The 57,510-nt window shown below is 62.5% G+C and carries 46 protein-coding genes, 3 tRNA genes, 3 rRNA genes and 1 pseudogene (2 of these 53 cut by a window edge); 30 read left to right on the plus strand and 23 right to left on the minus strand.

Going from position 1 to position 57,510, the window contains the following annotated elements; translation table 11 throughout:
- From AB7C87_RS09350 to lpdA, 3 genes are all read left to right on the plus strand, one after another.
- Positions 1–859 carry the 3' portion of an alpha-ketoacid dehydrogenase subunit beta gene (locus AB7C87_RS09350; RefSeq protein WP_369729167.1) on the plus strand. 128 nt of this gene lie to the left of the window's left edge, so the window shows 859 of its 987 coding nt (coding positions 129–987); the start codon falls outside the window, past its left edge; its stop codon occupies positions 857–859.
- A 1-nt stretch (position 860) separates the two neighbouring features.
- Positions 861–2,498, plus strand: coding sequence for a 2-oxo acid dehydrogenase subunit E2 (locus tag AB7C87_RS09355; RefSeq protein ID WP_369729168.1), 1,638 nt, complete (start codon positions 861–863; stop codon positions 2,496–2,498).
- An 81-nt stretch (positions 2,499–2,579) separates the two neighbouring features.
- Positions 2,580–4,049, plus strand: coding sequence for a dihydrolipoyl dehydrogenase (gene lpdA, locus AB7C87_RS09360; RefSeq protein WP_369729169.1), 1,470 nt, complete (start codon positions 2,580–2,582; stop codon positions 4,047–4,049).
- 600 nt (positions 4,050–4,649) lie between these two features.
- On the opposite strand, the gene AB7C87_RS09365 is transcribed toward lpdA, so the two are convergent.
- Positions 4,650–5,330, minus strand: a complete 681-nt coding sequence (locus AB7C87_RS09365) for an IS6 family transposase (RefSeq protein WP_369729170.1) — start codon at positions 5,328–5,330, stop codon at positions 4,650–4,652.
- A 382-nt stretch (positions 5,331–5,712) separates the two neighbouring features.
- On the opposite strand from AB7C87_RS09365, the gene AB7C87_RS09370 reads away from it, so the two are divergent.
- Positions 5,713–6,969, plus strand: coding sequence for an RNA-guided endonuclease InsQ/TnpB family protein (locus AB7C87_RS09370; protein ID WP_369729171.1), 1,257 nt, complete (start codon positions 5,713–5,715; stop codon positions 6,967–6,969).
- Between the two features lie 170 nt (positions 6,970–7,139).
- Positions 7,140–8,300, plus strand: a complete 1,161-nt coding sequence (locus AB7C87_RS09375) for a multicopper oxidase domain-containing protein (protein ID WP_369729172.1) — start codon at positions 7,140–7,142, stop codon at positions 8,298–8,300.
- 32 nt (positions 8,301–8,332) lie between these two features.
- On the opposite strand, the gene AB7C87_RS09380 is transcribed toward AB7C87_RS09375, so the two are convergent.
- Both AB7C87_RS09380 and AB7C87_RS09385 read right to left on the minus strand, forming a co-directional pair.
- On the minus strand, positions 8,333–8,626 hold the full coding sequence (locus tag AB7C87_RS09380; RefSeq protein ID WP_369729173.1) for a DUF7521 family protein: 294 nt from the start codon (positions 8,624–8,626) through the stop codon (positions 8,333–8,335).
- A complete protein-coding gene (locus AB7C87_RS09385) occupies positions 8,623–9,000 on the minus strand; it encodes a helix-turn-helix domain-containing protein (protein WP_369729174.1) in 378 nt (125 codons plus the stop codon). Before AB7C87_RS09385 ends, AB7C87_RS09380 begins: the two co-directional genes overlap by 4 nt.
- Before the next feature lie 885 nt (positions 9,001–9,885).
- On the opposite strand from AB7C87_RS09385, the gene AB7C87_RS09390 reads away from it, so the two are divergent.
- The 5 genes from AB7C87_RS09390 to AB7C87_RS09410 all read left to right on the plus strand — a co-directional run bounded on the left by AB7C87_RS09390 (position 9,886) and on the right by AB7C87_RS09410 (position 15,586).
- A 16S ribosomal RNA gene (locus AB7C87_RS09390) occupies positions 9,886–11,358 on the plus strand.
- Positions 11,359–11,506: 148 nt separating this feature from the next.
- Positions 11,507–11,578 (plus strand) — tRNA-Ala (locus tag AB7C87_RS09395).
- A 221-nt stretch (positions 11,579–11,799) separates the two neighbouring features.
- A 23S ribosomal RNA gene (locus AB7C87_RS09400) occupies positions 11,800–14,720 on the plus strand.
- A 120-nt stretch (positions 14,721–14,840) separates the two neighbouring features.
- Positions 14,841–14,962, plus strand: a 5S ribosomal RNA gene (gene rrf, locus AB7C87_RS09405).
- Together the 16S, 23S and 5S rRNA genes with 1 tRNA gene alongside form the textbook arrangement of a ribosomal RNA operon.
- A 270-nt stretch (positions 14,963–15,232) precedes the next feature.
- On the plus strand, positions 15,233–15,586 hold the full coding sequence (locus tag AB7C87_RS09410) for a DUF7344 domain-containing protein (RefSeq protein ID WP_369729175.1): 354 nt from the start codon (positions 15,233–15,235) through the stop codon (positions 15,584–15,586).
- A gap of 467 nt (positions 15,587–16,053) precedes the next feature.
- On the opposite strand, the gene AB7C87_RS09415 is transcribed toward AB7C87_RS09410, so the two are convergent.
- Positions 16,054–17,445, minus strand: coding sequence for an NAD(P)/FAD-dependent oxidoreductase (locus AB7C87_RS09415; protein ID WP_369729176.1), 1,392 nt, complete (start codon positions 17,443–17,445; stop codon positions 16,054–16,056).
- 106 nt (positions 17,446–17,551) lie between these two features.
- Here AB7C87_RS09415 and AB7C87_RS09420 point away from each other — a divergent pair, with 106 nt between their 5' ends.
- Together AB7C87_RS09420 and AB7C87_RS09425 are read left to right on the plus strand one after the other, a co-directional pair.
- Positions 17,552–18,550 carry a D-2-hydroxyacid dehydrogenase gene (locus tag AB7C87_RS09420; RefSeq protein ID WP_369729177.1) on the plus strand — a complete coding sequence of 333 codons (999 nt, stop codon included), beginning with the start codon at positions 17,552–17,554 and terminating at the stop codon, positions 18,548–18,550.
- A gap of 332 nt (positions 18,551–18,882) precedes the next feature.
- Complete coding sequence (locus tag AB7C87_RS09425) at positions 18,883–19,317, plus strand: universal stress protein (RefSeq protein ID WP_369729178.1); 435 nt, start codon at positions 18,883–18,885, stop codon at positions 19,315–19,317.
- 4 nt (positions 19,318–19,321) lie between these two features.
- On the opposite strand, the gene asd is transcribed toward AB7C87_RS09425, so the two are convergent.
- The gene (asd, locus tag AB7C87_RS09430; RefSeq protein WP_369729179.1) at positions 19,322–20,356 is read right to left on the minus strand and encodes an aspartate-semialdehyde dehydrogenase; all 1,035 of its coding nucleotides are present in this window, start codon (positions 20,354–20,356) and stop codon (positions 19,322–19,324) included.
- 331 nt (positions 20,357–20,687) lie between these two features.
- Between asd and AB7C87_RS09435 the strand changes: the two genes are divergently transcribed.
- Complete coding sequence (locus tag AB7C87_RS09435) at positions 20,688–20,945, plus strand: hypothetical protein (protein WP_369729180.1); 258 nt, start codon at positions 20,688–20,690, stop codon at positions 20,943–20,945.
- Positions 20,946–21,102: 157 nt separating this feature from the next.
- Here the strand turns inward: AB7C87_RS09435 and AB7C87_RS09440 are convergent, their stop codons facing one another.
- The 4 genes from AB7C87_RS09440 to AB7C87_RS09455 all read right to left on the minus strand — a co-directional run bounded on the left by AB7C87_RS09440 (position 21,103) and on the right by AB7C87_RS09455 (position 23,913).
- Positions 21,103–21,294, minus strand: a complete 192-nt coding sequence (locus AB7C87_RS09440; RefSeq protein WP_369729181.1) for a 30S ribosomal protein S17e — start codon at positions 21,292–21,294, stop codon at positions 21,103–21,105.
- 75 nt (positions 21,295–21,369) lie between these two features.
- Complete coding sequence (locus AB7C87_RS09445; protein WP_369729182.1) at positions 21,370–22,356, minus strand: hypothetical protein; 987 nt, start codon at positions 22,354–22,356, stop codon at positions 21,370–21,372.
- Between the two features lie 97 nt (positions 22,357–22,453).
- Positions 22,454–23,065: a DUF447 domain-containing protein gene (locus AB7C87_RS09450; RefSeq protein WP_369729183.1), complete on the minus strand. Its 612-nt coding sequence runs from the start codon at positions 23,063–23,065 to the stop codon at positions 22,454–22,456.
- Positions 23,062–23,913, minus strand: a complete 852-nt coding sequence (locus AB7C87_RS09455; RefSeq protein WP_369729184.1) for a triphosphoribosyl-dephospho-CoA synthase — start codon at positions 23,911–23,913, stop codon at positions 23,062–23,064. Before AB7C87_RS09455 ends, AB7C87_RS09450 begins: the two co-directional genes overlap by 4 nt.
- 131 nt (positions 23,914–24,044) lie before the next feature.
- Here AB7C87_RS09455 and AB7C87_RS09460 point away from each other — a divergent pair, with 131 nt between their 5' ends.
- Positions 24,045–24,980, plus strand: coding sequence for an HhH-GPD family protein (locus tag AB7C87_RS09460; protein WP_369729185.1), 936 nt, complete (start codon positions 24,045–24,047; stop codon positions 24,978–24,980).
- Positions 24,981–25,052: 72 nt separating this feature from the next.
- Positions 25,053–25,640, plus strand: a complete 588-nt coding sequence (locus AB7C87_RS09465) for an NADPH-dependent FMN reductase (RefSeq protein WP_369729186.1) — start codon at positions 25,053–25,055, stop codon at positions 25,638–25,640.
- A gap of 6 nt (positions 25,641–25,646) precedes the next feature.
- On the opposite strand, the gene AB7C87_RS09470 is transcribed toward AB7C87_RS09465, so the two are convergent.
- Complete coding sequence (locus tag AB7C87_RS09470; protein ID WP_369729187.1) at positions 25,647–26,291, minus strand: hypothetical protein; 645 nt, start codon at positions 26,289–26,291, stop codon at positions 25,647–25,649.
- 319 nt (positions 26,292–26,610) lie between these two features.
- Here AB7C87_RS09470 and AB7C87_RS09475 point away from each other — a divergent pair, with 319 nt between their 5' ends.
- The 5 genes from AB7C87_RS09475 (at position 26,611) to AB7C87_RS09495 (ending at position 33,976) form a co-directional block, all read left to right on the plus strand.
- Entirely contained in the window at positions 26,611–27,210 is a 600-nt protein-coding gene (locus AB7C87_RS09475; RefSeq protein ID WP_369729188.1) for a hypothetical protein, read from the plus strand.
- A 233-nt stretch (positions 27,211–27,443) separates the two neighbouring features.
- On the plus strand, positions 27,444–28,505 hold the full coding sequence (locus AB7C87_RS09480; RefSeq protein WP_369729189.1) for a DNA-methyltransferase: 1,062 nt from the start codon (positions 27,444–27,446) through the stop codon (positions 28,503–28,505).
- 88 nt (positions 28,506–28,593) lie between these two features.
- Entirely contained in the window at positions 28,594–30,276 is a 1,683-nt protein-coding gene (locus tag AB7C87_RS09485; RefSeq protein WP_369729190.1) for a gamma-glutamyltransferase family protein, read from the plus strand.
- 139 nt (positions 30,277–30,415) lie between these two features.
- On the plus strand, positions 30,416–33,562 hold the full coding sequence (locus AB7C87_RS09490) for a GAF domain-containing protein (RefSeq protein ID WP_369729191.1): 3,147 nt from the start codon (positions 30,416–30,418) through the stop codon (positions 33,560–33,562).
- Between the two features lie 114 nt (positions 33,563–33,676).
- Positions 33,677–33,976, plus strand: a complete 300-nt coding sequence (locus tag AB7C87_RS09495; protein WP_369729192.1) for a HalOD1 output domain-containing protein — start codon at positions 33,677–33,679, stop codon at positions 33,974–33,976.
- 1,424 nt (positions 33,977–35,400) lie between these two features.
- On the opposite strand, the gene AB7C87_RS09500 is transcribed toward AB7C87_RS09495, so the two are convergent.
- Positions 35,401–35,553: transfer RNA gene (locus AB7C87_RS09500), tRNA-Met, on the minus strand.
- 103 nt (positions 35,554–35,656) lie between these two features.
- Here AB7C87_RS09500 and AB7C87_RS09505 point away from each other — a divergent pair.
- On the plus strand, positions 35,657–36,772 hold the full coding sequence (locus AB7C87_RS09505) for a DUF7115 domain-containing protein (RefSeq protein ID WP_369729193.1): 1,116 nt from the start codon (positions 35,657–35,659) through the stop codon (positions 36,770–36,772).
- A gap of 24 nt (positions 36,773–36,796) precedes the next feature.
- On the opposite strand, the gene AB7C87_RS09510 is transcribed toward AB7C87_RS09505, so the two are convergent.
- Complete coding sequence (locus AB7C87_RS09510) at positions 36,797–37,192, minus strand: DUF5830 family protein (protein ID WP_369729194.1); 396 nt, start codon at positions 37,190–37,192, stop codon at positions 36,797–36,799.
- A 102-nt stretch (positions 37,193–37,294) separates the two neighbouring features.
- Between AB7C87_RS09510 and AB7C87_RS09515 the strand changes: the two genes are divergently transcribed.
- Complete coding sequence (locus tag AB7C87_RS09515; protein ID WP_369729330.1) at positions 37,295–38,026, plus strand: TVP38/TMEM64 family protein; 732 nt, start codon at positions 37,295–37,297, stop codon at positions 38,024–38,026.
- Between the two features lie 11 nt (positions 38,027–38,037).
- On the opposite strand, the gene AB7C87_RS09520 is transcribed toward AB7C87_RS09515, so the two are convergent.
- Both AB7C87_RS09520 and AB7C87_RS09525 read right to left on the minus strand, forming a co-directional pair.
- Positions 38,038–38,223, minus strand: coding sequence for an HVO_2523 family zinc finger protein (locus tag AB7C87_RS09520; protein ID WP_369729195.1), 186 nt, complete (start codon positions 38,221–38,223; stop codon positions 38,038–38,040).
- Between the two features lie 146 nt (positions 38,224–38,369).
- Positions 38,370–42,590, minus strand: a complete 4,221-nt coding sequence (locus AB7C87_RS09525; RefSeq protein WP_369729196.1) for a ribonucleotide reductase barrel domain-containing protein — start codon at positions 42,588–42,590, stop codon at positions 38,370–38,372.
- A 454-nt stretch (positions 42,591–43,044) separates the two neighbouring features.
- Here AB7C87_RS09525 and AB7C87_RS09530 point away from each other — a divergent pair, with 454 nt between their 5' ends.
- Positions 43,045–43,230 (plus strand): DUF8029 family protein, encoded by a 186-nt coding sequence (locus AB7C87_RS09530; RefSeq protein ID WP_369729197.1) that lies wholly within the window; start codon positions 43,045–43,047, stop codon positions 43,228–43,230.
- Positions 43,231–43,701: 471 nt separating this feature from the next.
- Here the strand turns inward: AB7C87_RS09530 and trpG are convergent, their stop codons facing one another.
- From trpG to trpD, 4 genes are read right to left on the minus strand one after another with little or no spacing between them, the layout of a single operon-like run.
- Positions 43,702–44,379 (minus strand): anthranilate synthase component II, encoded by a 678-nt coding sequence (gene trpG, locus AB7C87_RS09535; protein ID WP_369729198.1) that lies wholly within the window; start codon positions 44,377–44,379, stop codon positions 43,702–43,704.
- On the minus strand, positions 44,376–46,112 hold the full coding sequence (gene trpE, locus AB7C87_RS09540; RefSeq protein ID WP_369729199.1) for an anthranilate synthase component I: 1,737 nt from the start codon (positions 46,110–46,112) through the stop codon (positions 44,376–44,378). The genes trpG and trpE overlap by 4 nt, the downstream gene beginning before the upstream one ends.
- A gap of 2 nt (positions 46,113–46,114) precedes the next feature.
- Positions 46,115–46,768 carry a phosphoribosylanthranilate isomerase gene (locus tag AB7C87_RS09545; RefSeq protein ID WP_369729200.1) on the minus strand — a complete coding sequence of 218 codons (654 nt, stop codon included), beginning with the start codon at positions 46,766–46,768 and terminating at the stop codon, positions 46,115–46,117.
- A complete protein-coding gene (gene trpD / locus AB7C87_RS09550; RefSeq protein ID WP_369729201.1) occupies positions 46,765–47,778 on the minus strand; it encodes an anthranilate phosphoribosyltransferase in 1,014 nt (337 codons plus the stop codon). Before trpD ends, AB7C87_RS09545 begins: the two co-directional genes overlap by 4 nt.
- Before the next feature lie 184 nt (positions 47,779–47,962).
- On the opposite strand from trpD, the gene AB7C87_RS09555 reads away from it, so the two are divergent.
- Both AB7C87_RS09555 and AB7C87_RS09560 read left to right on the plus strand, forming a co-directional pair.
- A tRNA-Val gene (locus AB7C87_RS09555) sits at positions 47,963–48,037 on the plus strand.
- 257 nt (positions 48,038–48,294) lie between these two features.
- Positions 48,295–49,203, plus strand: coding sequence for an AEC family transporter (locus AB7C87_RS09560; protein ID WP_369729202.1), 909 nt, complete (start codon positions 48,295–48,297; stop codon positions 49,201–49,203).
- A gap of 157 nt (positions 49,204–49,360) precedes the next feature.
- Here AB7C87_RS09560 and AB7C87_RS09565 read toward each other — a convergent pair whose 3' ends face one another.
- Complete coding sequence (locus AB7C87_RS09565; protein WP_369729203.1) at positions 49,361–50,173, minus strand: putative sodium/potassium/calcium exchanger; 813 nt, start codon at positions 50,171–50,173, stop codon at positions 49,361–49,363.
- A 92-nt stretch (positions 50,174–50,265) separates the two neighbouring features.
- Positions 50,266–51,048, minus strand: coding sequence for a YihY/virulence factor BrkB family protein (locus AB7C87_RS09570; protein ID WP_369729204.1), 783 nt, complete (start codon positions 51,046–51,048; stop codon positions 50,266–50,268).
- Between the two features lie 295 nt (positions 51,049–51,343).
- Between AB7C87_RS09570 and AB7C87_RS09575 the strand changes: the two genes are divergently transcribed.
- On the plus strand, positions 51,344–51,703 hold the full coding sequence (locus AB7C87_RS09575) for a hypothetical protein (RefSeq protein ID WP_369729333.1): 360 nt from the start codon (positions 51,344–51,346) through the stop codon (positions 51,701–51,703).
- A 44-nt stretch (positions 51,704–51,747) separates the two neighbouring features.
- Here AB7C87_RS09575 and AB7C87_RS09580 read toward each other — a convergent pair.
- From AB7C87_RS09580 to AB7C87_RS09590, 3 genes and pseudogenes are all read right to left on the minus strand, one after another.
- Positions 51,748–51,813: pseudogene (locus tag AB7C87_RS09580) on the minus strand (hypothetical protein); the annotation flags it as partial.
- 215 nt (positions 51,814–52,028) lie between these two features.
- The gene (locus AB7C87_RS09585) at positions 52,029–52,790 is read right to left on the minus strand and encodes a CAP domain-containing protein (RefSeq protein ID WP_369729205.1); all 762 of its coding nucleotides are present in this window, start codon (positions 52,788–52,790) and stop codon (positions 52,029–52,031) included.
- Positions 52,791–52,874: 84 nt separating this feature from the next.
- Positions 52,875–53,198, minus strand: coding sequence for a lycopene cyclase domain-containing protein (locus AB7C87_RS09590; protein WP_369729206.1), 324 nt, complete (start codon positions 53,196–53,198; stop codon positions 52,875–52,877).
- Positions 53,199–53,296: 98 nt separating this feature from the next.
- Here AB7C87_RS09590 and AB7C87_RS09595 point away from each other — a divergent pair, with 98 nt between their 5' ends.
- The 4 genes from AB7C87_RS09595 to AB7C87_RS09610 form a co-directional block, all read left to right on the plus strand.
- On the plus strand, positions 53,297–54,454 hold the full coding sequence (locus AB7C87_RS09595) for a CBS domain-containing protein (protein WP_369729207.1): 1,158 nt from the start codon (positions 53,297–53,299) through the stop codon (positions 54,452–54,454).
- 246 nt (positions 54,455–54,700) lie between these two features.
- Positions 54,701–56,251 (plus strand): ABC transporter substrate-binding protein, encoded by a 1,551-nt coding sequence (locus AB7C87_RS09600; RefSeq protein ID WP_369729208.1) that lies wholly within the window; start codon positions 54,701–54,703, stop codon positions 56,249–56,251.
- A gap of 59 nt (positions 56,252–56,310) precedes the next feature.
- Positions 56,311–57,300 carry an ABC transporter permease gene (locus tag AB7C87_RS09605; RefSeq protein WP_369729209.1) on the plus strand — a complete coding sequence of 330 codons (990 nt, stop codon included), beginning with the start codon at positions 56,311–56,313 and terminating at the stop codon, positions 57,298–57,300.
- Positions 57,297–57,510, plus strand: the beginning of a protein-coding gene (locus tag AB7C87_RS09610) for an ABC transporter permease (RefSeq protein WP_369729210.1). 797 nt of this gene lie beyond the right edge of the window; the window shows 214 of its 1,011 coding nt (coding positions 1–214); the start codon lies at positions 57,297–57,299; its stop codon lies off the right edge, out of view. Before AB7C87_RS09605 ends, AB7C87_RS09610 begins: the two co-directional genes overlap by 4 nt.

Consider the following 57,510-nt stretch of genomic DNA (forward strand, 5'->3'; position numbering starts at 1 on the left):
CGCGACCGAAGGCCTCTACGAGGAGTTCGGCGACGACCGCGTCGTCGACACGCCGCTTGCGGAATCCGGAATCGTCGGCACGGCGATCGGGATGGCCGCCTACGGCATGCGGCCGGTCCCCGAGATACAGTTTATGGGCTTTATCTACCCCGCGTTCGACCAGATCGTCTCGCACGCGGCGCGCATTCGGACGCGCTCGCGCGGGCGATTCACGTGTCCCATGGTCGTTCGTGCGCCCTACGGCGGTGGGATCCGCGCGCCCGAACATCACTCCGAGTCGACGGAGGCGATGTTCGTCCACCAGCCCGGCCTCAAGGTCGTCGTCCCCTCGACCCCGTACGACACGAAGGGGCTGCTGACGAGCGCGATCCGGGACCCCGACCCGGTGATCTTCTTGGAGCCGAAACTCATCTACCGGGCGTTCCGCGAGGAGGTTCCGAACGACTCCTACGAGGTCCCGATCGGCGAAGCCGCGGTCCGGCGCGAGGGTTCCGACATTTCGGTCTACACGTGGGGTGCGATGACCCGGCCGACGCTCGAGGCGGCCGACAATCTCGCGGACGAGATCGACGTCGAGGTGGTCGATCTTCGAACGCTCTCGCCGCTCGACGAGGACGCCATCGTCGATTCCTTCGAGAAGACCGGTCGCGCCGCGATCGTCCACGAGGCGCCGAAGACGGGCGGGCTGGGCGCCGAGATCGTCGCGACCCTCCAGGAGCAGTCACTGCTCTACCAGGAGGCGCCGGTCGAGCGCATCACCGGCTTCGACACGCCGTTCCCGCTGTACGCGCTCGAAGACTACTACTTGCCCGAGGCCGCCCGTATCGAGGACGGCATCCGGGACGCGATGGAGTTCTAAGATGGTACGCGAGTTCAAACTGCCGGACGTCGGCGAGGGCGTCGCCGAGGGCGAACTGGTATCGTGGCTTGTCGAGGAGGGCGACGAAGTGAGCGAGGATCAGCCGGTCGCGGAGGTCGAAACCGACAAGGCGCTCGTGGAGGTGCCGGCACCGGTCGACGGCGCGGTCCGCGAGTTGCGCTACGAGGAGGGCGACGTGATTCCCGTCGGCGAGGTGTTTGTGACCTTCGACGTCGAAGGCGAAGCGGACGATGGGGCGACCGAGACCGACCGCGTGAGCAAATCAGCCGACGCCGACGCTCCTGTGGAGGCGACCGACGAGGGTGGGGGTACCGCCGCGGAGTCCGCGGGCGACCCCGGCGCCGAGACGGCCGAGATCGAGACGCCCAGCGACCGCGTCTTCGCGCCGCCACGCGTGAGACGGCTGGCGCGCGAGTCCGGAATCGACCTCTCGAGTCTCGAGGGAAGCGGTCCGGGCGGACGGATCACCGCCACGGACGTACAGGCGGCCGCAAGCGGGGGAGGGGTCGCCACGGAGTCCCCAGAACCGGGTTCGGAGGGGGCGAGCACGACGACCGGTCGCTCGAGGGACGCGGATGCGGGAGAACCGACGACCGGAGCGAACGCGGCCGAGGCGGACGTCGGCGGTGACACGAGCGGGGCCGTTGGATCCGACGGGACGGCCATGCCAGCCCAGCAGGTCGAACCTGCCGATCGAGAGCGAACGCTCGCGGCGCCAGCGACCCGTCGAATCGCCCGGGAGGAGGGCGTCGACCTCGATGCGGTCCCTGCCGTCGAAGACCGCAATGGGGAGGCGTTCGTCACACCGGAAGCAGTTCGGGAGTACGCCGAGGCCCAACAGCGGGCCCAAAAAGCGGATGGAGAGTCGCTCGGGGCCGCCGAGAAGGGAACGGAGTTCGCCGAGGGCGAACGCGAGCGACGCGAACCGTTCCGCGGGGTGCGAAAGCGGATCGCGGAGGCGATGGTCGAGTCGAAATACTCGGCACCGCACGTCACTCACCACGACGAGGCCGACGTGACGGCCCTCGTCGAGGCGCGCGAGCGGCTCAAACCACACGCCGAGGAGCAAGGGATTCGGCTGACGTACATGCCGTTTATCATGAAGGCGGTCGTCGCCGCTTTGAAGGAGTACCCGGAGATGAACGCGGTGCTCGACGAGGCAAACGAAGAGATCGTCTACCGCGATTACTACAACCTCGGCGTGGCGACGGCCACCGACGTCGGGCTGATGGTACCGGTCGTCGAAGAAGCCGGCCACAAGGAGCTCTTGCAACTGTCCTCCGAGATGAACGAACTCGTCCAGAAGGCTCGAGAGCGCTCGATCTCGCCCGACGAACTTCGCGGATCGACGTTTACGGTGACGAACGTCGGCGGAATCGGCGGCGAGTACGCGACCCCGATCATCAACTACCCCGAGGCGGGCATTCTGGCGATCGGCGAAATCAAGCGCAAACCGCGGATCGTCGACCGCGACGGCGAGGAGTCGATCGAACCGCGCTCGGTCCTGACGCTCTCGCTGTCGTTCGACCACCGGCTGATCGACGGCGCCGTCGGCGCGCGGTTTACGAACACCGTCATCGAGTACCTCGAGAACCCCGAACTACTGTTGCTCGAGTGACCGTCCGGGACGACCGCTTCGGTCGCCGGACCCTGCCGACGTCCCATACCTACACAACCCCTCGCCCCGTTCGCTCGAGTAATGGTCGTCGGAGACGTCACCACCGGAACGGACGTACTGATCATCGGCGCCGGCCCCGCAGGGTACGTGGCCGCGATCCGCGCCGGACAGCTCGATCTCGACGTCACGCTCGTCGAAAAAGAGGCCTACGGCGGCACGTGCCTGAACCACGGCTGTATTCCCTCGAAGGCACTGATCACCGCGACGAACGTCGCACACGAGGCCCGTCACGCCGAGGAGATGGGGATCCACGCCGATCCCGCGATCGACCTCACGGGGATGATGGGCTGGAAGGACGACGTCGTCTCACAGCTCACCGGCGGCGTCGAGAAACTCTGCAAAGCGAATGGGGTCAACCTGCTCGAGGGGACCGCCCGGTTCGTAGACGAGAATACCGTCCGCGTCTCTCACGGCGGGGACGGACAGGGATCGGAGACCCTCGAGTTCGAACACGCGATAATCGCGACCGGCTCTCGCCCCATCTCCATCCCCGATTTCTCGTTCGACGATCCGCCAATCTTGAACTCGCGACAGGCGCTCGCCCTCGAGTCGGTTCCCGACTCCATGGCGATCGTCGGCGCCGGCTACATCGGGATGGAACTCGCCACCGTCTTCGCGAAACTCGGCACCGACGTCACCGTGATCGAGATGCTCGAGTCGATCCTCCCTGGGTACGACGACGACCTCAAACGACCGGTCAAAAAACGCGCGAACGACCTCGGCGTCGACTTCCACTTCGGTTACACCGCCTCCGAGTGGTACGAACCGGACGGCGGAGTTCGCCTCGTCGCCGAGCCAGTCGACGACGTCGCGTCCGATGGCGGGGCCGAGAGCGCGGAGGCGGTCGAATCGGAGCGACTCGAACTCGACGTCGAGAAGATCCTCGTCGCTGTCGGCCGTGAACCCGTCTCCGACACGCTCGACCTCGAGAACGTCGGTGCCGAGACCGACGAGCGCGGATTCATCGAAACCGATTCGCGCGCGCGTACGAACGTCGATAACGTCTTCGCCGTCGGCGACGTCGCGGGTGAGCCGATGCTCGCCCACAAAGGGAGCATGGAGGGACAGGTCGCCGCCGAGGTGATCGCGGGCGAACCGGCCGCCATCGACTACCAGGCGATGCCCGCCGTCGTCTTCACCGAGCCCGAAATCGCCACCGTCGGCATGACCGAAACGGAAGCCGAGGAGGCCGGACTCGAGCCCGTAGTCGGCCAGTTCCCCTTCCGGGCCAGCGGCCGCGCGCTGACGACCGGCGAATCGGATGGCTTCGTCAAGATCGTCGCCGACGAGGACCAGGGGTACGTCCTGGGCGCGAGCATCGTCGGTCCCGAAGCGTCGGAACTGATCGCCGAACTCGGCCTCGCCATTGAACTCGGGGCGACCCTCGAGGACGTCGCCTCGACGGTCCACGCCCACCCGACACTGTCTGAGTCGGTGATGGAAGCCGCCGAGAACGCGCTCGGACACGCGATTCACACGCTGAATCGGTAGTGAACAATGGACGATTGACCAGCGTTCGATTCTCGAGATAGTGTCTTACTCACTACGGTTCCATTTCGGTTTGTCTTCCGTGCAATCTTACTGAGTGTTCTGTGAAAGTACACTCCCCGATGCAGTTTACAGCGTTAAACAATCATCGCAGATCTCGTCACTCCTGCAAATTCAGTGGAATCATTCGACCAAATTGTAATGGTTTGATAAGATCTCGTGTGAATATATTGCTCCAAGTTCTGTAGAAAACACCTCAAATCAATCACTCTCTGGACGATCTTCGCGCACAAGAAGGTATATGATCAAGGATAATAAGCCGACCTCGATTCCGAGAAAAAATAGTAACGGGACGCCTGTTGCCCACTGCCATGCCCAGGCACTTCCTCGAGACTTCGCATCACGATAGATCCATCTGGCTATCAGGAATAAAATAATTACAATTACCAGAATTGCAAATACCGTTACTAGTAGCTCACTGGTTGTACGCACATCCACCGGGATAATTCGGGCTCTAGTCGAAAACTCCATACACAGATTATATTTTCTATGGACATAATTATAAACCCTCGAAATATAACAAATAGCTCGTGTCGGCACTGTCTAGTTCAGCACCTCCTCGGCTGGTGTGCAGCCATTCAGTGCTTGATTCGGTCGATCGTGGTTATAGTGGTGTCTGAAGCGTCTGAGCCAGCGGCGTGCGCTGGCTGGACTGCCCCGCCAGAAGGAGTGAAAGCGGTCGATCCGCATTGAGACAGTCTGAAACCACTTTTCGACGGTGTTTCGGTCGCTGTAGTTGAGCTGCCCGCTCAAGTCATGGCGAGCGAGGGCAGTCAGATAGCCGCCAGCATCGACGAGAAACTCTGTCTCGTCGAGATCGTGTTTCTCGGTGAGACGGTGCAAGAACGCCGCCGCGGGGTCAGTCCCGCGGCGGCTGAAGACGTCGATTTCGAGCAGTAGCTTCGACTCTATGTCAATCGCAGCGTACAGCCACTTTTTCTCGCCATCGACCTCGATCTGTTTCTCATCGACCGCGACCCGCGACGGCTCCGCCGTCGGCGGGTCGCTCTGAGTCTCCGAGAGTTTGTGCGTCCAGTTCCAGATTGCGCCGTGAGAACGGTCAACGCCGAGTAATTCGAGCACTGCTACGACCTCCCGAACGGACAATCCCATCGAATGCAGGCGCACCCCGAACACCCTGACGGGTGTCGGGGTGCGCTCGTTCTCCCAAACCTCATCACAATCCACGTCTAAGCTCTCTCTGAGCAGATTGGCGAGTTGCATGACCACTTCTCGCCACCATCTGCTCATTCCTCAAACCCTCATCTAGACAGTGCCCTCGTGTCTGATTTTGCAGTTTCTCGGCTATAGTGACAGCTGAACTGATTTGCACACTGGTCGCCGAGCTCACGGGTCACTGTGTTCCCCGCTCGCTATTCCGCGGTTCTCACTCGTTTCGCTCGTTCCGAACCGCGCTTTCCGTCTGGCGCTCAGGTGTGCAATGACTTGCAGGGGCCTTATACGTTGAACAGGCGCAATACCACGGCCTTTAGTCCGTGGATACGCGCCGTCACTTAGTGACATATTCCACCGGCACCGGCAGACCCGGATATTCCACGTCAAATACAGACTTTAATATACTCTCTTTCATAACTGATCATGGACAATGCTGGAGACGACCCGCACCTACGTCGCACGTATCACGAACCACGGTCAGGTTCGTGACGACCTCGATGAGTGCGGGTTCGCAGCATCCAAACTGTGGAACATCGGACGCTACTACATCCAAGGTCGGTGGGACGAAGACGGTGAGATACCTGACGAAGCCGAATTGAAATCGGAGTTGAAAGACCACGAACGCTACAGTGACCTGCATTCTCAGTCAAGTCAGCGAGTTCTCGAAGAACTTGCTGAGGCGTTCAATGGTTGGTTCAACTCCGACGACGACAACAACCCACCGGGCTACCGGAAACATGGCGACCGACACCCGCGCTCCACCGTCACGTGGAAGAAGCGAGCCATCAAGCACGACGACGAACACGGCCAACTCCGCCTCTCGAAAGGCTTCAACCTGAAAGAGAATCGGTCTGACTTCATCCTCGCGGAGTACGAAACCCGGCCTGACGTAGAAGTCGAGAACATCCAGCAGGTGCGTGCCGTCTGGAAGGACGACGAGTGGGAATTGCACCTCGTCTGCAAGAAAGAAATTCCCGTTGAGGACGCCCCCGGCGATAACACGGCGGGGATTGATCTCGGTATCAGCAACTACCTTGCCATCGACTACAAAGACGGCCCTCCGGAGTTGTATCCGGGGAACACGCTGAAAGAGGACAAGCACTACTTCACCCGTGAGGAGTACCAGACCGAAGGCGAGAACGGGCCATCGAAACGTGCGTTGAAGGCTCGCCGGAAACTCTCCCGGCGCAAAGACCACTTCCTTCACACCCTCAGCAAGCACATCGTTGAGCGGTGTGTCGAAAAGGGTGTGGGGAAGGCCGCGGTTGGCGACCTCAGCGACATCCGCGAGGATGAGAACGGCGACTCGCGGAACTGGGGGCAGTCGGGGAACAAGAAACTCCATGGATGGGAGTTCGACCGATTCGTTCGCCTTCTCGAATACAAGGCCGAAGAACACGGTATCCTCGTTGACCGAGTAGACGAGGAGAACACCTCGAAGACGTGTTCGTGTTGCGGGCAAATTCGAGATGCGAACCGCGTGGAGCGTGGTCTATACGTCTGTTCGTCGTGCGAGACGACAATGAACGCGGACGTGAACGGTGCGGTGAACATTCGCAGAAAGATAACTCAGAGTCCCCCGACGGGGGATATGAGTAACGGCTGGTTGGCACAGCCCGGAGTCTTCCTGTTCGACCGCGAGAGCGGACGGTTCACACCGAGAGAACAGGGAGACTGCAAACCTTAATATCCCAACGCTCGGGATTCCTCCGCCTGAAGGCGGAGGAGGATGTCAAACCGTGGTCGACACGTATTCTCACCCGCTGGGAACACCCGATCATGTTCATCGGCGTTCTCGGCCGCCGAGAACCGGCTTGATACCCCTTCATCCGTCGGCCCCGAGTGTCGGATAGAACAATGACGTCCAACACCGCTTCCGGCGTCCGTCGCCGAACCGTCCTCTCGATCGCTGGCGCGGCCACGCTCGGCTCGCTCGCCGGCTGTCTCTCTACGCTCTCCGGTGACGAGGGCTCCGCGGCTCCGGAATCGACGGAGACCGACGACGACACCGACGAATCGGGTCCCCTGACGCAGCATCCGTACACGGAACCGCCACAGATCGTCGACGTCGCCGAACAGGGCTACGAATCGACGTTACGAACGGTGCCGGCGCGCCACGAACTCGTCACCGACGACGCCCCCGCCGGCCCGGTCGAACTCCCAGAGGTGTGGGCCTGGCAGGCCGACGACCTCGCTCCGTCGGTTCCCGGCCCGATCTACCGCATGACGGAAGGAGACTCGTTCGAACTCACCTACGACAACAGCGACCACGACCGACCCCACACGGTCCACGTCCACGCCGTCGGCAAATCCTGGGAGGACGACGGCGCACCCGTCACCAACCGCGAGTTCGTCGGCCCTGGCGAGCGCCACACCTACGTTCTCGAGGGCGATACGCCCGGCACCCACGTCTATCACTGTCACTACCAGACCCACAACCACCTCGATATGGGCATGTACGGCATCCTCCGCGTCGATCCCGCCGACTACGAGCCGCCAGACCGGGAGTACTTCTTTACGCTTCGCGACTGGGACACCCGACTCCACGAGCGCGAGGCCGGCGGCGACGCCGAGTACGACCCCGTCGACCGGTCCTCGAACGCTTACACGATCAACGGCCGGAGCGCCCCGACGACGTTCCACCCCGAACTCGGAACGCCGCTGATCGTCTCCGAGGGCGACACCGTCCACCTCAACGTCGCCAACAACGGCTACGAGAGTCACCCGTTCCACACCCACGGCCACCGATTTACCGTCGTCGCGAAGGACGGATCGCCGATACCGGAATCCGCACAGTACGAAGAAGACGTCCTCAACATCGCTCCCGCGGAGCGATACACCCTCGAGTTCGAGGCCGATGCCGAACCGGGTATCTACCCCGCACACTGTCACAAGGTCCACCACGTCACCACCGACGGCGGCTACCCCGGCGGGATGGCGACCGCTATCGTCTACGAGGAGGCGATGGAAACCGAGGAGTTCGTGGAAATTATGGACGACGCCGGATACGACGGCTGAACGCGCCGTTGCGTATCCCGTTTCGGCCGAAGTCACTGCACGTATAACGAGTACGCGATCACCAGAAAGCCCGCGAGGACGAGCAGGCTCTCGAGCAAGATCCCCATCTCGAGTGGGACGTTCAAAATTTCATAGAGCATTCCAGCGAGTACCAACCCGAGCGTCACGAGGCCGAAGCCGGCGGCGAGATATCCGAGTGCACGTTGTCTGGTTCGTCGGTACGCCTTGAACGCAAAGTACGTGATGACGCTTCCGACGACCAACACGAGCGTCTTCACGACCGCGAGCGCGAGGGCGAGTTCGGTCGCACCAGTGTAGGGGCTCATGTCTCCTTTCGCACCTCCGACCACAACTCGGCGAGTCGCTCGTCGGCCGTCCGCGCGGGCCGTTCGATCTGTACACCGAGGGTTCGATCCTCCTCCAGGACGAGCGTGATCTCGTCGAATGCAACCGAGTACTTGCTCGCGTGGTGACCGTCGCGGCGAATCTCGGTCGACTCCTCGAGTAACGTCGAGTCGGTCAGTAACTCGAGCTTTCGGTACAACGTCGACTGGGGGATGTCACACCGGTTCGTAAGCTCAGAAGCCGTCATGGGTTCCTCGAGATTCCGGATAATCTCTCGGCAGTCGGGATCGTCGAGCGCGGCGCAGATCTCCTCCGCCGGTGGGGTCGACTCCGAGGCGATCGGGTCCCGGACCATTCGTTCGTCCCTTACGACCCACGTGGTTTATTCGCATCGATGCATTTCGTCTCGATTCGCCGCTCTCGGCGTCTCGAATACGTTCGCCTCACTTCTCTCCGGTCCCCGACCGGCCCGCACACGAAGGCTTCTTGCGCGTGCGCGTCCGTACTTCCGTGTACGCGGGCATCATCCGGTCCGACCGCGTCTACGAGGGCGGGATGACCGACCGACCTCCTCCCGCGTGACACTGACCGCCGAGCGACGGCTCCAACAGTCTGCTCGAGCGAGTGCCCATCAGTGCAACTCTCTCGCATGGTACCGTGTTCCGATGCTCTGCTCGTTCGACGGCCTTATGTATGGACCCGGGCCTCGGTTAGAGTACGAACGACGCGGCGGCGGTCGCCGCGTTCTCCGGCCGCATTCCGGCACGGAGAGCATACGCATTGACTCGCCTCGGACGTCTCAGCGACGAACCGCTGTCGGCGTTCGATGGCGTCGGAGTTCGCGTCTCCACGACGACGCCCTTATATACGAAGGGTGCCTCTGTTAGGATACGCAGAAGTCCTCGCCGGATACGGATTTTCGGCCGGGGACGATCCGACGCCCTTAAGTGTATAAGGCGATTCGGATGTGAATGCAAACGACGGCTCGTCGGGGACGACGAGTCGAGGACCGACGAAGTCCGAAGGGGTTATGTACCCTTCGTGGCTTACGATATGGTCCGAAGGAGATGAGGATCCTACCCCTGCGGTCCGCCGTACAGATGGGATCTGATGTGAGCCTTGGTAGTTCGGTGACGCCCGATCGGTCGGCGATCAGCGACACCGAACGTGGACCATGTGTGAGTGTGTACAACATTCACCGCCAAATTTAACCTCCCGAGTGAGACTCGGGAGAACGAGCATTCCGGTTGATCCTGCCGGAGGTCATTGCTCGTAGAGTCCGATTTAGCCATGCTAGTCGCACGAGTTCAGACTCGTGGCAGATAGCTCAGTGACACGTGGCCAAACTACCCTCTGGACGCGGATAACCTCGGGAAACTGAGGCTAATCCGTGATAGCGTTCTCAGGCTGGAATTGCAGAGAACGTGAAACGCTCCGGCGCCAGAGGATGTGGCTGCGGCCGATTAGGTAGACGGTGGGGTAACGGCCCACCGTGCCAGTAATCGGTACGGGTTGTGAGAGCAAGAGCCCGGAGACGGTATCTGAGACAAGATACCGGGCCCTACGGGGCGCAGCAGGCGCGAAACCTTTACACTGCACGCCAGTGCGATAAGGGGACTCTACGTGCGAGGGCATATCGTCCTCGCTTTTTCCGACCGTAAGGAGGTCGGCGAATAAGTGCTGGGCAAGACCGGTGCCAGCCGCCGCGGTAATACCGGCAGCACAAGTGATGACCGCTCTTATTGGGCCTAAAGCGTCCGTAGCTGGCCAGTCAAGTCCATCGGGAAATCCGCACGCCTAACGTGCGGGCGTCCGGTGGAAACTGTCTGGCTTGGGACCGGAAGACCTGAGGGGTACGTCTGGGGTAGGAGTGAAATCCCGTAATCCTGGACGGACCACCGGTGGCGAAAGCGCCTCAGGAGGACGGATCCGACGGTGAGGGACGAAAGCTCGGGTCACGAACCGGATTAGATACCCGGGTAGTCCGAGCTGTAAACGATGTCTGCTAGGTGTGACACAGGCTACGAGCCTGTGTTGTGCCGTAGGGAAGCCGTGAAGCAGACCGCCTGGGAAGTACGTCCGCAAGGATGAAACTTAAAGGAATTGGCGGGGGAGCACTACAACCGGAGGAGCCTGCGGTTTAATTGGACTCAACGCCGGACATCTCACCAGCATCGACAATGTGCAGTGACGGTCAGTGTGATGAGCTTACCTGAGCCATTGAGAGGAGGTGCATGGCCGCCGTCAGCTCGTACCGTGAGGCGTCCTGTTAAGTCAGGCAACGAGCGAGACCCGCACGCCTAATTGCCAGCAACACCCTTGAGGTGGTTGGGTACATTAGGTGGACTGCCAGTGCCAAACTGGAGGAAGGAACGGGCAACGGTAGGTCAGTATGCCCCGAATGTGCTGGGCGACACGCGGGCTACAATGGCCAAGACAGTGGGATGCAACGCCGAAAGGCGACGCTAATCTCCGAAACTTGGTCGTAGTTCGGATTGAGGGCTGAAACTCGCCCTCATGAAGCTGGATTCGGTAGTAATCGCGCCTCAGAAGGGCGCGGTGAATACGTCCCTGCTCCTTGCACACACCGCCCGTCAAAGCACCCGAGTGAGGTCCGGATGAGGCCCTGTTACAGGGTCGAATCTGGGCTTCGCAAGGGGGCTTAAGTCGTAACAAGGTAGCCGTAGGGGAATCTGCGGCTGGATCACCTCCACAGACCGGGACCACCCCGACGGGGTGGCCCACCACAGTCGTGACGTTTCACGTCACGCATTCCACGTTCGATCGCGCCGTTTGGCCGATCGGGCACCTTTGAACTACCAAGGCTCGCAGTATGCTCTCTCGTCAGGCGACGAGAGGGTGGGCCCATAGCTCAGTGGGAGAGTGCCTCCTTTGCAAGGAGGATGCCCTGGGTTCGAATCCCAGTGGGTCCATACCGGATCGATCGCGAACCGCTTCCCTTAAGTGGGAGACGGGGCAACGATCTGATCCGACTGAACCGATGCACCACCCCGTGTAAACGTGGGTGGGAAGGGTTAATGCAGGCCAGCTGTCTACTGGCGTGCAGATGAGACCGTGTGTACGTGTAGTCCAGGCGTCCACTGGATCCGTTCCCGGGTCACAACCGTTGCTTTGCAACGCGTTTCCGATCCGACGAACGTGGCTACTGTGCCAGCTGGTGGATCGCTCGGCTTGAGAGCTGAAGAAGGACGTGCCAAGCTGCGATAAGCCTGAGGGACCCGCACGGAGGGGAAGAACTCAGGATTTCCGAATGGGAATCCCCACCGCAATTGCTTCGCGCAATGGGGAACGCCGGGAATTGAAACATCTTAGTACCGGCAGGAAAAGAAAGCAAACGCGATGTCGTTAGTAATGGCGAATGAACGCGACGCAGTCCAAACCGAAGCCTTCACGGGCAATGTGGTGTTCGGACTGACGATCACTTCCCGATCATCGACGAGAAGTCTCTTGGAACAGAGTACGAGACAGGGTGACAGTCCCGTATCGTCGATCAGTACGGAACGAGTCAGCTCCAGAGTATCGGGGGTTGGATATCCCTCGTGAATATCGCGGGCATCGACCGCGAAGACTAAACACTCCTCAAGACCGATAGCGAACAAGTAGTGTGAACGAACGCTGAAAAGCACCCCACAAAGGGAGGTGCAATAGGGCGTGAAATCAGTTGGCGATAGAGCGACGGGGCATACAAGGTCCTGATCACAACGACCGAGACGCGAGTCTCCAGTAGGAAGATTAGGAAGCCGGTGTTCCGTCGTACGTTTTGAAAAACGAACCAGAGAGTGTGCCTGATTGACGAGTCTAACCCGAGTATCGGGGAAGGCGTAGGGAAACCGACATGGCCGCAGCGCTTTGCGTGAGGGCCGCCGTGTTCAAGCGCGGGGAGTCAATCGGGCACGACCCGAAACCGGATGATCTAGGCATGGGCAGGGTGAAGCGTGGCGAAAGCCACGTGGAGGCCCGCTAGCGTTGGTGTCCTACAATACCCTCGCGTGACCTATGTCTAGGGGTGAAAGGCCCATCGAATCCGGAAACAGCTGGTTCCAACCGAAACATGTCGAAGCATGACCTCTGCCGAGGTAGTTCGTGGGGTAGAGCGACGGATTGGGAGACCGCACTCCGAGAGGAGTGTGCCTCCCTGTCCAACTCCGAACCTACGAACGCCGTTTGACGCAGGGAGTCCGGTGCGCGGAGTAAGTCTGTGTACCGTGAGGGAGACAACCCAGAGCTGGGTTAAGGTCCCCAAGTGTGGACTAAGTGCGATCGAAAGTGGTCCCGAGCCCTAGACAGCCGGGAGGTGAGCTTAGAAGCAGCTACCCTCTAAGAAAAGCGTAACAGCTTACCGGCCGAGGTTCGGGGCGCTGAAAATGATCGGGGCTCAAGTCCACCACCGAGACCTAGCGGCACTCTTGATCGAGTGATTCCGTAGGTTGGCGTTCTGTTCGGGTGGAAGCACGGCTGAGAAGTCGTGTGGACCGTTCAGTAACGAAAATTCTGGTCATAGTAGCAGCGTTAGTCGGGTGAGAACCCCGACGGCCGAACGAGTAAGGGTTCCTCGGCAATGCTGATCAGCCGAGGGTTAGCCGGTCCTAAGTCTGCCCGTAAGTCGAAGCAGACAACAGGGAAATAGGTTAATATTCCTATGCCAGTGTGCACTCAAAGCCAACGCTTTGGGGCCGCCTGAGCTGGGCTTTCGCCCAGTCGAACCATCGAAGACCGTGGAAGCCGTAATGGCAGGAAGCGGTCGAATGGTGGGATAGCGCAAGTCAGGTCAACCCAGAGCCCGTGAAAAGGCAAGCACACTGTCCGTACCGAGATCCGACACAGGTACTCGTGGCGGCGAAAGCCAAGGTCTGTCGGGAACAACCGACGTTAGGGAATTCGGCAAGTTAGTCCCGTACGTTCGCAATAAGGGATGCCTGCCTCGCGAAGAGGCAGGTCGCAGTGACTCGGGCGCTCCGACTGTCTAGTAACAACATAGGTGACCGCAAATCCGCAAGGACTCGTACGGTCACTGAATCCTGCCCAGTGCAGGTATCTGAACACCCCGTACAAGGGGACGAAGGACCTGTTAACGGCGGGGGTAACTATGACCCTCTTAAGGTAGCGTAGTACCTTGCCGCTTCAGTAGCGGCTTGCATGAATGGATGAACGAGAGCGCCACTGTCCCAACGTTGGGCCCGGTGAACTGTACATTCCAGTGCGGAGTCTGGAGACCCCCAAGGGGAAGCGAAGACCCTATAGAGCTTTACTGCAGGCTGTCACTGAGACGTGGTCGCCATTGTGCAGCATAGGTAGGAGCCATTACACAGGTACCCGCGCTAGCGGGCCACCGAGGCAGCATTGAAATACTACCCGATGGTGACTGCGACTCTCACTCCTGGCGGAGGACACTGGTAGCCGGGCAGTTTGACTGGGGCGGTACGCGCTTGAAAAGATATCGAGCGCGCCCCAAGGTTTCCTCACCCGAGTCGGAGACTCGGGAAAGAGCGCAAGAGCATACGGAAGCCTGACAGTGTCCGGCACAACGACGGACGCTGACGCGAAAGCGTGGTCTAGCGAACCAATTAGGCTGCTTGATGCGGCCAATTGCTGACAGAAAAGCTACCTTAGGGATAACAGAGTCGTCACCCGCAAGAGCACATATCGACCGGGTGGCTTGCTACCTCGATGTCGGTTCCCTCCATCCTGCCCGTGCAGAAGCGGGCAAGGGTGAGGTTGTTCGCCTATTAAAGGAGGTCGTGAGCTGGGTTTAGACCGTCGTGAGACAGGTCGGCTGCTATCTATTGGGGGTGTTATGGTTCCTGACGGGAACGTTCGTATAGTACGAGAGGAACTACGAATGGGTGCCACTGGTGTACCGGTTGTTCGAGAGAGCACGTGCCGGGCAGCCACGCACCACGGGGTAAGAGCTGAACGCATCTAAGCTCGAAACCCACCTGAAAACGAGGAACCACCGAGGCCACTCGTAGAAGACGAGTTCGATAGACTCGGGGTGTACGCGTCGAGGCAACGAGACGTTGAGCCCGCGAGCACTAACAGGCCAAGCCACACAATCATATTCGCATTGGATCGGGATCCGGAGAACGGATCCAGGCGCGAACTGGACTACACATACACACGGTTTCGACAGCCACCGATACTGGTGTGACGACGGTTCGATTCCGTTGATCGGCGTTAGGCGGCCAGAGCGGCGGGGTTCCTCCCGTACCCATCCCGAACACGGAAGATAAGCTCGCCTGCGTATCCGCAACTACTGGAGTGGGAGACCCTCTGGGAACGTGGATTCGCCGCCCCATTCATACTTACTTACCCTACGAGCGACAGCGAGAGCTGTGGCTGGTGGGGTAGTTTACATTGCGGCGGGGTGTGTCGCGGGTGTGGTGTGAGGTTTTCGGTGATCGTGTAATCAACGATTATCGTCACCGTAAAATCCGTTTTTCGAGGCAATTGTCCACTCTCGAGACGTTCTCACGGTTCGAACGGTCGGTTCGGAGCGGCGAAGACTCCTCTCACACCCAAATATTTTTGGGACGAGTCTTATTCGACTGTGTGTAAAGAGCCGGTGTATGGAAAATTGTGAGGGGGCGTTCCTCGATTCGGTGTACGATATGTTATCGGAGACGCGGCGCCGATGCGTGTTGTACCACCTCCACGAGGTCGAGGAGACGACGGTGGAGGAACTGACTCGAGCGGTTGCTCGCCGAGAGCAAGGGGAACCGGACAAAGATCACGTGAGGATTTCGTTGATCCACAATCATCTGCCGCGATTGGCGGACGTCGGGGTCATCGACTACGAGCGAGCGAACGGGGCCGTAGCTACGACGGATGGGTTCGACTCAGTTCGGGAGACGATCGAGCAGAGCGAGCGTGTGGAACTCGATAGGGTATCGTTATCGGCAGAGCTCACGGAAAATCGGTAGCGACGGCCGTGGTCGTCACCACTCGAGTACGAAAGGTATCGCCCGGAACACTAACGTCCAGCCTCATCCCGTGGCGGCGTGCCGCGTCGGCTGGCTAACCCTCGTGCCGGGCGGGGGATTCGTCGCGCACCCCGGCGCTGTCGCGTGCCCGGGTTCGCCGTGCTGTCATTGCACCCGAATGGGTTTGCTCGGACGGGGACTAAAGGCACGCATCCTATCACAGGGTCCTGATCCGTTTACGCTTTCCGGAGATCGTCGCACGTTCCGCCTCACTCCTCAGTTGGATCGTTGTACGTCTTGGGTTCGGGCTCGATTACCTCGCCGCCACCTTCGGGTGAGACGCGGAGCGTTCGCAGCGTCGTCCGTTACCCGGCAGATGGTAGATTTCACGAACCGAGAAACGGGTGAACCGGGACGTTGATTCGGGTAATCGTTGAGTCGTCGTTTGACATATCGCGGGGACGCGATCAGTAGAAGAAGTCGTCTTCGGCGAGTTGGACGTACCGACCGTCACGGTATTTGAACTTCCGGCGTTTGTAGGCCGCGACGATTTTCGTCGCGTCGAGGCCGGCGGAGTAGCGTTTCGAGATCAGGACGTTCTCGGCGCTGTTGCCTTGCATGTCGTTGACCACGTCGAACGCCCAGTCCCAGTCGTCGGGTTCGTAGTCGGCGACGATGTCGGCGAACGCAACGTTTCGCAGTATTTCGTCGCCGATAGCGTGCTTCCAGCGTTCGTTGTAGTTCTCGAGGGAGTCGGTTGCGGCGAGGCGGCCGGCGATCTTGCCGGAGCGGACGGCGACGTGGTAGCCACCCTCGTGAAACGCGGAGGTCGTTCCCATCGCGCCGCCGGCGACGGCGACGTTCGCCCCGACGGGGGAGTCGATCGGTCGGGTCGAAGAGATCGGGTACGTTTCGGTTCCCTTGGATTTCCCTCGGTCCTCGACGATCGGGATGTCCGCTTCGACGTCGTACTCGTCGCCGTACTCGAGTTCGAGGAGGCGGGAGATGTACTCGGAGCCGGACGGGAGCGAGTCGTCGGTTGGCTCGAGAAGTTTGTACGAGCCCGGATTGTCGACATCCTCGAGTTCCATCCCGATGGGCATCGTGAGTCCGACGCGTGCGACCGTGCCGTCGTTCGGAAAGATCCAGGGGTAGGCGGTTTCGCCGGGCATGTAGCCCCACCAGAATTTGAGCCAGTCTTCGAACTCGGCGAACAGTTCCTCCGGGAACTCGCGGTACTCCTGGTAGGCGATGTGATTTGCTTCGGGTGGGGAGAGGTAGTCGGAGACGCTCCGTCCGGGGGCGGTAAACTGATCGAGCGCGTCGAGCGTGATTCGTCGCTGGGGACCGTCCGCGAGGACGACGTACTGGGCTTCGAGTTGGTCGCCGTTCGAGAGCGTCAGCGTGTGGGTGGGCCCGTTCGGGCTCGAGGCGCGGAGATCGGTCTCGAGGTCGCTCACTGCGGTACCGATCCGGAGGTCGGCGCCGGCATCGGTCGCACGTTCGTGAAGCCAGTCGTCCATCCGGGCGCGGTGGAACGTGTAGCCGAACTCCGGATAGCTGGCGTCGATTCCCGTCGTGGTCAGTTCCACCCGGCTCTCCGGGCCGATGAACGCCGTTCCCTCGAGTTCACGGTGGATGACGTCGTCCGGGATCTCCCGGTAGTCGAAGTCCATGATGTCGATCCAGTAGTCGAGCATGCCGGCGGCGTCGGTCGAGTCCGGCCCCAGTTCGACGCGGTCTTCCCGCGGAACTCCTTGCTCGAAGAGGACCGTCTCGGCGCCGTGGGCGGCCGCTTGTTCGGCCGCACAGGCACCTGCGGGTCCGCCGCCGACGATCGCGACGTCAACGCGTTCCATACTCCGTCAGGAGTCGGCCACCCGTATTAAACCGCATGAAATTCGCGTCGAGAAGGATGACCCGGTGGAACGAACGCTTTTGCGTTATCGGTTCGAGTGAACGGACATGGCTGAATCCGGCTACGGTAGCGAGACGGAAAGCGACGACCCGGACGTACTGGTCCTTCGGAAAGGGACACACGGAATTCCGATCGAGCGCTACGCCGATGCACTTCGAGAACGACTGCCGGAGCGGACGATCCGACTGGCTCGAACGCCGTCTGAGGAGCGCGAAGCGATCCGGACCGCCGAGTTCGTGACGGGGATGGTCCTCGAGGACGACCTCCTCGAGAGTGCCGAGAATCTGGCGGTGTTCGCGTGTGCGTACGCGGGAACCGGTCACTTGCCGCTCGATCGACTCGAGAAACGCGGCGTTACGGTGACCAACGCCTCGGGCGTCCACGGCCCCAACATCGGCGAACACGTCCTCGGAGCGATCCTCTGGTCGACCCGTCGGTTCCACGTCGCGGCGCGTCGACAGCGACGGCGGGAGTGGCGCCACTACCAGGCTTACGAACTCAAGGGGTCGACCGTGACGGTCGTCGGTCTGGGTGCGATTGGACGCGCGGTCTGTACCCGTCTCGAGCCGTTCGACGTCGAGACGATCGGCGTCCGGTACTCGCCGGAGAAGGGTGGGCCGACGGACGAGGTGATCGGGTTCGAAGACGGGCCGTTCCACGAGGCACTCGCTCGGACCGATTACCTCGTGCTCGCGTGCCCGCTGACCGAAACGACGCGTGGACTCGTCGACCGCGAGGCACTGATGACGATCGATCCGGACGCGACGATCGTCAACATCGCGCGCGGGCCGGTGATCGATACGGATGCGCTGGTGGACGCGCTTCGATCGAACTGGATTCGGAGTGCGGCCCTGGACGTCACCGATCCGGAGCCCCTGCCCGAGGACCACTCGCTGTGGAACTTCGAGAACGTCCAGATCACGCCACACAACGCGGGTCACACGCCAGAGTACTACGAGCGACTGGCGGACATCGTCGCGGAGAACGCAAGCCGGTTCGACGAGGACGGCTTGGATGGTGACCTGAAGAATCAGGTTCTCCCCTGAGAGAGGGTGGTGTAAGTCGTTGCCAGTGTAACCGTGATCCATCCGTGAGAACACCGACAAATCGGTACACCGATAGCCACGGGACGAACTGTTGTCGGTCACCACGACGAAATCACGGCCCACCTGTTGATCCAGCGGTCAACTGGTAGCGGTCCGTCCGAACGGTAGAGGGGAGACGGGCGTAGTCGTCGGAGTAGTTCGCCGGCTTCCGTTCTCGCACACCTTTTTGACGCGGTGGGCCGAACCACGGATATGAAGATGACGTCAGCGATCGTCTCCGTGTCCGGTGGACCGTCCGTTCGATCTTCACGAGCGCCGACGGGTGAGTCGCGATGACGCTCACGTTCGACGCCACCGTGGTCGTTCCCGTCGCCGATCCGGACGACGGCGAGCGGACGACGCGGGGGCTCGAGCCACACCTTGCGTCGACGAGTACGGTCGTCGTGGTCAACGTCATCGAGAAAGCAGGTGGGGGAATCGACAAGGCGCCAATGGAACAGCGCGAGGAGTACGCCGAAGAAATGTTCGACCGGGCGCGGGAGGCCTTAGCGAACTCGCCGGCGACGGTCGAGACTGAGACGCTCTACGGGACGGATATCGTCGAAACAGTGTTCGATGCCGCACGCGATCGAGACGCGGATGCGGTCGTCTTCAATCCACGCGAGGGTAATCGGATCGCGGAGTTACTCACGGGCGACGTCGCGAGACGGATGGTCAAAGAAGCGTCCGTTCCGGTCGTTGCGCTCCCGCAGACGAACTCGGAGTAGTTCGTTAGAGGTAGCCGTTCTCGAGCAACAGTTCCCCGTTCAGGACGCTCGCGCCGGCGGCACCACGGATCGTGTTGTGAGACAGACAGTTGTACTGCAGGCCGAACGTCGATTCGCGATGTCCGCCGGCGGCGATCGCCATTCCGTCGCCGAGCGTCCGATCCATCCGCGGTTGCGGACGGTCGGGATCGTCGAAGACGTGGATGAACTGATCGGGCGAAGACCGGAGGTCGAGGGAGGGGTACTCTCGCATCGCGGTTTTCGCGTCCTCGACCGAGAGCGGGTCTTCGGTTTCGACCCAGACGTTCTCGAGGTGGCCGTCGATCGTTGGAATCCGGTTACAGGAGGCGGCGACCTCGACCTCGTCGTGGGTAAGCGACGCGCCGTCGAACTCGCCTAACAGTTTGCGCGATTCGGTCTCGAGTTTGTCCTCCTCGCTCCCGATGTAGGGAATCGCGTTGTCGATGATCTCCATCGAGGTGACGCCGTCGTAGCCGGCACCGGAGACCGCCTGAAGCGTCGCGACGTGGACCGTCTCGAGGCCGAACTCGGCGAGTGCGGCGAGCGTCGGCACGAACGTGATCGTCGAACAGTTGGGATTTTTCACGAGCGCTCCGTCCCAGCCGCGTTCGTCGCGCTGGACTTCGAGCAAGTCGAGGTGTTCGGCGTTGACCTCCGGGATGACCAGCGGGACGTCGTCGGCCATTCGGCTGTTCGAGGAGTTCGAGGAGACGACGTAGCCGTCCTCACAAAACGTCGGTTCGACCTCGGCGCCGACGCTCGAGGGAAGCGACGAGAAGAGGAGATCGACGTCGTCGGGGACGGCCTCCGGTTCGGTTGCCGTGACGGTCATCTCTGCGATATCGTCCGGAATCGGGCTATTCACGCGCCACTTGGCCGCCTGTCCGTACGTCTTACCGGCGCTCGATTCGCTCGCGGTTAGGGCGGCGATTTCGAACTCCGGATGCGGCTCGAGAAGCTGAATCAGTCGTTGTCCAACGGCACCGGTTGCGCCGAGTACGCCTACTCTTACTGCCATTTTCGGCTATTCGGGGACGTGCCCGCAAAACCGTTTGGGTTTTCGTCGGTACGGGTCAATCGACCGATACGCACGATTTCCGACTCTGATTCGTCGACGCTGAGACTCGAAACGGCGGTGTGTCTATAGCAACAACTGCATCGATGTACACGCTGACCGCCGATCTGTCCGGGGATCAAGTACGCAGTGAGGCGCAGTGGCGACGATAGAAGATATTAAGAAAACCGGGTGAGACCTAGCGAACGATGCAACCACGAGAACTCCCGTCCGAACGCGACCCTCTGGTGGGTTCGCTTCGATCGGTGACGGCCGACTATTCGGGGTGGAACCGATGACCAGTACGTCGACGAACACTGGCGAGACCGGTTTGTTCGAGACCAGATTCAGTATCGCCGCTGCGGCGCTGGCGGGGCTGTGCGTCCTCGTTGCGATCCTGTTCGCCTGGACGGGGTACCAGGGTGAAGAGCTTCTGCTCGTCGGGACGGAGATGAACATCGTCAACGGTATGTCCGGATTTATGACGGCGATGTTCGTCGCCGTCGTCGCACTCGTCGCGGCAGTCTACATGGAACCGGGATTCGACCACTGAGACGGTTTGCTGTACCGAGTTCCCGACGCGACCGCTCTGGGTCGCGTTTGTGCTGGAACTGGCGGACAACAGATCATCTGATACGTTTTCGACGAGTCAGTTCGCGGAATCCGGGTCCAGCGGCTCGAGGCTTCGAACTCGAGTGTAAAAGGTCGGATTACGCGGGAATCTGTGCGCTTTTCTTTCGGGTGACGTAGCCGGCGATGCGGTTTCGAACGCCTTTCGATTCGACGTTCGTGAGCTTCGAGACGCTCTCTTTGTTCTGTTCGAAGTCGGTCGTGAACGCATCCGGGTACCGCTCCAGGAGGAGGTTCCCGGTCTTCTTGACGTAGGCCGGTTTGATTGCCATAGGAAGAAGTTCCGTCCAGAGGCTCTTAATCCCTTTCTCTTGGCCCGGGCGTTGTCTGAATCCGGTGATTCGCCGTCATTGCGTGTTCGCACCCGCGACCGGTGTCGGATTGGGATCATGAGGGCTTTCGTCCGGACGTTCGTCCTCGGCCTTGCTCACGAGTTCCGAAAACTTCTCCGAGCGGTCGGCGATCCGGTCGACGGTCGCGCTGTCCGGCGTCGAATCACGGGATTCGACGATGAAGGTCGTGATGACGACGGTCTTCACCCACGGTTTGAGGAGGCCGACGTAGACTGTCAGAAACAGTCCGACGAGGACCGCCCAACTCGCTAGCTCGAGCGTCGACGAGAGCCCGCTCAGTAGGTTTGCGACCGGTGAGAGTGCTACTAGGAGGAGAAATCCCGTCGCGTACATGCCGAGTACGATCAACAGGGTGGAGCCGAGTACTGGTTTCCAGTTTTTCCCGTAGAGGACGACGCCGTCTTTGGCCGCGTTCCAGGCGTCTTTCTCCGGGTTGGTGAACATGTAAGCGATGATCGCCTCGTCGATGTACGAGGAGGCGATCGCGATTGCTTTTCCGATCAGGCGGATCACCGTCCGGAGCGCGGGGACGAGCGAGGCGATGCTCGCGAGCGAGACGACGCCGTCGTTGAACTGCTTGATTACCGTTTTGATCGCCTGGTCGACGGCGAAGAGGACGCTCGCCTCGGCGAAGTGATCCGCGACCCGGTCCTTTCCGAACCGGAGCTGGTTGGATGGCACTTCTCCCGTTTCGACGGCGTGGGCGATGACCGCGATGTGTCCGGCTTTCACCAGATACAGCACGTACCGACTGAACAGCCGCCATCCGGCGATGAACACGCCGACGGAGAGCAACAATCCGATTCCTGCGATCGGGCCGGAGACCGACCCCGACTCGAGGAGTCGAAAGCCGAGCCAGAGGACGGTCCCGAAGTAGAGAATCGAAATGATCCCGAGGAGGATGCCGACGCCCATTCGGAGAAATACGAACGGCATCGTCCGGACGAACACGCCCGTCGCGCGTCTGAAGTGGAGTACCATGTAGCCGGTCCTGGCCGCGCCTTCTGTTATAAACTCTCGGACCGGTGGAGTGTGGATGCGGACGTCACCGGTTCGAGTGCTCGAGGGGGGCGTGAGATTACCAGTTCGAGTGTTTACGGACGCGTTCCAGGGCCTCTCGTTCACGCGGACTGCCGGCGCGGTCGACGATCGAGTCGTAGTGTCCGAGGCGCTCGCGGAGGGTCGATTCGTCGTAGCCGTCGACGTCGAGTCGCGAGGCGGCGATCGTCGCCTCGACGACGGCGTTGAACCCGCGGTCGATCGTCGGCACCTCGGTTCTGACGATCGCGGCGTCGGTGGGCTCTATCGCCCACTCCTCCCACTCGGTCCCGTCGTCGGTTCCCGTCTCGACTGAGTCGACTGCTATCCGAACCCAGGCGGTCGCTTCCTCGAGGATCGGATCGTCGATCTCGTAGAGAGAGAGCGCGGCCTCGGCGAAGACGACGGGGTCGTCGACGAACTGGACGTACCCCTCGCCGCGGCGGTGGAAGTTCCGCTTCGTTCGGGTGTTTCCCCAGGTTCTCGCAGTGACGGGATCGCCGGCAAACAGGCCGAGTGCGGCGGCGTTCCAGCGGTCGTTCGGTCCGAGCGTGGTCACGACGGATTCGGTGACGCCCGACAGCGAGATCGGCCAGTCGGCGGCCCGTTCGTCGCCCGCAGTGTCGGTTGGATCGTCGTTCGGGCCGGTCATATTTCGAGAGATCCGCACTCGAGGGCGATGAAGATCCCGGCGGCGGTAACGTCGGCCGTCGTCCCCGGGTTGACGCCGCGTTCGACGAGGTCGTCGGCGAAGGCGTCGACGACGTCGGGGTCCGTCTCGAGGGCGTCGCGCTCGTGAAGTTCGGCCGCGCGGTCGGCGACCTCGCGTGCGGTGGCCTCGCCGTGGCGTTTGACGACGAGTGTGTCGGGTCGCTCGGCGAGCAAGGAGAGAAAGACCGAGGCCGTTCGTTCGGAGGGAGTCCCGCCGGCGTCGGCGAGTCGTTGTGCGGTGAGAAACGAGCGCTCGAAGCCGTGGGTCCACTCGCGGGCGACGTCGTCGCCCGGGACGCTTCTGTCCATAACGTCGAACAACGTCAGGCCCCGCTCCTCGAGGGTCGGGACGGCGTCGGATCCGCGTCGGACGTCGAGCGGTTCCATCTCTGCGGGCGGATCGGAGACGAAGACGTCGACGTGCTCGAACGCCCGGTAAAACGCCGCGGCGTCGGCGACGGTCGTCCCCTCGACGACGGATTCGACGACCGGTTGGGAGACCGTTTCCCGCGTCGCGCGAACCAGCGGAACGAGCAACAGCAACGCGCCGAACTGGGTGTTGTCGCCCCCCTGGGCGGCCATTCCGTCGACGGCCCGTTCGAACGCCGGTCCGACCGACGCGCCGTTGGCCGCCATCTCGAGGCCGTCACGAGCGCCGACGGCGCCCGCGAGGAAGTGTTCGAATCGCAGGTCATCGAGGTCGCGTCGGCGGTCGACGTTGCCCGGTTTGGGCGTGCCCGCGACCTCGAGGAGAAGCGCCAGTTCCGCGTTCTGTGCCGGCGGTCGCATGTGCGTCGATGCGGCGCCGGGGGGCTTAGAAGTAGGGTTCTCGCGCCGGCGTCTGGACGTCACCGATTCGGCCCGATCGCCGTCGCTCTCGAATCATCACGGCTAAACGGACGCCGTCCCAACGGCCGTCGATGACCGGCGAAGCCGAGGAGGGAGACGACGCGTGGGACCTCCCCGAGGATCTCGAGGCGGTTCAGAAGGCGCTGATCGCGTGGTACGAGGACGACCACCGGGAGTTTCCGTGGCGCCGGACCGACGATCCGTACGCGATCCTCGTCAGCGAGGTGATGAGCCAACAGACCCAGTTGGGGCGGGTCGTCGAGGCCTGGGAGGAGTTTCTCGAGCGCTGGCCGACCACCGCGGAACTCGCGGCGGCCGACCGGGCCGACGTGGTTGGCTTCTGGACGGACCACAGCCTCGGCTACAACAACCGGGCGAAGTACCTCCACGAAGCGGCCACCCAGATCGAGACGGAGTACGACGGCGAGTTTCCGGAGACGCCCGAGGAACTCGAGGAGCTGATGGGCGTCGGCCCATACACCGCGAACGCGGTGGCGAGTTTCGCGTTCAACGCCGGCGACGCGGTGGTCGATACGAACGTCAAGCGAGTCTGCTATCGGGCGTTTTCGATTCCCGACGACGACGCGGCGTTCGAGGGGGCGGCCAACGACCTGCTCCCGGAGGGCCGATCGCGGGTCTGGAACAACGCGATCATGGAACTCGGCGGCGTCGCCTGCGGGCAGACGCCTCGCTGTGAGGAGGCCGGTTGTCCCTGGCGCGAGTGGTGTGGTGCCTACGCGAGCGGCGATTTCACCGCCCCCGACGTTCCCACGCAACCGAGCTTCGAGGGAAGTCGCCGGCAGTTTCGCGGGCGCGTCGTCGGAACGCTCCGGGAGTACGACGAACTCGAGATCGATCCGCTGGGCCACCGGATCCGGGTCGATTACGCTCCAGACGGCGAGTACGGTCGCGAGTGGCTCGAGGGACTGCTCTCCGACCTCGAGGACGACGGGTTGGTCGAGGTCGAAAACCGAGATGGCGAGACAGCCGCCCGGCTCCGGCGGTAACCGTTTCGACTCACCGTCCTCTCGTGTCAGTCGGTGCGAATCCATTTGCGTTTGCAAGCCGTGGACCAACCAATGACTGACGTCCACGTCGTCGGTGTCTGTGGGAGCCTCCGTGAGGAAAGCGTCACTCGCGTCGGAATCGAGCGAGCGCTCGAGTCGGCCGAGCGGGCGGGTGCGAGTACGGAACTGGTCGATCTCGTGGAGTACGACCTGCCGACGTTCGATCCGGATCGCAAGCGCGAAGCGGCCGGCGACGCGGAAGCGCTGGCCACACGTTTGCGGCGCGCCGACGCGATCGTCCTCGGCTCGCCGATGTACCACGGCTCGTACTCCTCGCCGCTGAAGACCGCACTCGACTACTGTGGATTCGAGGAGTTCGAAGAGACGACCGTCGGCTTGCTCGCCGTCTCCGGTGGATCGTTTCCGGTGACGGCACTCGAGCACATGCGATCGGTCTGTCGCGCGTTGAACGCGTGGGTAATTCCCCACCAGGCGGCAGTTCCGAACTCGCACTCGGTACTCGAGGACGGCGCGTTCGCCGATGCGAAACTCGAGGAGCGAATCGCGACGCTCGGGCGACAGGCGGTGCAGTACGCGACGATCGAGCCGGATCCGGACTCCTTCGAGAGCGATCAGAACGTCGGCGCGGAGGGCAAGTGATCGACGTCAGGACTCGAGGAGGCGTTGGAATCGTCGCTGGTGTGCGACGAACGCGAGCACGCCGAAGGCGACGGCGGCGAGTTGGATGGCCTCGATGCGGACGACGAGCGTCGTGGTGTCGATCGAGATCGGTGGCGAGACGAGGGCGAGATCGACGAACCAGACCGACGCGAGAAGCGCGGCGCCACCCAGGGCCAGCAACGTCGCCGACAGGATGGGTGTGACCTCGAGTTGGGCGGGCGGGCGAAGTCTGAACACGTACCGTTCGAAGAGAAACTGGGCGACGAGTGCGCCAACGAGGACGAGCGTCGCGACGGCGAGACCGATCGGGCCGCCGATGGACTGTGCGACGAACAGCCAGACGACCCAACCGGCGGTCATGGCCAGTGCGGCACCCAGACGCCAGGGCCGGATCAGTTCGTCGAGGTCGCTCGTCGCGACGCCGAACAGCCCCGTCCGGAGCAAGGAACCACAGAACAGTATCCCGAGTCCGGCGAGTGCGGTCGATGTCGACGGGGAGCTCACGAGGAGGAGAAACCAGACGCCCACAGCGAGCGTTTCGACCGCCGCGGCGACGAACGCGACGCTGACTCCGACGACGCGTCGCCGGGTGGTTCGGCCGAGAACGCCGGGCTGGCGAATAACGCTCATGGGGGATACTCGCACAGGGATGGTTTCGTTATGCGAGACATTACTCTGACAGAATGCCCGCGGTTCGTGAATATATAGTCGGTTAACAGTACGTTTCTCCGACCGTCGTCGGTTCGAGACCGAATCGCCCCGATCTCGCGTTCACGCGCGACGGTGTCGTTCTCGGTGCGTTCGGCACGGCATTCGTCCGTCTTTCCGGGATAGAACGGCGGCTTCTCGTCAGTCGGCCGTGGAAACGTTGGCATAACTCCGGGACGAATTCGCGAACACGTCGAAACGTTGGACAGAACTATGTACGGTGATGTGGTCGTGGCGGATTATGCCCGAAACGGAACAACAGGACAGTACGTTGTCCGAGCTTATCGTCAAAGAGGCCGTAGAGAAAGGACTCGACAGCCCTCTTCGCGACTCTATCCTCGAGGCGGTCGAGGAGGCCGACGAGCGACCGGCGGGTCGAACGCTCCCGCTTGCCGGTGCGGTGTTCGGACTCGGTACGGCGATCGGATACCTCGCCGGTCGATACGGTCCCGACCTCGAGGAGACGTCGTTCGAGGACATCGAGGAGCCCGAGATCATCGAGGAGGTCGTCGAAGAGACGGACACCGAAACCGCCGCGGAGTCGATCGAGATCGACGAGGAGGTCGAAGACGACGGCTCCTCGAGTCGCCTCCCGAAACTCCTGCTCGTCCTCGGTGCGGTGGCCGGGATCGCGCTCTTGCGACGACGGCTCTCCGAGTCGGAAGACGATGAGTGGGAGCCGATCGAGGAGTTCGAACCGGCGACGAGCGTTGGAACGGACGAGGAATCGGACGAAGACGAGGCGGAACTCGAGGAGCGCGACGCCGAGGACGGTGAAGGCGGCGAGGTGGAAGAAGACGACGAGGAAGACGAAGGCGAGGCGGACGCCGCCGAGGAGTAGCGTTCGTCGACACGCCTCTTTGGGTCGACACGGCGGGCACGAACTGACGCCGGCCCCGCTGATACGGCCTGATGTCACTGACATCGACTGTCGTACCGATATGCCGCCTCAACTGCGACGGTCTTCGATTGCACTGCAACTGGCCGGCCAATCCTGGCGGGGGAGCGTAACGCCGGCGGCGTCCCGTCTCGCTACGAAGGAGCTAAGGGGGCGACGCCGACAGTGTGAATCCAATGGAGACGATTCACCGCGTCTTCGTCGGCGACTCCCGGGAACTCTCTGCCGTCGCCGACGACTCCGTCGAACTCGTCGTTACCTCTCCGCCGTACCCGATGATCGAGATGTGGGACGACCTCTTCGCCGACCTCGATTCGTCCGTCGCCGACGCCCTCGAGTCGGGGGACGGGCGCGAGGCGTTCGAGGCGATGCACACCCAGCTCGATCGGGTTTGGGACGAACTCGAGCGCGTGTTGGTCGACGGCGGCATCGCGTGTGTCAACGTCGGGGACGCGACGCGGTCGCTCGACGGGAGCTTTCGCGTCTACCCGAATCACGCTCGGGTACTCGAGGCGTTCGAGTCGCGCGGGTTCGATCCGCTTCCGGACGTCCTCTGGCGGAAGCCGACGAACAGCGCGGCGAAGTTCATGGGAAGCGGAACGTTGCCGCCAAACGCCTACGTGACGCTGGAACACGAGTACGTTCTCGTCTTCCGGAACGGAAGCGACAGTCGGAGTTTCGAACCCCGTGCGGATCGCCGGTACGAGGCGGCATACTTCTGGGAGGAACGAAACCGGTGGTTCACCGACGTCTGGACCGAGGTCCGAGGGGAACTCCAGACGCTCGACCTCGAGGACGCCGCGGAGTTGCGAGAACGGTCTGGAGCGTACCCGTTCGAGATCCCCTACCGGCTGATCTGTATGTACTCGACGTACGGCGACACCGTCCTCGATCCGTTCTGGGGGACCGGGACGACGACGCTCGCCGCGATGTGTGCCGGGAGGGGGTCGATCGGCTACGAACTCGAGGAGGCGTTTCTCGAGGCGTTCGACCGCCGGATCGACGACGTCCCGGCGATGTCCCGGTCGATCGGCTGGGCGCGACTCGAGCGTCACCGGTCTTTCGTCGAGGAGTATCGTGCGGAGGGGTCGACGCTCGACTACGACGCGGAGTACTACGACACGTCCGTCGTCACCAAGATGGAGCGGTCGATCCGGTTTCGCGAGGTCGAATCGATCGAGAACGTCGCGGACGGCTATCGGATCGAACACGAACCGCTCTCGGACGCCTCCGAGTGAGCCAACCGACTCGATGGCGGGACCGAGTACTTCGCGGTTCGACCGGTTGCGACTAGCATTTTTTGACTGTTCGCGCGCGTGGTCCACTATGGTATTCGATTCCGGAGACGACTCGATCGACCTCGATCGGTTCGACTCGAGGCGTTCGACGGCGTACGCGAACCGCGGCATGGTCGCGACGAGCCAACCGTTGGCGGCCCAGGCGGGCGTCTCGATTCTTCGCGACGGCGGCAACGCCTTCGACGCCGCCGTGGCGACCGCAGCCGCGTTGAACGTCGTCGAACCGACCTCGACGGGACTCGGCGGCGACGTCTTCGCGCTCTACCGAACCGCCGCCGGCGAGGTCGGCGCCTTGCGGTCGTGCGGCCCCGCACCGGAGGGGGCGACGATCGAGACCGTTCGGGACGCACTCGAGACCGCAGACGATCCTGGTCAGTACTACCCCGACTCCCGCGGCTACGCGGTCGACGGGGAGGGGAGTGCGGACGACCTCGGGATGCCCTTCCTGGGTCCGCACGCGGTGACCGTCCCCGGGACGGCCCGCGGGTGGGAGACGACGGTCGAACAGTTGGGACGACTCTCGCTCGCGGAGGTCCTCGAGCCCGCGATCGGGTACGCACTCGAGGGCTACCCCGTCTCACCGGTGATCGCCCACCACTGGACGGGTGCAGAGGAGTTGTTCACCGACCAGAACGCCCGAGAGGCGTACTTGATCGACGGCGAGAGTCCGGATCCGGGCCAGACCGTCCAGCTCCCTCAGCTTGGGCGCTCACTCCGAACGATCGCCGATCGAGGCGCTGACGTCGTCTACGAAGGGGAGATCGCCGACGCGATCGTCGAGGAGGTGCAGTCGGCGGGCGGGTTCCTGACCCACGAGGATCTCGCCGGGTTCGAACCGGAGTTCGTCGATCCCGTCACGACCACGTACAACGGGACCGAGGTCTACGAACTCCCGCCGAACAACCAGGGGCTGATCGCCCTCGAGGCGCTGAACATCGCCGAGGAGATCGGTGCGGGCGATCACGCGTACGAGTCGCCCGAACGGATCCACGCCTTCGCCGAGGCGACCAAACTCGCGTTCGTCGACGGCCACCACTACGTCACCGATCCCGACTACGAGTCGATTCCGCCGCTGGCGTCGAAAGAGTACGCTCGCGAACGCGCTCGAGCGATCGGCTCCTCGCCGATCACCGATCCCGACGTCGGCGTTCCGAACGCGAACGCCGAGGACGCCGATACGGTTCTGTTGACCGTCGGCGACGAGGAGGGAAACCTCGTCTCCTACATCAACTCGCGGTTCGCGGGCTTCGGAAGCGGGTTGGTCGCCGGCGACACTGGAATCGCCCTCCAGAACCGCGGTGCATCGTTCTCGCTCGAGCCGGCTCATCCGAACAATCTCGAGCCCGGAAAGCGACCGTTTCATACGCTCGTCCCGGCCCTCGCGAGACTCGATGCGGACGACTGGCTCGCGTTCGGCGTGATGGGCGGGTACATGCAACCACAGGGTCACGTGCAGGTGGTTTCGAACGTCGTCGACTACGGGATGGACCTCCAGGCGGCGCTCGACGCACCCCGCTGGCGCTACCGGGAAGACGGCGCACTCGGCGTCGAGGAGCGATTGCCGAACGCGACGAAGCTCTCGCGAGCGGGCCACGACGTAAGCGTCATGCCTCCGGTGATGTTTGGCGGCGGACAGATCGTTCGCCGGCGGGAGGGAGTGCTCTCGGGTGCGACCGAACCTCGGAAAGACGGCGTCGCGATCGGCTACTGATACGGATTGTTGTCCCTGTTTCCCGGCGAAACCCCATGCGGATCGTGGGTTCTCCGGTACTGACGTACTTCGTTGCGGGTGTGGTGTGCGGAGCCGAGACCGACGCGAGGTTTTTACTTTCGCGGAACACAGCGGAGGTATGAACCGCAGTCTCGAGCAATCGAGGCAATCCTCACCTCGCGTTTCCGTCGTCGGCTCCTCGGAGTGGATACGGGCCGCGACGGCGGCGCTCGAGAGTAGTTCGCTGGTAGTCGACGTCGCAGACGGGGTAGCCGACCTCGAATCGCTCGAGGCTGCCGACTGTCTACTCACGGACGATCGGGACGTCCTCCCTCGGCTCGCCGGCGGGATGCCGACCGTCTACGCCGGCGAATCGTCGGAACTCGATCGGGCGCCACTCGACGAACTCTTCGGTGACGGTGTCACCGAAGTAGTCGCCGTCGAGACCGAGGTCGTTCCATCCGTTCTCGAACACCGGATTCGGCGGGCGATCGACTGTTCGTCCGCCCCGGAGTTCGGGAACCGTCCTGGGTGGAACCGGGAACTCCTCGAGCACAGCAGGGACGCACTGGTCGTCCTCGACGAGACGGATCGAATCACCGCGGTCGTTCCGCCGGCCGACGGGTGTGGTTCGATCGACACACACGATCTGGTTGGGAGTCGAATGGTGGAGACGATTCACCCGGACGACAGAGGCCCCGTCTCGGAGACGCTCGATGCCATCCGAGGCCGCGGGTCGGGCTCGACCGCAACGGTCGAATACCGGTGTCTCGAGGGCGACGGCCGATCGGTCTACGAGGCATCGTTCACCAACCGCCTCGACGACGAGGTCATCTCTGGGATCGTCGGATCGATCCGGGACGTTACCGACCACCACCGGGTCGAGCGAGAACTCGACGAGTCGTTCGACCGGATCACCGACGCGTTCTACGCGCTCGACTCCGAGTGGCGCTTTACGTACGTCAACGATCGGGCCATCGAGGACGTCGAGTTGGATCGCGAGGAACTGCTCGGTCGAGATATCCGGGCGGTCTTTCCGGAACTCGAGGGATCGCCGCTCGAATCCGCGGCGTTCGAGGCGATAGACCGACAGGAAACGCGGTCGGTCGAAGCCTACTTCGAACCGTACGACGCCTGGGTCGACGCACGAATCTACCCGTCTCCCTCCGGGGTCTCGATCTACTGGCGGGACGTCACCGACCGCGTCGAGCGCGAGGGAAAACTCGACGAACGGACCGAGCGCCTCGAGGCGCTGATCGAAAACGTTCCGGTCGCAATCTTTGCCCTCGACGAGAACGGGACGGTCACGTTCGCCGAGGGACGGGTACTCGACTATCTCGACGTCGACACCGACGAGTTGATCGGCGAGTCGATCTTTGCCATCTTCGAGGACCACCGGGCCGTTCGGGCCGATTTCCGTGCGGCTCTGGACGGATACCGAATCGACACCCACAGACGAGTCGGCGATCGGGTGTTCGACGCGTGGTGTCGACCGATAGCGACCGACGGGGACGTCGATCGAGTCATCGGTATTGCCGTCGACGTCACCGACCGCGCCCAGTACCAGGAGGCGTTGTCGGCATTACACGACGCGACGAGTCACCTGCTGTCCGTCGACTCGAAACAGAGTGCGTGTGAGTACATCGTCGACGTCGCTTCGGACGTCCTCGATCTCGAGGGAGTCGTATACCGGTTCGACGACCGATGTAACGAACTGATCCCGGCGGCTCACTCTCCCGGACTCGAGGAGATATTCGGTTCTCCACCCCGCCTTCGCCCGAACGAGGACAGCATCACCTGGGACGCGTTCGTCTCGCGATCTCCAGCCGTTTTCGACGACGTTCGTACCTCGGAGGTAGTCTACAACGAATCGACGAACGTTCGAAGCGGGCTCTACCTTCCACTCGGCGAGCACGGGGTGTTCGTCGCCGCTTCGACGAAACCCGGACGATTCGATCGAGATACGGTCGAACTCGCACAGCTGTTCGCGACGACGGCCGAAACCGCCTTCGACCGGATCGGTCAGACCCAACGCCTGCACGACCGTGAACGCGAACTGAAACGACAGAACGAACACTTAGCGCGATTGAACGAGACGAACCGAATCCGACAAGACATCGAACAACTGCTCTTGATGGCTGACTCCAGAGAGGAGATCGAACGTGGAATCTGTGACTGTCTCGCCGGTCTCGAGACGTGTTCGATGGTCTGGATCGGAACGCCCGATCCGAGTGGCAATCACCTCGAGATGCGCTCGATCGCGGGTCGCGACCGCGGCTATCTCGACTCGACGACGGCCACGACCGTCGACGACTCCGCGGCCGAGCCGACGGGTCGAGCCGCGCGAACGGAACGGCCGGTGTACGTCGAAAACGTCGCCGATTCGGTCCACGACGGCGCGTGGCGCGCGGAAGCACTGTCACAGAACTATCAGTCGGTGTACGCGGTGCCGCTCGTCTACGACGGGTTCCTGTACGGCGTTCTCTCGCTTTACGGCGACGAGCCGTCCGCGTTCGACGATCTTCTTCGTTCGACGTTCGAAGAACTGGCGGAGACGATCGCCTACACGATCGACGCGGTCAAACGCAAAACCGCGCTCCTCGGCAACGACGTGACCGAGATCGAACTCGAGGTCGTAGACGACACGACCCTCTCACGGCTTTCGACCAGACTGAACGCTCGGGTCGAACTCGAGGGGGCGACGACTCGCGACGAGACGACGGTCGCGTTCGTCTCGGTCGATTCGCCACTCCAGCGGGAGACCACGGCGCTCGTCGACGAAATCGAGGGGCTTCTGGACGCCTCCGTTCTCGCGGCCAACGACGACGAAACGCTGTTGCAACTCGAGATTGTGAATCCGTCACTCGGGTCGGTCGTGACCGACCACGCCGGGTCGGTCCGAGAGTTCGTTTCCGACGAGACGGAGACGGTCGCGGTCGTCGACGTTCCAGCATCGATCGACGTCCGCGAGGTAATTTCGGCACTCAACCGTCGGGACATTCCCGTCTCGATGACTGCCCGTCGTGAACAGTCCGGGCGCGATGCGGCAGTGCTCGGCGCCGCGGGTCGAAACGCGTTGCTCGAGCGGCTCACCGACCGCCAGCGAGAGGTCGTCCAGACTGCCTATCACAGCGGGTTCTTCGAGTGGCCGCGGCGAACGACCGGCGAAGACATCGCCCTCTCGATCGGTATCTCCTCACCGGCGTTTCACAAACACGTCCGATCGACCGAACGAAAGCTCTTCGAGGTACTCTTCGACGAGGGAGCACTAGGCCCGGATGGTTAATCACTTAACCCCCACCTCCTTTCGACGTTACACAGTTAACGATTAGGCTCTTTGCAGGAACCCTCGAAGGAGGTACTGTCTTCCCATTACACGTACTGGGGGTACGTTATACCAATGAACGAGATGACTTCGGACTCTCCGTCGACGCACACGGGGGACCACTATTCCGTACAATACGATCGACTCGACGATGAACCGCTCAGCGTTGCCGTTGCCGACGCGGTCGCGACGTTCTGTAACATGAACGTCACCGACCTCGACCCGCTTCACTACGCGATCAACGCGGACGCACTCGAGCGACTCTTCGAACCGCGTGCGAACGGCCTCCGTTCGGAGGGGTCCGTCACGTTCGAGTACAACGATTGTCTGGTGACAGTCACCGCAACCGGCGAGATTCTGGTCGAACGACCGTAGCTCGGTATCCCGACCATTTTAGCAGGCGACACAGCCAGCGTCGGCATCGTTCGCCGAGCGCCGCCGTTGAGTGTCTTTACCGGACACCGCGGCTCCTGGAAGTATTCACGATTCATATTTCGGCCAACAAGTTTACGTACTGGTCGGTCGAACGTTCGCGTAGACGGGGGTGGGGGGATCTCGCCGAGGGTAGTTCCTCCGAGGATTTCACCCCCGTCTGAACCGCTCGCGTACACCCATACGAAAGCGGTACGGTACCAGTGGTCGACGGGGAAACGGACGACAGTCGTTGCCATAACGGATCGTCGTTCCAACGTCCGAAAACGACTCTTCCCCGCCGACAACACTGTCTTCGCGGCGAGTCGATATCGTTTCTGATCGGCGACAGAGTTGTCACCCGATTCCGATTTTGCGTTTCGACCAGGTTTGACTTCTGAGCCCTCCTCACACCCTAACGCACCATCTCGAGACGTCCCGTTCACACCAACGTGGCGTCACCGACATCGTTCAAACGATCAATAATTTTATAATGATACGCTCAATCCGTTATCATGCGAGGTCCGGGGGTATCGTTTCGTTTCCAACGTGGGTACCGGCACACGGTATTCAACCCCCTCGCACGGCAACCGTCCGAATGCGAATCGGACGTCATCCGTTGGCCAGTACGGTCGTGGAAGCATCCCCACCCCTTCCACGACACGACCGCCACGCGTCGAATCCCACCGAGAGCGTTCGCTCCGTCTACCTATCGGAACAACTGATAAGTCATTGCACACCCGCTTACGATAGTCTCCCCGGAGACCGGTCCGTTCGTCCGGTCTCCGGTCGCTGTCTGTGAGCGGTGCGTAACTCGTTTCAGTTGTGAGTTTCTCGTGTTCTTCTCAGCGGTGGTCACTCCTGGTAGCCGGTGGGTCCACGACTCGAGGCCAAACGTGGCCGTTGGAGCCGACGTCGCCCAATTCGATAGTTGGACCAAGAAGCTTACAACTTCCTCGGCGAACTCTCGTCTTGGAGGGCCGGCGCCTCGTCGTCGCCACCCACCTGACATGCCCCACTCCTTCCCTGACTCAGGTTCGGCCCTCCCACTCTGTTCGTCCGAACTCGCGTGGCGAGTTTCCGTTCTCGAGAGAGCATAGCGAAGACGGACGGCGACGGATTCGCCGTCCCGTTCGACACCGCTTTCGGGCTCGTCGCTTCCTGCGGTGCTCGAGGGTGTGAGGAGGGATCTGGTTCGTACTTTCAGATTCGAACACCAGTCGCCGGGGAGGGCTCCGACCCACGGAAAGACTCGCTTCGCTCGCCTTTCCTGCCTTGCGTTCGCTTCTCCGCCGCTCACGCAAGACCACCGGGTTCGTCGCCCCGTTTCGGGCACTGGCCTTCAGACTCGTCACTCACTGCCTTCGTGACGTCGCGTAAAAAGCCAGTGCCCGGGGAGGGCTCCGAACCCTCGATCTCCGCATGTCCCAGGTTCGAGGCTCGGCAGAGTCCTCGAGGGACACGGAGGCTTCCAAGGCGAAACCGCACCGAATCTCTGAACCCTATGAGTGCGGCGCTATGTCCAGCTAAGCCACCCGGGCTCAGTTGCTGGTAGTCGCGTGCGTTTCTTTAAGCTTCTCATTCGACGCGGCCGTGTAACGGGGACCCACGGATTTATCACACGCCCTTACGAACTACCGCGACATGAGCGTTCCCGGAATCGTCCAGTCTACTCTCGACGACGAGGAGATCGCGGCGGAAGTTTCTCTCGGCGGCGAGGACACGCTTTTCATTACTCCAACACGTACGCTCGTCTACCGTGCAGAGGGACTGCTGAGCGACGAATCGGTCGACGACTTTCCACACGACGCAGATCGCTTGACGCTGTCGGAAGGGCGGCGAAAGACCAAGTTCAGCCTCGAGTACGCACTCGAGGGGAGTCGCGAATTTTCCGTACCAGCGAGCAAGACCGATTCGACGTTACACCCCGTCCTCGCGGGCGTGTTAAACGGGAACGGAATCACGGAACCCGGCGAGACGGTCGTCCAGACGTACCGGTTTAGCGAGTTGACGATCATCATCACGAGCGACCGACTCGTCAAACACATCGGCGGCGCCGTCTGGGACGAAGATTACGAGGAGTATCACTTCGAGGACGTGACCAGCCTCTCGTTCGAGGACGGAAGCGTCGCCACGCAGATCGTCCTCGTCGTCGACGGTCGCCCCCAGCGGATCAAAGCGCCCAACGAGGAGGCAAACGACCTCCGGGAACGACTCAAACGGGCACTGTTCGACTACCACGACGTCTCCTCGCTCGAGGAGCTAAACGAACGGGTCGGCGACGATGCTGAGGAGGACGATCGGGCGGACGCGTCGATGGACTTCGGCGACGGCGTCGAGCCGCTCGATGCGAACCCACCGGAACCCGAGGACCGCGATATCGAGACGCCGGACGAACCGACAGCGGAGACGGTCGATCTGACCGCCGATGCTCACACGGAGCGAGAACGCGGCGGCGAGGCTAGTAGCGACCCCGACCCCGTTCCCGATCGGGGCCGGGCGGAAGCCGGATCGGACGACGGCGCCGGTCAACGGAGAACGGCGACCGTCGAGACCGGGAACGTCTTCGAAGGCTCCGCTGACTCCGGCGGGGCCGCGGCTCAGCAGACGATCGAACGACCCACCTCCGAGGGACCCGACCCGGAAGTGATCGAGCGTCTCGAAAACCTCGAGGCGGCAGTCGATCGCCAGAACGACCTCATCGAAGCCCAACAGGAGACGATCGATCAGCTGATCTCCGAACTTCGCCGCGGCCGGTAGCCGATCGTCCGACGGCAGGTCTCTTCACTCCCTGCCCGTCACCTTCCGAATACACGACGAGCCGAACGGACCGAGTTCGCCCGTCTCGAGGTCGATGAAGTACCCCGTCGACAGACTCGAGCCACAGCGTCGACAGGAGAACTCGCCTTCTTTCGTGATGACGTCCTCCCCGAATCGGACGTACTGGCGGCTCTTCGGGCGAACGATGCCGTCTTCGCGGTCGATGATCCCGCGAAGTTCGGCCTCGTCGAGGATCGTTCGCGTCGTCGTTGGATCGGCGGTAACCGTCTCGATCCGGTCGACGACGTCAGCCAGCGGGAGTGACTCGTGTTCGAGGCGTTCTAAAAGCGCCAACCCGAGGGCCACCCGGTCGTCGAGGTGGTCGCAATCTCCCCCGACGTCGCTTCCGTCTCCAGCCATCGATAGGTGGTGTCGCGCCGGAGCGGTTAAACGTTGTGTCGGCCCGCTCGAGGGGCGATGCGATGCACAAAAGCTTCGGTGATCGAGGCGAAACTGCGGTCGATGTCGATCCCGTCGGCGTCGGCGCGCGCGGTTGCCGGAGCGGTCGCAGTGAGCGCAATCGTCACGGCGGGGCTACTCGTCTCGCCGGCGACGGCGCTCTCTCACCTCGAATCGATCGCGGCGGACCCACTCCTGTTCGGCGCCGTCGTTGCGGGGCTCTATCTCGTCCGACCGTTGTTCGCCTGGCCAACGACGCCCCTCGCGGTCGTCGTCGGCTACGGCTACGGGATCGCACTCGGCGTTCCGATCGCGCTGGCGGGCGTCGCCGTGACAGTCATGCCGGTCTTCGTCGCGGCCCGCTGGTTCGCACCCGAGGGCGAACGTGAACTCGACTGCGAGACAGCGATGGCTCCTGCTCGATGGGGATCCCTCGAGCGGGTCGGCGAGACGATCACGCGGTACTACCGGACGGCAGGCCCAATACGTGGCGTCGTCGCCTCGCGGTTGGCACCGATTCCGTCGGACGTTTCGACGTGTGCGGCGGCGGCCAGTGGCGTCCGGTTTCGCCACCTCGTCGTCGGCACGCTGGTCGGCGAGTTGCCGTGGACGGTCGCCGCGGTCGTCGTCGGTGCCTCGGCCGCGACGATTACGATGGACGGACTCGGCGAACTCGGACTCGCGCTCACGGTCGCCTGTGGTCTCGCCGCCGTCCTCTTGCTCGCTGGTCCTGCCTATCGCGCGATCCGCGAGCGGACCGGTTCGCGGAACCCATCTCGGTCGACCGAGGGGTGAGATCGGGGTCGTTACAGGAACGGATCGCTACAGTCGATGATGACGCCGTGTTGGGGACAGACGTACTTGCAGTGGCGTTTGTACATCGGCGCCTCGCAGTGGGGACAGGTCGGGCCCGACGCCGCTCGACTCGGGGGCGCGTTCGTCGGCGATCGACTCGAGTCGCTCCCGGAACCGTCGCCACTGTCGGATCCCATGGCCCCGTTTACTGACGACCGATGCTAAACGTTGTCGATTCACTCAGTATCACGCGAAACGACGGGGCCGATGAGGAGCCGGCGGTTAGTCCTCCAAAAATCGAAAAACGCAGTACGAAGGCCGAAAACGGCGAGTCGTTAGCCGATCAGCACTCGCTCCAGCCACAGGACTCGCAGGTCTTACAGCCCTCCGAGAAGTAAAGCGACATCGAACCGCATTCGGGACACTCGGGTGACTCTCCGGCATCGATGAGGTCCTGGGTCGCATCGGCGGACCCGCTGTCGGCGGTTGCCGCGCCGCCGTCGGTCTGATGGTCGCCGCTTACGTCAGCATCCGCGGACTCTTCTAGGGTTTGCTGGGTCGGATACGGTTTGTCGATCTCGCTATCGAGATACCGACGCATCGCGGTGCCGATGGCGTCCGGGATGGACTGGATCTGTTCGCCTTTGTCCCACGCGACTTTCGGACTTCGGGTCCCGCAGAGTTCGTCGACGATCTCCTCGGGGTCGACGCCCGAGCGAAGCGACGTCGAGATGACCTTCGCTAACGCCTCCGTAAAGGAGTTGGTAAAGCCGCCCGAGTGGCCGATGTTCGCGAACAGTTCGAACGGTTGACCGGTCTCGGGGTCTTCGTTGATCGTCACGTAGACTTTGCCGTAGCCAGTGTCGATGCGCTGGCTGACGCCCTGTAAGGCATCGGGGCGCTCGCGCTTTTCCGTGAAGTCAACCTCGACTGGCTCTTCGCGTTCGCCGCCGAACGCATCGACGTCTTCGGTGAGCACCTCGCGGACGTTTTCGCTCTCGAGGAACGCCTCGAGGCCGCCGAAGATCTCGTCGATCTGTTCGACGAGCGCCTCGGCGGCTTCGGTCTCGTCGGCGAAGTCTGCGTTGTCCGCACGCGTGGTGAGGACCTGCTTGCTTCGGGTGCCGTCCCGGTAGTAGGTGACGCCCTTGCCGCCGTTCTCGTAGACCCACTCGAAGACGTCTTTGGCGTCCTCGAGCGTCGAGTCGTTGGGCGCGTTGACGGTCTTCGAAATCGCGGAGTCGACGCCCTTCTGGCAGGCACACTGGACGGCGGCGTGTTGTTTCGCCGAGAGATCGCTCGTGATGACGAACAGTTCGCCGATCGAGTCCGGAACCGTCGACAGACCTTCGACGCCCTCGAACTGATTCGTGGCCATCTGCTCTTGGGCCTCCTCTTTGACGGCGTCGACGTCGATCTCGTTGGCCTCGAGCGTGCGCAGGAAGTAGTCGTCGAACTCGACTAACATCTCGTCACCCTGAACGTCGTCGGTGACGTTCTTGTAGTAGGCGACGTTGTAGATGGGCTCACAACCGCCGGTGGTGTTGCCGACCATCGAGGTCGTCCCCGTGGGGGCGATCGTCGTCACGTTGTGGTTGCGGATCGGGAAGCCTTCGGCCCAGTCGTCTGCGTTCTCACCGGTCTGGTGTTCGAACCACTCGCGATAAGCCGTCGGGTCGGCGTACTTCGAGTCGTCCCAGTCGGCAAAGGAGCCACGCTGGGTCGCGAGTTCGTGGCTCGTGGCTTTCGCGCCGTGGTTGATGTGGGTCATCAGCTGGCGGGCAACCTCGTTGCCCTCCGCCGAGCCGTACCTGATACCGAGCTGGATGTACAGCTGTGCGAGTCCCATGATGCCCAGCCCGATCTTGCGCATGTTTCGGACCGTTTCCTCGATCTCTTCGACCGGGAAATCGGACATCGTGACCACGTTCTCGAGGAACCGGGTGCCGTACTCGATGCGCTCGTCGAACTCCTCGAAGTCGATCGCCTCCGCTAAGAACGCCGCGATGGCCTCCTCCTGGCTGTCGTACTCGTCTGCGTGTTCGTCCGACCAGACGCGCCAGTCGGGTGCCTCGTGGTCGGCGAGCGTCGAGAGGTTGATGTGGCCCAGGTTGCAGGCTTCGAACTCCTCGAGTGGCTGCTCGCCGCAATTGTGGACGACGAGGCCATTCGCGACGAACGAGTGCGTATCGGGTTCGGTCAGATCGTAGACGTCCTCGTGGCCGTCGTGTTCGACCGACTCGACGGTTGCCTCGAAATGGCCACGGTACGGTCCACGGCTGTACTCGTCGAGCCGGGAAGCGAGTTCGTCGTTCTTTCGATCGAGGAGAAACCCGATCTCTTCTTCGAACGTGGCGACGTGGCTACTCGTGATCGCGAGATCGTGTTGTGCTTTCGTGTCGTACACTTTGGTCCCACCGTTGCCGTCGGGGAGCTCTCGAGTTCCTTCTTTCCGACGGTTCTGATAGATTTTGCTCGCAATGCCGAAGTTGAGCAATAACTTCTGAACGTCTTTCAGCAGACCGAGTTCGGAACTCGAGAGACGAACAGAGACCCCCTTTTCGACGTTGCCCTGTACGCCACCATCAGCGGTGAACAACGCTTGCAGGAAGCCTCGAGCCATTTCCTCGCTTCCACGAAAGATTGTATCCGGGACGTGGTGTTTATTTTCGGAGAGACCGATTTCTTCCGCGAGTTCGTACAGCCGAGTTGAACGAATTCGCTGCTCTTGTGCGTTGGCACCGCGATATTCTTCGGAGCGTTGGATCTGACAAACACCGACATCGTAGTTCGCGTTACCAATTGGCTCGCGAACGACGTCGTTGACGTCTTCAGCAAAGTCCGTCGAGATTTCGGTATCGCCGTCGTAGAAGTTGAGGACTGCGCGCTCTTCGCCATGTTTGAGATGACCGTCTCCGACCAGCCATCCGAGCACTCGGCCCTCCTCAGCGGTTCCGTGCTGACCGAACTTCCCTTTTCGGTCGACGATGTGAACCGTGTCGTCAACTTCCAGATTCTGTGCCTCGACCCACCCGCTGTCGGTCATTACACGGTGGTCCGCGGTCAAACGGAGTTCATATCCTTCACTCGTCGTGAGTTTGTACACGTCCTTCTCGCCAGTCTTGTAGACGCTGCTGGCTTCTCTCACGGAATCCTCGCTCAATCGGCCGTCAACGACGACATCGGTTGCGACACCCTGTTCGTACAGCTCTTCTGCAGGGATCATTCCACGTTCGGTGCTGACGAGTGTATCTCCCGTAACGCAAGGGTTTGTTGCAAGAATTCTGTGATCGGAGTTTTCTTCGACGTCGAAGGAGTGTTCCTTGTTCACGCGCTCTAAGTAGATCACGCCGGGTTCGCCGTTTTCGTGGGCGCCCTCGACGATGCGCTCCCAGATGAGTTCGGCGGGAATCGAGAGCGGTTCGCCGACCTCGACGTGTTCGCCGAGGTCGTAGCGGCCGTACATCTCTTTCGTCTCTTCGGTCGCGATGTGGGGTTCTTCCGTACGCGGGTTGGTGAACGTGTACTCCTCGCCGTTCTGGAGGGCCTCCATGAACGCGTCGGTGACGCCCACCGAGATGTTGAAGTTCGAGAGGTGGCCTTCGACGGCGTTACGCAGGTGTTTGGGGACGCGGCCGTCCTCGTCGATCAGGTCGCGGGCCTCCTCGAGTGCTTCCGAGAACGTGGTATACGTGTAGTCGTCCGGGTCGTTCAGACGCAGCGTGTGGGCCAGCGAGACGTCCTTGTTCTTCGCGTGGATGAATTCGATGACGTCGGGGTGAGAGACGCGCATGATGCCCATCTGTGCGCCCCGCCGGGTGCCGCCCTGGGCGATGGTCTCACAGAGCTGGTCGTACGTGCGCATGAAGGTGATCGGACCCGACGCGATGCCGCCGGTCGAGCCGACGGCGTCGCCGTACGGCCGAAGCTGCCAGAAGCCGTAGCCGACGCCGCCGCCGGACTGAAAGACCTCGGCGGCCTTCTTGGCCGTCTCGTGGATGTCCGAGAGGTCGTCGTCCGGGCTCATGACGAAACACGCCGAGAGCTGCTGAAGCTCGTCTCCGGCGTTCATCAGCGTGGGGGAGTTCGGCATAAAGGAGAGTTCTTCCATCCCCTCGATGAACGTCTCGGCGACGTCTTCGACGTGCTCGCGGACCTCCGCGGGTAGCTCGGGAACGACCGTCTCGTAGGCGAACTTGTTGACGTTTCGCTCCGTGAGAACCGTCTCCACGTCGTCGTCGGTGCTGACACCCTCGCCGAAGACCTCCGCGGCCAGCTCGTCCCGACGCGGGTGCTCGGGTTTGAGCTGGTCCGGCGTGACGGTGATCTCCACGCCGTTGCGGTCGGCTTCGTAGACTGCCTCCGCGAGCGCGATGTTCTCGCCGACGCGCTCGAAGAGGTCCTCCTGACTCTCGACGAGTTCGCCGTCGGCGTCCTTGCGCAGATAGCGCGCTGGGAGGATGTTGTGATAGGCGTTGGCCGTCATCCGCTCCTCTAGGGTATCGCCATCGGTGCGTTTGATCGGGAGGGTCAACTCCTCCGCGGAGAGGTCGCTCTTGCTCATGCGCGGCTCACCTCAGGGAAACCCCGTCGCAGTACGGCGGTTCTGACGCGTCCTCGAGTCCTGGCTCTCATCATTCGTGACGAAGGTTCGGTATTCAGTCATTGCCCATAAAGCTGTTCTATTTTCTTTGCACTACTACAATAGTAGTTGTACAGATGGTTCTGTACCCTATCGTGGTTTTGCGAACGGCGGCCGCCGAATCGGCCGTGTTCCGGTCTGTCAGTAAGTACGGCGTCGATGGTCTTAACCATTTTTAGAGTAAACTGAAAGTAATCCACACCGGAGACGTCGGTTCGTTGTCGTCTGATTTTCAGTTTCACCGCGTTTCGCGTCGACTCGACGGCCTCGTCGCCGGTCGACGCGAAACGCGGTCCCCGACTGGTCGGATCCATCAGCACTCGTCTCTGTCACGATTTCCAGAAAGATTACGTCCCTGCGCTACAGGGACTCGAGTATGCTCGATCCATTGACCTCCGGGACGATTCTCCTCCTCGTCCTGGCCGTGCTCGCCGCTATCGCGGTCGCCATTATCGCCGTTCGCATCGCGATCAAGTTGGCGATCCGCGTTGGAATCGTCGCCGCGGTCGTCCTCGTCGCGCTGTATGCGACCGGCACCCTCGAGTTGCTCCCATTCGGCTGATCGGTCGGCGCTTCCCGCCCGACCGGTTCGAATCGCTCGAGGCGCGACGGACTCCGATCTGATTTTCGCCCGTATTCGACGACTGTTCGTTTGTTCGCTTGTACGTTTGTTCGTTCGTTTCGCCGTCGTAGCGTGTGTCCGTCCGGAGAGACGCTGTCGACCAATCCCGGCGTCTCCACACCCCGTTGCGGTTTTGGTGCTCTGCCGGTACGGCAACCCGCCCCGATCCGGCGATCTATCTCGTCGTCGATGACCTGAAACCAACCGGGGTACGGACTCGTCGAGTGCCGGGTTTCTACCCGATTTTGATCGCCCGATTCACAGGGCTATTGTAAGTCACTCCGTTGAAACGAACACAGCTCATTTCACAGCCAATCGGTCACACCTGCCCGCTCTGCACGATCCGGTGTGTAACTTCCGGCGTGACCGCGATCCGTTACTCACACCGGGAGGTCGGTACACCACTCGATCTCAACCCTCGAGCGACGCGAGGAAGTTCTCGATCACGTCGTGGCCGGCCGCGGTGAGGACGCTCTCTGGGTGAAACTGGACCGCCTCGAGGGGGTATTCGCGGTGTCGAACGCCCATGACGAGCGTCTCCCCGTCGTTCCGGGACCCCGTTTCCGATTCGACAGAACTGCGTTCCGTACGGTGATCGGCCGTCGCCACCACCTCGAGACAGTCCGGGACGTCCGTCGCGATCAGCGAGTGATAGCGCCCGGCACGGAACCCCTGTTCGATTCCTTCGTAGACCCCCTTCCCGTCGTGTTCGACCGAGGAGGCCTTCCCGTGGACCGGTTCCGGTGCTCGACCGACGGTGCCGCCGTAGGCGTAGACGGCGGCCTCGAGGCCGAGACAGATGCCGAGGGTTGGCACGTCGGGACTGAACTCTCGAATCACGTCCATCGTGACGCCGACGTCGCGGTCGTTCTCGGGATGGCCCGGACCCGGACTGATGACGATCGCGTCGGGGTCGACCGCGGTGACCTCCTCGATCGAGGCGGTGTTTTTCAATACCTCGGTTTCGGTGCCGGGGTACTGACTCACGTACTCCACCAGATTGTACGTAAACGAGTCGTAGTTGTCGACGAACAGGATCGTCCGCGCCTCGATTTCTTCGGCGTCGTCCGGCGCCGACCGTGCGCTCATCGGCTCACCTCCGGCGTCTCGAGGTCGTCGCCAGGCGGTTCCGACTCCCCGGCCGGAATCTCGATTTGCTCGAGGGCGGCGAGTACGCCGCCCATCTTCTTTTCGGTCTCCTCGTATTCGGCCGTGGGATCGCTGTCGGCGACGAGACCGGCCCCGGCGCGGACGGTGATCCGATCCTGACCGCCGGCTGACGCCGTACGATCCGCTCTAGTCTCGTGGCTCCCGCCGGCTCGGGCGACGTCGCGCTCGATCGTCGCCGTCCGGATCACGATCGCGAAGTCGGCGTCACCGGTCCAGGAGTAGTAGCCGACGCCGCCGCCGTAGAGGCCGCGAGGCTCTGCCTCGAGGTCGTCGATGATCTCCATCGCCCGAATCTTTGGTGCGCCCGAGAGCGTCCCCGCGGGAAACGAGGCTCGCGTGGCGTCGAAGGCGTCCGCGTCGGCGGCGAGTTCGCCGGTCACGGTCGACTCGATGTGCTGGACGTGGCTGTACTTGAGAACGTTCATGAACTCGTCGACGCGAACCGATCCCGCCTCCGAGACGCGCCGAACGTCGTTTCTCGCGAGATCGACCAGCATCGTGTGTTCGGCCCGTTCTTTGCCGTCGGCGAGCATCTCCCCCGCGAGGCGGCGATCCTCGACCGGGCTCGAGCCGCGATCGCAGGTGCCGGCGATCGGGTTCGACATGACCTCGCGTCCGCGTACGGAGATCAGCGTCTCGGGACTCGCGCCGACGACGGTGAGGTCGTCGTGGTCGAGCAGGTACATGTACGGCGAGGGGTTGACCTCGCGCATGGCCTCGTAGAACCCGATCGGATCGACGTCACCGTACAGTTCCCGGCGTCGCGAGATCACACCCTGGTAGATGTCGCCGTCGAGGACGTGCTCTTTCGCTCGACGGACGTTCTCCTCGTACTCTGACTTCGAACCCGAGGTTTCGCCCTCCCGGAGGAAGCCGTTCGTCTCGGGGGCCTCGGCGCCCCGAAGCGTCTCGACGACCGCCTCGAGTTCCGCGAGCAAGCGATCGTAGACCGCATCGGGCTCGTCCTCGGCGGTGAGGATCGGCGTACAGACGAGCGACGCCGTTCCGTCGCGTTCGTCGAACGCAATCGTCTTCGTCGTCAGGACGAACTCCGCGTCGGGAAAGCGCGATTCGGGTCGGTCGAGACCGACCTCTTCGAGCCAGAGGTCGTAGACCGCGTCGTAGGAGAGAAAGCCGACGAGCCCTCCCTCGAGGTGTTGGCGGTCGTGGTCGGGGAAGTTCGCCAGCCGAACGTTCGGCATGGCTCCCCGGAGCGCATCGACCGCGTCGCCGTCGACGCCAGCGTCGATCAGTTCCTGAGGTGTGTCGTCCGAGAGCGTTTCGACCGCGGTTCCCTCCGGTCCGACCGTCACGACGGCGTCGGGATCGTAGCCGACGTAGGAGTATCGGGCGTGGCGTTCCGCCCCCGTCGCGGTCGGACGGAACGCGCCGTCGGGGTCGCTCGAGGCGGTCTTCTCCGCGCTCTCTAAGAGGAACGCGTACGGCGTTCGCTCGCGGTCGCTCGTCTCCGACCGGCCGGTGAGCGCGGCGTAGGCCGCAAGCGGCGTCGTCTCGGGGTCGAGTGTGGCGGCCACGCGAACGACGACGGGCCGGTCCTCCCGATCGCTGGCGAGTTCACGAAACCGATCTCGCTCGACGTCGAAAGTCGGCGACGTGATCGGCTCGGACGCGGTCGTCTCGGGTTCGGTCATGGTTACGGACTCACCTCCGCCCTGTGGGCGTTTTTCGCGCGCTCGACGAACGATCGAACGGCGTCTGCGTCTTTGATTCCGCCTTCGGCTTCGACGCCGCTGGCCACGTCGACGGCGAACGGATCGGCCGCGTCGATGGCCGCGTCGACGTTCTCGGGGGTGAGTCCGCCGGCGAGAACGACGGGCGACTCGAGGGCCGCGGTTGCCGTCTGGGTCCGGCTCCAGTCGTGGGTTCGGCCGGTTCCGCCGCCGCCGTCCTCGGCTGGCGTATCGACGAGGAACGCGTCGACGACGTCGTCGTACTGCGTCGCTTCCGACGCGCCGGTTGCGTCCACGGCGAGAACCAGGCCGCGGTCGATTCGCTCGCGGAGATCGACGAGTTCGTCGACCGCGAACTCGCCGTGGATCTGCAGAACGTTCGGTCCGATCGCGTCGACGAGTTCGGCCGCGTGGTCGGCGGATTCCGGCATCGTCACGAGGACGCTCGTCGCGAACGGGGGGACGGTCTCGAGGAGTTCGGTCGCACGATCGACCGACACCTCCCGAGGCGTCTCGACAGGGACGTCGGTGATGACGCCGACGGCGTCGGCCCCGGCGTCGACGGCCGTCTCGAGGTCGCCCTCGTTCGTCAGTCCGCAGATCTTCACGCGCGTCATCCTTCGATCTCCGGCGTCTCGCCCCGAAGTCCGTCGAGTTTCGCCGCGGCGTCGCCGGATTCGATCGCCCGCCGTGCGACGTCGGCGCCGTCCTCGAGGGAGGCGGCCTCGCCCGCGAGATAGATTGCGGCGCCCGCGTTCGCGAGGATTACCTCCCGCTTTGGACCCGCGACGTCTCCTTCGACGATCCCGCGGAGGTCGTCGGCGTTGTCCGCGGGAGAACCGCCCGCGATCTCGGAGATATCGTGGCGCTCGAGACCGAGGTCGGTCGGCTCGAGGGTGTACTGTTCGACGTCTCGTCCGTCGACTTCGGCGGCGACCGTCTCGCCGTGGATCGCGATCTCGTCGGTACCCGAGCCGTGGACGACGAGTGCGCGTTCGACGTCCATGCGTGCGAGTGCGTCGGCGAGGGTCGACACGAGATCGGGATCGTAGACGCCGACGAGCTGTGCGTCGGCGCCGGCTGGGTTGGTCAGCGGGCCGAGAACGTTGAAGATCGTTCGCATTCCGAGTTCCTTGCGCGGGCCGATGACGGCTTTCATCGCGGGATGGAACACCGGCGCGAGCATGAACCCGATACCGGTCCGTTCGATCGTGGCTTCGACGCCCGGCGGCTCGGCCTCGACGTTTACGCCGACTTCCGCTAAGACGTCCGCGCTCCCCGACGACGACGAGACGGAGTAGTTGCCGTGTTTTGCAACCGGAACGCCGGCGCCCGCGGCGACGATCGCGCTGGTCGTCGAGACGTTGATCGTGTCGTAGTCGTCGCCACCAGTGCCGCAGGTGTCGACCAGCGGGCTCCGGTCCGGGGAGATCGTTCGGGCCGCCTCGCGCATCCCCTCGGCGAAGCCGGCGATCTCGGCTTCCGTCTCGCCTTTCGCGCGCAATCCGGCGAGTAGCGCGCCGATCTGTGCTTCCGTCGCCTCCTCGAAGACGGCCGCCGACGCGGCTCGAGCCTCCGATTGCGAGAGATCTGTGCCGTCGGTCACCCGCCGAACGTATTCCTTCATTGTGAACACCAATGTACGTAGTTGTCTTACAATGCCCAAATGAGTGCATCAATTTAAACGTATCGGAGCCACCGGACCGTGGTGAATCCTCGCGTACGGACTCCGATTCGAAACCTTCAATTACGGTGGCGGGCAACGATGAGTTGCAGATGACGTGGCGCCGACGCCACGAAGCGAACCAGGCGGGTTGGTGGTCTAGTCTGGTTATGACACCTCCTTGACATGGAGGAGGCCGGCAGTTCAAATCTGCCCCAACCCATTTTGTCGACACAAAACGACGAGCGGAGCGAGGAGGCCGTATCGACAAAATAGAGATGGCAGATTTGAACCCTATCAGTCGCGCGAAGCGAGCACGTCTGATTTCGGTTCAAATCTGCCCAACCCATTTTCACGGCGTCTCCTCGAGGAGCAATGTCACGAGTTCGCGCCGGGACTTCCTCCCTCGAGTGACGGCCCAGTCCCGGCATCCCTCTCCGAGACCGAACGCGTAAAACGTTCGAGTCGTTTGGCCGAGTCATGGACGTCCTGATCAGACTGATCGCGTTACTGGTCGTGTTGCTGGTCGGGACGGGACTGCGCAAAAGCGGGATCTTGAACGCGGGTCGGACGGCGAAACTGAACGCGCTGGCGTACTACGTCGCGTTGCCGGCGCTGATTTTCGTCTCCACGTACGATCAGGCGATCACCGAACTCCTCTCGCCGGCGCTGATCGGCGGGTTGTTGCTCGTGTTGTTTCTTACGGCCGGGGTCGCCTGGCTCGTTCACCGCGGCCGATCGTCGCCCGGTCGCTCGAGCGTCGCGATCGTCCAGTCGTATCACTCGAATCTTGGCTACCTCGGTCTGCCGCTGGTCGCCGCGACGTTCGACGCCCGCGTGACCGCCATCGCGAGCGTGATCCTCGGTGTCGTGACGCTGACGCAACTTCCGCTGACGATCCTCGTCCTCTCGACGTTCAACGGCGCGGACGCCGCGCTCGCCGACGAGCTACGGGGACTCGCGACGAACCCGGTGTTGGTCTCGCTGGTGATCGGTCTGGCCGTCGGCTCGAGTGGGATCGCCGTCCCGCCAACCGCCGCGGCCGGGCTGGACGGTCTCGGCGCGCTCGCGCTCCCGCTGGCGTTGCTCTGCGTCGGCGCGTCGCTCCAGCCCGAGGGAACGTCGGTCGATTTCGGTGCCGTCGGCTCCGTCGTCGCGATCAAGATCTGCTGTATGCCGGTCCTCGCCTGGCTCGTCTTCTCGACGCTCGCGGTCGATCCGGCGACGCTCACCGCGACCGTCGTGATGTTCGGGACGCCGACTGCGGTCTCGACGTACGTGTTCGCGGCCGAACTGGGCGGCGACAGGGAGTTCGCCTCGCTGAACGTCTTCGCGACGACGGTCGTCTCGATCGCGACGCTGTTCGTCCTCATTACACTGGTCGGCTGAGACGCCCGTGTCCCGATCGGAGTGCTCGAGATGCCCGTGTCCCGATCGGAGTGCTCGAGATGCCCGTGTCCCGATCGGAGTGCTCGAGATGCCCGTGTCCCGATCGGAGTGCTCGAGACGAAGGGGAGACGAGGCGTCGAGAATTTCGTGGCAGGAACTACCCCGAAAAGAGTCCCTTGATCCGCCCGAGGACGCCACCAGTGGAGTCGCCTGCCTCCTCATCGTCGGCGTCCGTCGACTTCGGGGACGTCGAGTTCGTCGCCGCTGCGGAGATACCGACTCCCGCCTCACCGGCGTCTCGGGCGTCCTCATCGAGTCGGGCCGCGTCGCCTTCGATGCGAGCGGTGCCGTCGTCGGACGACGCGTTCGGTCCCGTCGACTGACTCGAGTGCTCGAGGTCGTCGAGCGAGAGTTCGATCTCGTCGACCGCCGGCGTCGATTCTCGTCCCTCGCCGGCCTCGGCGGCCCGGACGTCCGCGCCCGTAACGTCCCCGCGTGCGATCCGCGTCTCGAGTTCCCGCTCTTCGGCCCGTCCGCCGTTGGCTTGGTCTGCTTCGTCATCGCTCCCGGCTCTCGATTCATCGAGAGCGTCGGCGTCGTCTGCGGGTCCCGTTTTGCTCCGGTCGTCGTCGTTGCTCGAGGCGGTACGCTCGGCGTCGCCGTCGGCTTCGTCGGTTGCCTCGGGGACGCCTTCCTCGTCGAACGTCACCGTAACGGAATCTTCCGCCTTGGCACCGTCGTCTTCGGAGGGGAGAGCGTCGTCCGTCTCGCTCGCCATTTCAGCCGGCCGTGACTCGCCGTTGGACTCGTTCCCCGGAGCGGGATCTCCCAGCGAGTCCAGAATATCGTCGACGCTTCGCTCCGAGACGACCCGACGCGGGCCGCCCCCGGGCTCGAGACCGCCGCTCGATGTGCCGGTTTCCCCCTCGCTTTCGTCCCCGTCCGAACGGTGCGATCTGTCGTCGCTCATGGTGGATGTCTGCCCACCGGGTCAGCATAATTGTTTCGACGAATGTAACTAGTAAGAAATGAAGACGCATTCGGTCACCGACCGGCGCCACTTCACTCGACGAGTGTCGGGCGCGATAGGACGACATTGAGGACGGCTCCGAACAGAATGATGATGCCGGCGAAGTAGAGCCAGGTGACGAACAACAGAACCGCGCCGACGGCGCCGTAGGCCTGGTATCGGCCGGCGTTCGCGGCGTAGAGTTGAAACCCCACCTGTAGGATCGTCCAGCCGACGGCGGCGAACAGCGCGCCGGGAACCGCTTCGGCGAGGTCGATCGGGATCGGCGGCAAGACGTAGTAGATCGGGAGGAAGACGAGCACGAGTCCGACCAGCAAGACGACCCAGCTCAGCACTCCTGCGTACGGGACGACACCGGCGACGATTCCGAGGACTGTGCCGACGACGATCATCAGCGCTAGCGCTCCCGCGCCGGCGACGATGACGATCAGTCCGTCTCGGATCTCGGTGAGAAGCGAGTCCTCGGCGACCTCGTCGTAGATTCTGTCGAAGGCCAGACTGAGCCCGCGAAACACCTTGAGCGCGCCCCAGGCGGCGACGCCGAGGGCCACGATCGTCGCCTCCGCCCGTCCGGCTTCGGTCGTCAGCGCGTCGGTGACGAGATCCTCGCCGGCTTCCGGAAGGAAGTCACCGGCGACGAGAATCAATTGCTGTGCGATCCGTTCCCCGCCGAGAAGCGAGCCGACGACGAGCGCGAGCAACACCAGCGGGATCACGGAGACGAACGCGTAGTAGGCGAAGCCGGCCGCGAGGTAGGTGACGTCGCGGTCGCTCGCGGTTCGATAGAACGCGAGGGCCGTGCCTTTCGGATCCATACAGGGCCTACGACCGGCGACCTTTTGACTTTGTAATCGATTTGCATCGGCTGTGTCGGATCCCCCGCTATCGTCGAACTCGTGTTCTGGTTTGTCCGGCAACACCGCGAAGTCTCCAGCAGTGTCACGGTCCCTTCATCGGAATTGCCACAAACTCTCATACACTCCACTATGGCAGATAACATACGTATCGACGTTGGTGTGCAAGACCCGGAGTATGGATGCAGCGTCTTCGTCTCCCACGGACAGCGTCGTCAGCTTATTCTACTTGAATCTCCCCTCGCATCGTGTCCGGATGTTGCCGGCAGACGTACTCGGTTACGTCTTCAGTGGCTTCGAATTCGAAGATATCGTCGTCATCGGGGTCGTCGGTGACTTCGGTTCCGAAATCGTCGACGACCTCGTCGTCCTCGTCTACGAGTTCGAGATTGTGGGACGCGCTATCGCCCTGTTCCCACCCTATCTCGTACTCTTCACCCTCTTCGAGGACGAGTGTGGGATTCTCCTCGCCCGCTATCTCTTCGGGCTCTGCGCCCACCCAACCGGACGTCTCCCCTTCGAACAAGATCGTGGCGTCAGGTTCGATCTCGACTCCATTCTCGGACTCATCACCGATGCCGGAATCCTCGTCCCCTCGTGGTGGTCGTCGTGGTGATCGTTACCAGCCGCGGGCGTAATCAAACCGAACGCGCCCACTGAGACTGCGCTGGCTTTCAGTGCTGTTCGGCGCGAGATGCCGTCATCTGTAGACGTTCTATCAGTCATTGTCTCTCTCCGTCCACCGCTGAGTTCTCAGCCGGAGAAACGCACGGTAACATATTACATATACTTCGTCTGTACTGCCCAGTTACATTCCTCTGTAAGTATATGTCATTCTATGCGATATTCGCGCCCTGAACTCACCACCGAATATCCGTCTATCTCTGGTGATTGCCGGTGCAAAACTGTTCTCTCGCAGCAGTACCAACGTCGCCCCGGTTTCAGTACTCGTGACAGAAGTTGTGCGATGCGTACACTTCGCCGTCGTCGGCGACGTAGACGCCGATGCCGCCCCGATCCCAGCCCGGTCCGCCGTGGTCCTCGAGGATCGCATCGCGGTGAGCCGTCGAGTTCATCCACTGGTCGACCAGCCCCTCCGCGAGCCCTTCGGCGGTGTGATACTCGACGACGTCGCCGTTCCCGGGTCGTTCGACCGGCCTGTCGACCCACGTCAACGCGATGTTTTCGCCGTAGCCCCGACAGTAGCCGTCGACGGCGGCGAACCGTTCGAACGGCCCTTCGTCGTCGGGATTGACGTGGGCGAAGTACTCGCGTTCGGCCATGTCGTGGCTGTGTGCACGCGAGACCGAGGCCACGGTGCCGTCCCACTCGAGGGGCTCGAGGCCGTGATCGGCCCGCCGGTCGTTTACCTCGGCGTGGACGAATCGCTCGACGTCGCCGGACGAGATCGTTTCGACGTCGGTTTCGTACGTCGACGCACCCGGATCGTCGGGATCGGCGACGTCGGGATAGTGTTCGTCGACCGGCGGCGGGTCGGCGCTCGGGTCCGGTCGGTCCCGAACGTCGACGAACTCGACGTCGTCGACCGTCTCGAACGTCGACGGTGCAAACGTGACGACGCCGAACACGAGCGCGGAGACGACGGCGACGGTGAGGACCACTCGAACGAACGCACGGAGGATGGCGCGTTCGCTCGAGTCGTCGGTGTCTCCCGTCCGTTCGGTGGCGGGCCGGCGGTCCATCGTTTGCCGAGTCACCTCCAGTACCCAAGACGGTCCGGGTGCGTTGCAGTCGCTGAAACTCGGTGGTGTCGGGGCGGTGTGTGGCTATCCGCACGCGGCGTCAGCGACGTCGTCGCCGAAGATCGTTTCGTGGATGCCGATGACCAGCCCCGGCACGACCGCCATGAACAGGTGTTCCTCGAGCGGGATGCCGGCGACGTCGATACCGGTCCGGAGTGTGATGTCGAAGACGCCGACTGCGAGGGTGTAGCGGTCCCAGACGTACGCGATGGGATAGAGGACCAGGATCGTTACGGCGGCTTTTCGGAGCGCGCCCGCCCGCTTGAGGAGGACGAACGCCACGGTCCCCCAGAACAGTTCGGTCGCGAGGTAGGTGTACCGCCCGAGAACGCTGATGTCGGGTCGCATGCTCCGTACTTTTCGATTCGAAGACAAGAACGTTCCTCCGAGCGCCGGGAACAGGCAGTATCTTCAAAAGCCCTGCGGCAGTATATCCTCTCGTAACGATGAATATCGCTGATATCGCCACCCAGGAGTACATCGAAGTCGACGTCGGAACGCGCATGGGGAAGGTCCGTTCGACCTTCGAGAACGGCAACCCAAAGGGGATTATCGTCACTGACGACGGGGAGTACGAGGGCGTCATCAGCGAGCGGGAGGTCCTCCAGTCTCACGTCGAAGACGACGCCAAGGTGGCGGCGCTGATCAAGCCGAGCCGAAGCGCGCCGGCGCCGCGGGTCAGCCGCGACGAAGACGTCCGGGAAACCGCCCGGGTGTTGATCGAGAGCAACGCGAAGATGGCGCCGGTCTTCGAAGACGGTGAGCTTTGGGGCGTGATCAGTAGCGACGCAGTCCTCGAGGCCGTCCTCGAGAATCTCGACGCGCTCACGGTCGAGGACGTCTACTCGGCGGACCCGGTCACGATCGCAGAAGACGACGGGGTCGGGAAGGCGATCAACAGACTCCGCGAACACGGCATCTCTCGGATCCCGGTCCACAACGAGAACGGCTACCTCACCGGCGTGGTGACGACCCACGACATCGCTGACTTCGTTATTCGCGAGAACGAACGGATGACTACCGGCGACCGGGTCGGCGACAACGAGCGGATGCTCGACGTCCCGGTCTACGACATCATGAACAGTCCAGTCGAGACCACGACCCTCGACGCCACCGCCGAGGAGGCCGTCGAGACGATGCTCGAACTCGATTACGGCGGGTTGATGGTTACGCCCGAGGACGACGACCGCATCGTCACCGGCGTCGTCACCAAGACGGACGTCCTGCGTGCGCTGACGTTCACCGAAGAAGAACACATGGAGGTCCAGATTACGAACATCTCGCTTCTCGATACGATCACGCGGGAGTCGATCGTCGAGAGCATCACGGAAGTCTCGGACAAGTACGCCGAGATGCAGGTGCTTCACGCACACGTCCGATTCAAAGAGCACAAGGAGAAACTGCGCGGGACGCCGTTGATCCACTGCCAGATTCGTCTCCGCACGAACAAGGGCCAGGTCGCCGGCACCGGCGAGGGGTACGGCGCCGAGAACGCATTCCGCGTCGCGCTCGACAAACTCGAGCGAAACGTCTTAGAGGTCAAGGGAGTCACGAGCGACGAGGAGTACCGCGGCCAGTTGCTCCGGAAGCTGAACGAACTGTAGTCGGCCACTATTCCGATCGTTTTTTCGCCCGTCACCGGCGTTGGCGGCGTCCGGGGTGCTCTCGAGGGGTCTTTCGGGTCGTTCGGTCTGTACGTCGCCGCTCGTCTCGGGTTGCCCGCGGGTGGGAGTGGTCCGTCGTTAGTGACCGATTTCGTTGTCGATTCGATGAAAATGAAGATCTCGACACGTTCAGACTTTATTAACAATTTCATCAGCACTAAATAATACATCGTAATACGCTATGCCATGGCACGGGAAAGAGACGGACCGGCATCGCGCCGGTCGTTCCTGACGGCCGTGGGTGCAACGTCAGTGGTGGCAGTCGCCGGGTGTCTCGGCGAGGAAGGTCCAGGCGACGGCGAGGAGGTCGTCGTGACCCAAGGCGAGTTCGCGCCGAACGCGGACCCGAACGCCGACAACGCGACGCCGACGTACAACGTGCTCGATCAGGTGTACGAGCCGATATTCGACATCACCGCGGACGGCGAGATCGAGCCACACGTCGTCGAGGACTGGGAGTTTCCGGACGACAACTCGGTCGAACTCTCCGTTCGTGAAGACGTCGTCTTCCACGAGGGACAGGAGATGACCGCCTCGGACGTCGCGTACACGATCAACAGGCAAGTCCAAGAGGACGTCGGTATCGCGAGCCCGCAGGTCGACGGTCTCGCGGGAATCCAGGGCGCCGAAGCCGAAGACGAGACGACGGTGATCGTCGAACACGACGTCAGCCCATCGCTGGCGGAGTTCGGCCTCGGCGTCTTCGGGCGGGTCGTCAACGAAGAGTGGATGGAAGAACGCGAACAGCCGGTCACGGACGAGATGAACGGGACCGGCCCGTATCAGGTCGAGGAGTTCAATCCCGGCGACGAGACCGCGGAGTACACCGTTTTCGAGGACTACTGGGGCGAAACGCCGGGGATCGAACGGGTTCGATTCCAGGCGATCGACGAGTCGAGTACACGCGTCGGCGAGTTACAGACCGGCGAGAGCGACCTCATCGTCAACGTCCCGCCGACCGATGTCGAGACGATCGACACCGAAGACGGCATCGAGATTCGTAACGTCACCAGCTTCCGGAACATCTTCCTCGTGATGACCAACGACGAGGCACCCTTCGACAGCCTCGAGTTCCGGCAAGCGATGAATTATGCGGTCGACAACCAGGGGATTATCGACTCCATCCTCGGTGGGTTCGGCGAACCGATGACCCAGCCCGTCCCCGAGGGGATATTCGGCTACAACCCCGATCTCGAGCCCTACGGACACGACCCGGAGCAGGCCGAGGAACTGATCGAGGAGAGCGGCTACGAGGACGAGGAGATCACGCTTTACCATCCTGAAGGTCGGTACCTGAACGATACGGAGATCGCCGAGACGGCGGCCGAGCAGATCGACGAACTCGACAACGTCGACTGCAGTTCGGAGATCGAGCCGTTCGACAGCCTCGTGGAGATGATCCTCGACGGCGACCCCTCGACGTCACCCGATTTCTTTCTCATCGGCTGGGGCAACCCCACCTACGACTCGAACTACGGGCTCAATCCGTGGTTCGTCGAGGGACAGGCCTCGTACAACTTCATTGACGACGAGATAGAGGAGATGATCCTCGAGAGCCAGACGATCGAGGACGAGGACGAACGCGAGGAGTTCCTCCAAGAGGTAAACGCCGAGTTACGGGAGGCCTCTCCGTGGGTGTTCTTACACCTCCAAGAGAGCATCTACGGCGTCCGCGACGACCTCGAGTGGGAGCCACGATCGGACGAGAGCATCTACGTCGACCAGATGGGGCTCTGAATCGTGTCGACGGCGAGACCGGACGCGCTCATCCGCCGGTGACGCCACACTGACTCGAGATGTCCTACGCCAAATTCCTGCTCAAACGACTCGCACAGGGCGTGTTCGTCGTCTGGGGCGTCGTGACGGTCACGTTTGCCCTACGAGCGCTGGCGCCGGGCGATCCGGTCAATCTGATCGTCGACCCCGGGGCCTCCCCGGAGCTTCGAGACCAGATCCGCCGGGAAGTCGGCCTCGACCAGCCGCTTTACGTCCAGTACGTGGAGTATCTCCAGGGCCTACTGGTCGGGGACCTCGGCTTCTCCTATCAGTCCAGACGCGACGTCACGGTCATGGTCGCCGAACGGCTCCCGGCGACGCTCGAGTTAGCGATCGCGGCAACGATTGTCGCGATCGTGATCGCGATCCCGCTGGGCGTGGTAAGCGCGACGAGGCGCCACGAGCCGGCGGATTACGGCGCAACGACGTTCTCGCTTGTCGGGATCAGCACGCCGAACTTCTGGCTCGGGATCATGCTGATCCTGGTTCTCTCGGTCCAGGTCGGGCTCTTTCCGGTCAGCGGTCGACCGGTCGGGCTCGGGGAGGCAGTGATGGTGTTCGTGACGACCGGCTACGCCCACGATCTCGTGACGTGGCTGCGCCACATCACGCTCCCGGCGATCACGCTGGGGACGTACTTCACGGCGCTGATCACGCGGTTGACGCGAAGCGGGATGTTGGACGAACTCGGGAAACCGTACGTGACTGCGACCGAGGCGAAAGGGCTTCCCGGCGTCCTCGTTCGGTACAAACACGTCCTGCGGAACACGATGATTCCCATCGTCACGGTGCTCGGCCTCCAGCTCGGGACGCTGATCGGCGGTGCGGTGATCACCGAGGCGGTGTTCAACTGGCCGGGTCTGGGATCGCGGCTCATCTCTGCGATCTACGCCGTCGACTGGCCGCTCATCCAGGGGATTATCATCGTGATCGGCATCGGCTTCGTCCTGATCAACATCGTCGTCGACTCGATCTATGCATATCTCAACCCGCGGGTGACCGACGAATGATCTCCGATCGATTCAAGTCCAACCTGAAACGGGAGTTCGACCGAAGCCTGATGGCGAAACTCGGGCTCACGATCGCCGTCGTCATCCTGGTGATGGCCACGTTCGCGCCGATCCTCGCGACGCACAACCCGAACACGACCGGCCACTTCGACGAACACGGAAACTCCTATCCACCCTGGGGAGTGAGCCACGACACCCACACCTGGGAGG

The sequence above is a fragment of the Natrarchaeobius versutus genome (genome assembly GCF_041205745.1).
Lineage (GTDB): Archaea > Halobacteriota > Halobacteria > Halobacteriales > Natrialbaceae > Natrarchaeobius > Natrarchaeobius versutus.

Bases quoted from the DNA above. Each gene is read 5' to 3' on its own strand.
- AB7C87_RS09355 (WP_369729168.1), top strand. From the start codon at position 861: ATGGTACGCGAGTTCAAACTGCCGGACGTCGGCGAGGGCGTCGCCGAG.
- lpdA (WP_369729169.1), top strand. From the start codon at position 2,580: ATGGTCGTCGGAGACGTCACCACCGGAACGGACGTACTGATCATCGGC.
- AB7C87_RS09365 (WP_369729170.1), bottom strand. From the start codon at position 5,330: ATGCAACTCGCCAATCTGCTCAGAGAGAGCTTAGACGTGGATTGTGAT.
- AB7C87_RS09370 (WP_369729171.1), top strand. From the start codon at position 5,713: ATGCTGGAGACGACCCGCACCTACGTCGCACGTATCACGAACCACGGT.
- AB7C87_RS09375 (WP_369729172.1), top strand. From the start codon at position 7,140: ATGACGTCCAACACCGCTTCCGGCGTCCGTCGCCGAACCGTCCTCTCG.
- AB7C87_RS09380 (WP_369729173.1), bottom strand. From the start codon at position 8,626: ATGAGCCCCTACACTGGTGCGACCGAACTCGCCCTCGCGCTCGCGGTC.
- AB7C87_RS09385 (WP_369729174.1), bottom strand. From the start codon at position 9,000: ATGGTCCGGGACCCGATCGCCTCGGAGTCGACCCCACCGGCGGAGGAG.
- AB7C87_RS09410 (WP_369729175.1), top strand. From the start codon at position 15,233: ATGGAAAATTGTGAGGGGGCGTTCCTCGATTCGGTGTACGATATGTTA.
- AB7C87_RS09415 (WP_369729176.1), bottom strand. From the start codon at position 17,445: ATGGAACGCGTTGACGTCGCGATCGTCGGCGGCGGACCCGCAGGTGCC.
- AB7C87_RS09420 (WP_369729177.1), top strand. From the start codon at position 17,552: ATGGCTGAATCCGGCTACGGTAGCGAGACGGAAAGCGACGACCCGGAC.
- AB7C87_RS09425 (WP_369729178.1), top strand. From the start codon at position 18,883: ATGACGCTCACGTTCGACGCCACCGTGGTCGTTCCCGTCGCCGATCCG.
- asd (WP_369729179.1), bottom strand. From the start codon at position 20,356: ATGGCAGTAAGAGTAGGCGTACTCGGCGCAACCGGTGCCGTTGGACAA.
- AB7C87_RS09435 (WP_369729180.1), top strand. From the start codon at position 20,688: ATGACCAGTACGTCGACGAACACTGGCGAGACCGGTTTGTTCGAGACC.
- AB7C87_RS09440 (WP_369729181.1), bottom strand. From the start codon at position 21,294: ATGGCAATCAAACCGGCCTACGTCAAGAAGACCGGGAACCTCCTCCTG.
- AB7C87_RS09445 (WP_369729182.1), bottom strand. From the start codon at position 22,356: ATGGTACTCCACTTCAGACGCGCGACGGGCGTGTTCGTCCGGACGATG.
- AB7C87_RS09450 (WP_369729183.1), bottom strand. From the start codon at position 23,065: ATGACCGGCCCGAACGACGATCCAACCGACACTGCGGGCGACGAACGG.
- AB7C87_RS09455 (WP_369729184.1), bottom strand. From the start codon at position 23,913: ATGCGACCGCCGGCACAGAACGCGGAACTGGCGCTTCTCCTCGAGGTC.
- AB7C87_RS09460 (WP_369729185.1), top strand. From the start codon at position 24,045: ATGACCGGCGAAGCCGAGGAGGGAGACGACGCGTGGGACCTCCCCGAG.
- AB7C87_RS09465 (WP_369729186.1), top strand. From the start codon at position 25,053: ATGACTGACGTCCACGTCGTCGGTGTCTGTGGGAGCCTCCGTGAGGAA.
- AB7C87_RS09470 (WP_369729187.1), bottom strand. From the start codon at position 26,291: ATGAGCGTTATTCGCCAGCCCGGCGTTCTCGGCCGAACCACCCGGCGA.
- AB7C87_RS09475 (WP_369729188.1), top strand. From the start codon at position 26,611: ATGCCCGAAACGGAACAACAGGACAGTACGTTGTCCGAGCTTATCGTC.
- AB7C87_RS09480 (WP_369729189.1), top strand. From the start codon at position 27,444: ATGGAGACGATTCACCGCGTCTTCGTCGGCGACTCCCGGGAACTCTCT.
- AB7C87_RS09485 (WP_369729190.1), top strand. From the start codon at position 28,594: ATGGTATTCGATTCCGGAGACGACTCGATCGACCTCGATCGGTTCGAC.
- AB7C87_RS09490 (WP_369729191.1), top strand. From the start codon at position 30,416: ATGAACCGCAGTCTCGAGCAATCGAGGCAATCCTCACCTCGCGTTTCC.
- AB7C87_RS09495 (WP_369729192.1), top strand. From the start codon at position 33,677: ATGAACGAGATGACTTCGGACTCTCCGTCGACGCACACGGGGGACCAC.
- AB7C87_RS09505 (WP_369729193.1), top strand. From the start codon at position 35,657: ATGAGCGTTCCCGGAATCGTCCAGTCTACTCTCGACGACGAGGAGATC.
- AB7C87_RS09510 (WP_369729194.1), bottom strand. From the start codon at position 37,192: ATGGCTGGAGACGGAAGCGACGTCGGGGGAGATTGCGACCACCTCGAC.
- AB7C87_RS09515 (WP_369729330.1), top strand. From the start codon at position 37,295: ATGTCGATCCCGTCGGCGTCGGCGCGCGCGGTTGCCGGAGCGGTCGCA.
- AB7C87_RS09520 (WP_369729195.1), bottom strand. From the start codon at position 38,223: ATGGGATCCGACAGTGGCGACGGTTCCGGGAGCGACTCGAGTCGATCG.
- AB7C87_RS09525 (WP_369729196.1), bottom strand. From the start codon at position 42,590: ATGAGCAAGAGCGACCTCTCCGCGGAGGAGTTGACCCTCCCGATCAAA.
- AB7C87_RS09530 (WP_369729197.1), top strand. From the start codon at position 43,045: ATGCTCGATCCATTGACCTCCGGGACGATTCTCCTCCTCGTCCTGGCC.
- trpG (WP_369729198.1), bottom strand. From the start codon at position 44,379: ATGAGCGCACGGTCGGCGCCGGACGACGCCGAAGAAATCGAGGCGCGG.
- trpE (WP_369729199.1), bottom strand. From the start codon at position 46,112: ATGACCGAACCCGAGACGACCGCGTCCGAGCCGATCACGTCGCCGACT.
- AB7C87_RS09545 (WP_369729200.1), bottom strand. From the start codon at position 46,768: ATGACGCGCGTGAAGATCTGCGGACTGACGAACGAGGGCGACCTCGAG.
- trpD (WP_369729201.1), bottom strand. From the start codon at position 47,778: ATGAAGGAATACGTTCGGCGGGTGACCGACGGCACAGATCTCTCGCAA.
- AB7C87_RS09560 (WP_369729202.1), top strand. From the start codon at position 48,295: ATGGACGTCCTGATCAGACTGATCGCGTTACTGGTCGTGTTGCTGGTC.
- AB7C87_RS09565 (WP_369729203.1), bottom strand. From the start codon at position 50,173: ATGAGCGACGACAGATCGCACCGTTCGGACGGGGACGAAAGCGAGGGG.
- AB7C87_RS09570 (WP_369729204.1), bottom strand. From the start codon at position 51,048: ATGGATCCGAAAGGCACGGCCCTCGCGTTCTATCGAACCGCGAGCGAC.
- AB7C87_RS09575 (WP_369729333.1), top strand. From the start codon at position 51,344: ATGTTGCCGGCAGACGTACTCGGTTACGTCTTCAGTGGCTTCGAATTC.
- AB7C87_RS09585 (WP_369729205.1), bottom strand. From the start codon at position 52,790: ATGGACCGCCGGCCCGCCACCGAACGGACGGGAGACACCGACGACTCG.
- AB7C87_RS09590 (WP_369729206.1), bottom strand. From the start codon at position 53,198: ATGCGACCCGACATCAGCGTTCTCGGGCGGTACACCTACCTCGCGACC.
- AB7C87_RS09595 (WP_369729207.1), top strand. From the start codon at position 53,297: ATGAATATCGCTGATATCGCCACCCAGGAGTACATCGAAGTCGACGTC.
- AB7C87_RS09600 (WP_369729208.1), top strand. From the start codon at position 54,701: ATGGCACGGGAAAGAGACGGACCGGCATCGCGCCGGTCGTTCCTGACG.
- AB7C87_RS09605 (WP_369729209.1), top strand. From the start codon at position 56,311: ATGTCCTACGCCAAATTCCTGCTCAAACGACTCGCACAGGGCGTGTTC.